The following is a 56,523-nucleotide window of genomic DNA, read 5'->3' as shown; positions in this document are numbered from 1 at the left end:
TCGTCGTTCGCGCTCGGTGAAGATGCCGTGCCCGTCGGGGCGTACCTTCGGGATGCGGATCAGCAGGGTGGGTGGGTCGCCGGGCTCGGCGAAGCCGCCCATCGTGGTGAAGCGGGCCGCCGGCCACCACCGTTCCAACGCAGCTTCGGGGTGGGTACGGGCGTAGCCGGCGAGATCGGTGAAGAACCCGTTCACGCCCAGCAGGTGGGGCAGGTTCGCCCGGCTGGTCAGGTGCCAGCGCCGTTGCCGGGCCTGGTCTCGGCGCGGTACCGGGTCGCCGCGCTGAGCCGCGACGACGTCGGTGCCTTTCTGGCTGAGCACGTAGTGGTACGGGAAGGTGCCGCCCTCGGCCCGGAACGGCCGGAACCGGCCCAGCACCTTCTTGGTCTGACACAGCGCTCGTAGTCGCCGTTGAGCGAAGTCCAGCGAGGGATACAACGCGTGGGCGATCTGGAACGAGGTGAGCACGCCGTGCTCGGCCAGCCAGCCGAGCAGGACATGGTCACGATCGGTGAGATGAGCTTGAATCGCGAGGAGGTCTTCCTCCATACGCAGGGTCCTTTCGAGAGCAGTAGATAGGTGTGGTTCCTTTCCCCATCGGGAGACCCCCATAGAGAGGGTCTGTAGCGACATCAGCAGCACTCCTCAGAGCAGGCGTGAGCTGCGGTGTTGGGTGGAGGCGGGGGTCGGTTTAGGGGTCCGGATCAAGCCGGACACCCGCACCGACCGCCGGACCGACAGCCGAGCGGGCTGCCGCACCGAACTGCCTCGTGATCGGTCAGTCCTGTCACTCACGGTGCCACTACGAACCGGCTGGAACCGGTACGCCATCGGTCAGGAGGAAGCGACGTCGATCAGCCGCCGCCGGGATTGACCGGTGACGGTCCAGATCGGTCCTGACGGGTCCGGCGCCTTCGCCCACCGGTCTATCGAGGTGGTGGCGACCGGGACAGGCAGCGAATCAGCGGCTAGGTCCTCGTGCGCCTGCTGCTCCCGCAGGTCGGTGGGGCACAACAGCAACACGCAACCCGCCGGAACCCCCGACGCCGCACGGTAGCCGCTCAATGCGTCAACCGGCCGCGGCGCTGAGGTCTCTGCGCCGGCGCGGACGTGGTCTTCGTCGACATGCAGCAGGAACCGCAACGCCCGCCCGTCCTGCAGCCATACACCCGCCGCACCCGGCTGGACCCCACTGATACCCAACCGGAAGAGCCACACCGTGACGTCCTCACCCCGCCGCCACCCGTACAGCCACGCCGAACCCGCCGACGCCCGAGCAGCCCGGGTCAGGCCAACTAGAAACTCGTTAACCTCGAACTGATCGCGATGCTCACGACCCAACGCCACCGGCACCGCCAACCCCGCACTATGCAACCGTCCCGCCAGCAGCCGCACACCAGTTGCGCTGACCTCATAGTGCGCCATATGCGTCGAGTCGTTGTCATGGACGAACCGCCACACCAGACCTGCCTGTATGCGAACCCGCAGGTGCCGCACCGCCGACGGCCGACTCCTGAACATCAACTCAGCGACCTGCCAGGTGTCGAGCACACCGTGCTCCGCCAGCAACCCGAGCAGCCGCCAATGCCGCTCCCCCACCCCCCGAAGATCAACGCCAGCAGCGACAGAAGCCGACGGCGGGAGACGAGAGCTCTGCTCAGGGCCTACCTCGTAACGGCGGCTCACCCCTCGCCTCCGATCATCGCTCCTGACGCCCGAGGTGCCGGACGTGCCGACCGTCAATCAAACCTCATCTACACATACGGCCAGGAAAGCGCTTACCCGAACACCGGTGTCCATCTGATCAACCGAAAAGACGATGACAAATATGGGTGTATCAGTCGTACGGATCGTCAGATCGAAAGCCGGAGCAGCGCGACTTCGGTGTCAACGATCGCGGTTTCGATCCGCCCGCCGCGACCCGAAATGGGTTGGGTGGAGCGTGCTGGTTGTGCCGGCCATCTGGCGAGCCGGTTAACGTTGCCATGGTCGGTGGTGCCGGGCGCGTAGCGAGCAGCCGCCGGAACGATAGGGTTTGTCGGTGTTGCCTTTGACTCTGGCCGAGCTTGCGGCCGACGTTAGTGGGACCTTGCACGACGGTTCCTCGGACACGCTTGTGACCGGGCTGGTCACTTTCGACTCGCGGCATGTTGAGCTGGGCAGCCTGTTCGTGGCGTTGGCTGGGGCGCGTGTCGACGGGCACGACTTCGCCGATCAGGCGATCGAGGCTGGTGCCGTCGCGGTTCTGGCCGCGCGTCCGCTCGGCGTACCGGCGATCGTGGTCTCCGACGTGCAAGCTGCTTACGGGCGGCTCGCAAAAGCCCTCGTACGCAGGCTTCCCGGGCTCGGCGTCGTCGGCATCACCGGTTCGGTTGGTAAGACCACCACCAAGGACCTCGTCGGTCAGGTGCTCTCCCAGTTCGGTCCCACCACCGCGCCGCCCGGCAATCGCAACAGCGAGGTCGGCATGCCGGAGAACGTCTCCCGCTTGACCCCGGACGCACGATTCCTCGTCCTCGAGATGGGCGCCCGGCACGTCGGAGACATCGCTTACCTCACCTCCGTGGTGCGTCCACAGGTCGGTGTCGTGCTGAGCGTCGGCACCGCGCATCTGGGCGAGTTCGGCAGCCGTGAAGCTATCGCTCAAGCCAAGGGCGAGCTGGTCGAGTCTTTGCCCGCTGATGGGACGGCTGTTCTCAACGCCGACGACCCGATGGTTGCGGCGATGGCGGCCCGGACCGTCGCGCGGGTCGTCACGTTCGGCCGCAGCCCACAGGCGACCGTACGGGCCGAGGACGTCAGCGTGGACGCAGCCGGCAGACCGGCCTTCACGCTGGTCACTCCGCACGGTACGGCCCGGGTGAGTCTGCGCCTGCACGGCGAGCACCTGGTCTCCAACGCCCTGGCCACGGCTGCGGCAGCGTTGCACTTCACCGATGATCTCCCGCTGGTGGCACAGGCACTCAACGACGCTGAGCCGGTGTCGCAGGGCCGGATGCAGGTGTCCGAGAACCCGGCCGGGGTGACGGTCATCAACGACGCCTACAACGCCAGCCCGGTATCGGTGATCGCCGCGCTGAAGTCGTTGCAGACCATCGCCGCCGGGCGGCGCATGGTGGTCGTGCTGGGGCAGATGAACGAGCTGGGTGACACCTCCGCCGACGACCACATCGAAGTCGGCCGGGCCGTCGGCAAACTACGGCCTGCCCTGCTGATCACGGTAGGTAACGAAGATGCCGTACGGCTGGGAGCGGCCACGGCCGAGGCGGGGGTCGCTGTGGTGCACGCGGCCGACAAGGACGCGGCGGCCGAGCTGGTTGCCCAACACGTACGGCCGGGTGAGGTGGTGCTGTTCAAGGCGTCCAACGCTGTAGGACTGATGCCGGTCGCTGATGACCTGGCTGCCGGGGTATCCCGGTAGCCGATCCGGCGACGAGACAAAGCAGGGGACGCCAGTTTCGGCGCCCCCTGCTGACCTCCGTACACGACGGACAAATCTTCTAGACGGGCACCTCGACGGTCGCGCCCACCGCGGCAATGATCGGAGCAGCGAGCGTGCCGACATTGCCGACACCGAGCAGGACCACCACGTCGCCCGGACCGGCCATGGCCGAGACCAGAGCAGGTACCTGTTCGTGCGTGGCGAACCGTACGCTGGCCCCGGCCATGATCACGGCGTCACCGACGATCGAACGGGTGACCCCGGCGATCGGTGCCGCGCCGGCGACGTCGAGCATGATCGTGCAGTCGGCGCCGGCTGCGAGGGCTGCACCGATGTCCGCGCCGAAGACCTGCACGCGGGCGTAGCCGGACGGTTGCACCACCGCGATCACCCGTCCGTCCCCGGCCACCGCGCGGGCGGAGGACAGGTCGGCGGCGATCTCGTTGTGGTGGTCGGCGTGGCAGTCGATCACCGTGACCCCGGCCATCTGACCGACGCGGGTGAACCGGCGACGGACCCCGGCGAACGCCGAGACCGCCTCGGCGGCCGACACCGGCGGGTGGCCGAGCGCGACCAGCAGCGCCAGCGCGGCGACCGCATCCTGGGCGTGCTGCGCCGACGGGCTGGCCAGCCGGATCACGCACCGGCCCGCATCGGCGACCGCCACGGTGACCTGGCTGCTCCAGCCCTGGCGGCTGATGTTCTCCAACCGCACCGCGGCCGTCGCGGACCGGCCGAACGTGACCACCCGCAGGTCCGGGCGCAGCACCCGTACCCGGCGCGTCAAGTCCCGGCAGCCCTGGTCGTCCGCGTTGACGACCAGCACACCCACGGCGCGGATCCCGCTGGCGAACCGGAGGTAGGCGTCGATGTGGTCGTCGAGGCCGGTGTAGTTCTCCGGATGGTCGAAAGCGATCGTGGTCACCACGGCCGCCGCCGGAGTCAGGAAATGGAACGCCCGGTCGGACTCGTCGGCCTCCGCCACGAACAGGTCCCCGCCGCCGCTGTGCGTGCCCGTACCCGGCTCGGTCAGGTCCGCCCCCACCAGGAACGACGGATCCTGCCCGAGTTGACGCAGCGCTGCCACGAGCATGCCTGTGGTGGTGGACTTGCCGTGCGTGCCCGCGACCGCCACCAACTCCCGGCCGTGCGCGAGATGTTGAACGACTTGCATGCGGTGCACGACAGGGATGCCCCGCTGGCGCGCCGCCGCGGTCTCCGGGGCTTCGCCCGCAACCGACGTGTAAATCACGCAGGACGCGCCGTCGATCGCGGCCGCATCATGCCCGACCTTCACCGAGCAGCCGGCCTCCCGCAGCGCCGACAGCCGGGGCGAGTCGACGGCATCGGTGCCGCTGACGTCGGAGCCCCGGGCCGCACACAGCTGCGCCAGACCGGACATCGCCGACCCGCCGACCCCGACGAAATGAGGACGGCTCAGATCGATGGGACCGGCGTACGCATTGAGGGTCGGATTGGCAGTGACAGTGTCACCCATTGCCTTGTCCTCTCATGGAACCGGATGGGATTTATCGACGGCCGGCGCGATGGCCGGTGATCGTCCAACTTTTGACATGGCGGTGGGGAAAGCGCATGCGCGAACTCGCTGTGCTGCGGGGCACGCGGAGCTGACGGCCTCAGCCGAGGTGCGCGCGAGTAGCCCGTAGCAGGGTGCTTGTTCGGGTGTGCTGGTCGGCTGTGGATCGAGATCGGGCAGCCAGTCCACGATCGGAGTGACACCAGGCCCTATCAGGTCGAGCCCATCGGCGAACGCGGCAACCTGTTCGCGAGTGCGGGAAACGAGCGTTCCTTGAGCGGCATCCTTGGCAACAACCCGCAGTTGGTCCCGGATCGCAGTGGGGAGCAGCTCGGCGGTGCCGTGGGAGATGGCCAGGTAGCTTGCGGCCGGTAACCCCTCCAGAAGGGTGTGGATCGCTATGTGGGGCTGCGCGGTGTCAGGGATGAAGTGCAGTACCGCCATGACCAGAACGGCGACCGGCTCGCCGGGGTCGAAGGTGGCCCGTAGAGCGGGGTGCGCGAGGATCGAGTCCGGCTCGCATAGGTCGCCGACCAGAAACTCGGTACGGCCTTGGGGGCCGCCTTGCATGAGTGCTCGAGCATGGACGGCGACCAGGGGATCGTTGTCCACGTAGACGATCCGGGCGTCGGGATGCACTTCTTGGGCAACATCGTGCACGTCGACGCGGGCGGGCAGACCGCAGCCGAGGTCGAGGAACTGCCGGACACCGTGGTCGTGGGCGAGGTGACGCACCATCCGCAAGACGAACCGGCGGTTCTCCGCAGCGGCGATGTGCGCGTCCGGGAAGGCATTGCGGATGCCGGAGGCGGCGACGCGATCAGCAGCGAAGTTGTCTTTGCCGCCGAGCAGAGCGTTGTAGCGGCGTGCGGGTGTCGCCTGGGTCGGGTCGAACCGCTTGATTTCCGCCTCGGGCGGCGCCTGGTCGGGGGTCACGGTGGGAACTTTCGAATCCGGTGCGGTCATGATGGCTTCGTCTCGAACAGCTCAGGTTGGCCTGGACGGCTGCTGTGCAAAGGGAGTCGTCGCTTCAGATCGGCCGGCTTTGTGGCGCTGTGGCGTCGCGAGCCGGGCAGGCCGCCACATCGGGAACAGGGCTGGGCCGGCGGGAGTGACGTGGTAGGTGGCGCAGGGTTGGTAGCCGAACTGCGCGTACAGGCGGCTGTTGTCCGAGCCGGTGGCCTCCAGGTACGCCGCAGTGCCAGTGCGATCGAGTTCACGGTGGTGATGGCGCAGCAGGCCGCCGCCCAGACCTCGGCGTTGAAAGTCGGGGCGGACCGCGAGATGTCCGAGGTAGTGGTGCCAATCGGTGTAGGGGTGGTGACGGTGTGTTGCCTGGTCGAGGGCGGTGAAGCGGTGCAGGTACTCACCGGTGATCTGGGCGAGGCGGGTTTGATAGCCATCTGGTGCAGGAACGGGTCTGTCCGCGATCGGGTACCAGAGGGCGACCGCGGTGACGCCCACGTCGGGGTCGTAGGTGATGTCGATCTGGCCGTGGTCCAGGGCTTGCTCGGTGAGCAGAGCGAAGTACGGGCGGTAGACCCGTGCCCGGGTGTCGGGGTGCGGGATGAGCCAGGTGGCGAGGTCGCCGTACAGGAAAGCTGTGGTGAGCACGTCGGCGATCGCTATGGCGTCGTCGCGGACGGCGGAACGTATGGTGGCGTTCGAGACGGTCATGGTGGTCACCGGCCTGCCGAGACCGGTTTGGCCTGCTCGGCGGCGGCGCTGTTGGCGCCGAGCCCGATCACTTCATACACCTGCGGGCGACGCTGTCTGAGGATCAGTGCCCAACTCACGCCCAGCACGGCGGCCACGGCGAAGATCGCGGGTAGTTGCCAGCGCAGTGGTGAGGCTGGGTCCACGCCCAGCAGGGTCGGCATCTGGCCCAGCGTCACCACCAGTACGGCGCCCAGTGCGAGTGCGGCGAAGGCGGGTGCGAGGATGCCGCGGCTGATGTTCACGCCGTCACGGTGGGCGGGCCGGGCGAAGTAGGCGCACACGGCGACCGAGGTGGCGGTCATCAGGATCAGCACACCGACTCCGCCGAGTACGGTCAGCCAGAAGAACATTTGCGTGAACGGATCCCAGCCGTTGACCACGAACACGGCGATGACCGACGCACCGATCAGGGTTTGCAGCAGCGATCCGGCGATCGGGGCGCGGGTCTTCGGGCTCGTACGGCCCAGCCCCGCCGGCAGGACACCTTCGCGGCCGAGGGCATAGAAGTAGCGGGCGGCGGTGTTGTGGAACGCCAGTAACGCGGCGAACAAGCTGGTGACGAACAGCAGCTGCCCGAGTGTGACTACCGCGGAGGGAACGTAGGGTCCGGCCAGGTTGAAGATGAGCTGTGAGCCGTCTGTGGTGGCTTTGTCGACGATCTGGTCCGGGCCGGTGGCCACTGACATCGCCCACGCGCAGAACGCGTACAGCACGCCGATGATCGCGAGGGCGAGGTAGGTGGCGCGGGCGACGGTCTTCTGCGGGTCCTTGGATTCCTCGCTGAACACCGCCGTGCCCTCGAACCCGACGAACCCCGCGATCGCGGTGGCCAGCGCGGCGCCCAGCCCGGCGGTGAACAGGTTGCCCGGTGACAGGGTGGTGAACGAGACGAGCCCGTCGGCCGGGTGCGCGACCTGAACCATGGCGAGGATGATCGCGACACAGATCTCGGCGATCAGGAGCACCGCTAGGACCCGGCCGTTGAGATCGATGCGCCGCCCGCCCAGGAAACCGATCAGCGCCCACGACATGAGAGCCCATGTCCACCACGGCGCCGACAGATCCAGATGAGCTGCGGCGAAGTCGTGGGCGGCAACCCCGAACCCGCCGTACAGGCCGGTCTGCATCACGTTGTAGGCGACGACAGCGACGAAGGAGGCGCTGACCCCGGCGGGTTTCCCCAGACCGCGGGTGACGTAGGTGTAGAACGCTCCCGCGTTCACGATCGTGCGCGACATCGCGACGTAGCCGACCGCAAAGACCGCCAGGATCACCGCGACCACCACATATCCCAGCGGGATACCGGTCAGGCCGGTAACTGCGAAGCCGGCAGTGGCGCCCCCGGCCACCACTGTCAGCGGGGCTGCGGCGGCCATCACGATCCATACCAGCGGCCACACTCCGAGCCGGGCACGTGCCAGGGCTGCAGCCATCGGGCTGGCCGGTGCATGTCGCGAGGGATAGGACATCACGGAAGTACTCCAAATCGACCGGAGAAGAAGAGATTTAGATCTGGCATATGCCGTTAGGAATGAATTTGGAAGAGTGGGTGTGTCAGGTTCGGGTGATCACGGCGTCGCCCGCGGCCGCCCGGGTCAGAGCGACCAACTCACGGACCGGGGCCGGTGCAGCCTTCAACTGCGAGCTGATCGCGGAGGCGAAGGGGCCGGCGTCACCGACCAGCGCGCTGCAATGCAGGTCCGTGGCGACAGCCAGCCCACCGAGCAACAGATCGAACATCTGCAGCGGCTCGCTACGCCGCAACGCATCGGTCAGCCGTGCCCACGGCCATCCAGCCGCGTTCATGTCCGTCGGCACATACCGCATCTTCCGGTTCCACCAGCGCCGCGACAGTTGCTTCTCGACGTGGCCGGCACGGGCCATCCGACCGGCCACCTCTACGTAGGCACTGTCACCCAGATAGACCAGCCAAGTACGGACAGGGTGTTCAGCCCGCTCCCTAACAACCTGATCCAGCACGCTGTGCGCCACAACATCGGCAGGCGCGCGCTGGTCCAAGACGTGTACCAAGCCGGCGTTCACCGTCAGACGCCCGGCCACAGTCAGCTCGCCGAGCAGCGCGGCCGCCATCGCGAAACCGGCCATGCGCTCGTCCAGCAGGCAGGCACCGTCGCTGCTGCGGTGCACCATCCGGAACAGGTCATCACCCAGCAACTGCCAATGACGACCGCCACCGCTCGAATCCCCGCGTGACAGCGTCAAATCTCGTCGCCGTCCGCGAACCGCGCTTCGGTCATTGAAACGTTCTTGCACCATCGGAAAATCACCATTGCCAGCCAATTGCCGATCATGGCGATACGCGGTCTGGGGATCCATGCACCTATCACCTCAACTCGAATCAGGACCGAACTGACGGCAGGAAATCGCGTCGCGCAGAGCGACCGAAACCCCTTGACCAACCATGAGGAACTACTCAACCGAGATGGTCGGGGAGCATGGCGAGGCCAGCCGGCGCACTCGCGGCAGCACCAGTTCGCAACCGGTCATACCGCCCGCTCGCCGTTGGTGTGGATCGACGCCCGCAGTCCTGCATGAGCCCTCCCGTCATCGCAGTGGGAAGTATCAATTCCCGCCAACGGGTGTGACGCTAGGGTCTCGCAACGCCGAAAGTATTAGCCGCTCTAATCACGCCGAATCGATGCGCGCGGCCAGTGCTTGGAGCTCTCGGCCGCCGGCCGAACGACGTGCACGTCGAAGCATCGACCCGACTGTCTCCCGGACCAGCGGCGACAGCCGGATTCGCTGGGGCGCAATCTCCTCGGCCCTCAGGAGCGCAGTCTGCGCTTCCAGGTCATGCTTCCGCGTTTGAGCTAAGCAGCGGCCGAGGTCGGCGTACATCGTCGCCTGCCGGTTGGAGGAGCCGATCAGCGAGACGTCCATGGGCGGCAAGGAGACTGCCGCGCCACCTTCGTTGAGTTCAGCGAGAACGCCGTACCGCCAGATGCCGACGTTGGTCGGCCCGAACCACAGCTGACCGAAGTTGCCTTCTCCCAGACGGGCAGCCGTTGTTGCTGCCTGTTGGAGATGGTCACGACTGCGTTCGCCGTTGCCGTCTACGGCGGACAGCATTGCCGAACTGAGGTGGAGCATCCCGTAGACCTGCCCAGCGCGACGGTGGCCCGCGGCGAAGTCCAGGCGGTCGATCGCCTGGGCTGCCCGCCGCAAGGGGAGCGAACGAGCCTCCGACGGCACGGTGTGGACGATGGCGAACTCCGCCATGCCGAGCCATTCCGGTTCATCTGACACCGCCAAGGCCGTCGCGCGGCACTCCTGCGCGGCGAGCATCGCCAAGTCAGCGTGGCCCAGGTACTTGGCCGCGAAAGTCGCCGCATACATGACCCACACGAGCCGACGGGCCATCACCGGGTTCTCGCGGTCAGTTCCCAGCGTCAAGATCAGCCCCGGCAATCGCGCCATGAGGTCGTCATACCGGCACGCGTTGTGCAGCTGAGTCACCTCTGCCATGGCCGCGTCAAGATCGGCGGGCGGGTCCTCTGCAGGCTCTGTAACACCGAACGACAACTCGGCCATCGCTGCGCGAAGCGCCGGGAAATGACGGGTTGCTGCCGAGTGCTCCAGGGTCGTGGGATCGTACGGCTGGCCGGTCAGATCGGCTAGCGACACCTGCAGAGCCCTGGCGAGAACAAGCTGCGTGCTGCGCTTATCGAGCGGCGACAGTCCGCTCTCGATCTGTGCGATGTACCCCTGCGTCAGCCCAGCCAGGTCAGCCAGCACACGCTGGCTGAGGTTACGCTTTAGCCGCCAACGGCGAACTCGGACACCGATGTGATCCAAGCTCGTGCTCGCTGGCTGCCGGTCCCCAACCATGGCACGACGATACGTCAGCGTATGAGCCTGAACTACCCCGAGATGATGGAGCAACATGCCGCACGCTGATCAGCCGGTGCTCTACGTCGTCGCCTGCGGCGGACGCCCCGCCAGCGACCTCCCCGCTTTCGTCACGCAGATGAAAGCCACCGGATGGCACGTATGCGTGATCGCAACCCCATCCGCCCTCAAGTTCATGGATCTGGACACGCTCTCGGCCCTCACCGGACATAAGGTCCGCTACGACTACAAGCAGCCAGACGAGCCCGACGCACTGCCTCTGCCAGACGCGTTCGTTATCGCGCCGGCCACTTTCAACACCATCAACAAGATGGCTTCCGGTGCGAGCGACACCCTTGCCCTGGGAATGCTCAACGAGGCAATCGGGCTTGGTCTGCCGATCGTCGCCGTACCCACCCCGAACGTCGCACTCGCTCGACACCCAGCATTTCAACACAGCGTCGAAGCTCTGCGGTCTTGGGGCGTCAACCTGATGTTCGACCCAGCCCGCTGGCCCCTACCAACCCCGAACATGGGTGCCCCCGCCGCGGACCTGTTCCCCTGGACAGACCTCGCCGACGCCATGTCGGACTTGATCCGGAATCTTCGTGCCGCCTGAACATTGACGACATTTGAGGCGCCGCGCCACTACGAGGCGGGTGCCAGCGGCGGCCCGCTCCCACGGGTGGCGCGTCGAGTGCGACGAGATGACACGAACCACGCCGTGAAGCTAAAGATCAAGATGCTAAGTAGTGGAACGACCACATTAAGCTTATGTGGTGAATCCCTCGTCGAGCACCGCGCTAGATCTTCCCCCACAGTTCTTCGACTTCGTCAAAATACTTCGCGACCTTTTCGACGGCGAGACAGCGCCGCTAACGTTCGCATTCGTTGCGATCTTAATATCTGTTTGGGCTGCGGTGATTTCGCGACGAAGCATGCGCGCAAGTGAGCGAAGCGCGTTTGCAGCGGAGTTGCAGGCTGGCCATGCCGCACGACAGGCAGAGTCGGCAGAGCAGCAGGCAGTCGCAGCAAGGGACGAGGCCAATTCCGCAAGCACAGAAGCCGGAATCGCGAGTCATTCGACTGAAATTTCAGCTCTTGAAACGGCGCGTGCGCGTATTGACGCAGCAATGCCCCGAGTTGCTGTGGTGATGCATAGTCAAGTCGACCATGCTGGACTGGCGGAGAATAGCTATCGCATCCCGCTGCCGACGGAAAGTCTGCCGAATCTCAAGAAGGTTCGCCTAGAGCATTGGCCACAGTGGGCTTGGGATGCATTCTTCGTTTCTCATGGCTTTCTGTACAACTTCGGAAATGAACCGGTCAGAGTCATTGCTGACGGCTTACAGTTTTATGCCGGTAAGCATCCGTTCACCGGCGATGAAGTACCCAACTTGCCTCGAACCTTGGACGGATCTCACTTTTTAATGGCAGGGGATTACGCTCTATTTCAAGTTATTGCACGCAAGCAGGTTGATGACTGGGTCGAAATACTGAAGAAGCAGGACGGGGTGGCGGAATCATGCGAGTCGTTCGTATGGTTTTACCCCGCAAACTTCGATAAGCCCGAGTGTGGAGCCAAGATTCGGACTGATGGAATGCCGCTGAGTCGAATTCGGAGAGATAACGTCTACGCTATATTTCAATCGGAAAGCTATTTCAGCGTGCATGTCGAATACATTCGCAAATACCCCGACTCTACAGAGATCATATCTGCGGAACTCCGAAATGACAGAGACGAGCTATTTAGAATAGCAACCCGAAAAGCCATTCATGAGTCACTCGCCAACAATTCCGGCCTGCCGATGCGCGAGGAGAGTAGCGACGACGTCGACGACCTCAGGTGACTACCTGGGGGACATGCACCGATGGCGACTGTGGACATCCGTGGACGGCGAAGGAGGGAATTCGCTGCATGAGGTGTCCCACAATCTCCTTTCAGTCAGATTTCCCGCCGCTCGTCGGAGGGAACTCGCGATTAATGTCGGCGGTAAAGCCAACATCGCCAGACTCTTCAAAAGGCGGAGAGCCTCCTGCAGTCGACTGGTGGATCAAGTCGCCGTCGCGGACATCGCGGACCAGGTGCCGTACTCGAGGCGGCCGGGACCAAGTCAGTGTCGCACCGGTTCGAGGTTTTCCAGCCGATGATCCGGCGGGAGAACACGTCGTGTACCGCGGCCAGCCAGAACACCCCTCACCGCAGGGTTGCGGGTGGAGTCAGCGACCCAGCGCCGGTTCGGCCGGTCCGTGGAAAAGTTGCGGTTGACCAGAACCGTGCCTGCGTGGCCTTCAGGCCTTGGACGGTGAAGCCTTCATGAGGTTGACGTCATAGTCGCGGTAGCCAGCTCGCACCAGCCAGTCACGGAGGAACTTGTTCGTCCAATCCCGGGCGATCGGCGCGGAGTCTTCGCGGCTTGGCCGGAAGATGAGATCGTCGGCGTGCTGCCCGGAGCCGGTGCCAGCGCCAGGGCGGTTCAGGCCGGTGAAGTCGACGACGCTGTCCAAGCCGTTGTTGGCCTCCGCCACCACATGGACGATCATGTCCGGGTCTGGCCTTCTTCGGCGCAGCAGGCCCTGATACAGGGCGGTCGACACGTCGAGCGCGGTGAGCGTCATGGCGTCTAGCAATTCATGCAGCTCACCCGGGTCCAATGCGGCGGGCAGAGGACGTGCATCGTGCCGTCGGCCAGCAGGGCGGCGGCTGCCGTCTAGTTCTGTCAGCCATAAACCCACCGCGAAGTCGGCTACCAAGTAACCCTCCTCGCCCGTTGTGCCGGTTCGTACGTTGACGCCGGCCAACACAGGCGTCTGCTGCCTCCAGCCTCCGCCCGCGCCGCTCGTGTCATGCAGGCGGGTGCCGAGCCGAGTGTGGCGCATCCCATCTCCAACGTCGGTTAACTGCCATGCGTCGAAGCGGAACGGCCATCTCAATTCTGGCTCGCGGCGCAGCCAGCGAGTCAAAGCACACTCAGCCAACTGCTGCTGAATGAGGTCCTCGCGGTCGCGGTCGGTTGGGCCCGGTGCAATTGCGATGCCCGTCGGAAATTCCTCCCCGGCAGGTACCAGTACGGTTGCCGAGATCTTGAAGTCCGGAACCTCGCCATTCGGAGCGCTCAAGACCTCAACCCGGTGGCTCGCCATCTGACGTGGCACCTGAACCACGGCGTGAGGCAGCGCCTCATTAAGTTCTACGACCGCATGGAATCGGTAACTCTCCCAGTCGTTAGCTCCGGTGGACGTTGGCAGTGGCTGAGGCTGGGGTACGTGTTGCGAGAACCTTCTTGGCCCCAGCCGCTCGATCAGTGCCTCTGCGTCGAAGCCAACGATCTCCGGTGCCCCGTCGGTACCGTACCCCCGTTCGACTAGTCGGGACGCCAGCGCGCCGAGGTCGGTCTTGTCGTCGACGGTGCGGGCCAGACGCCGGTTGACTTCTGTACTGCCGAGTAGCCGGTCGGCTTGGGCGAACAAGATTGATGTAGGTCCGAGTGGCGCCCGGTCTCCTTCTTGCACGTTGTTGATGAACGCCGCCCAGGCCCGGTTGCCTGCCTCGTTGGCGAATCGGCTGCCAGATTCCACTGCTTCAACCAGAGTGGCCAGGACATCGATGCCAGCGGTGGCTGCCCCCTGGACAGCTGAGTTGAAGTCGGCAGACGGGATTTTCTTCAGCAGCGTGGTGAGCAAACGATTCATGGCAGCGTCCGGCCCGCCGAAGAGCTGGTGCGAGTCAGCGGGCAGAGGGAGGTAGGGCAAGATCCGGTCCAGCAGATTTGCGGCCTGAGAAGCGCCCAACTGCGCCGCTACATTCGCGAGCCGGCGTATCATTCCGGCGCTCCTGCTGACAGCCTGCCGGTCACTCCTGTCAGGCCGCAGTACCTTTTCGATCACAGGCGGTTTGAACCACTCGATCAGCTCGGCGTCACTAGGTTCGGCGTCCTCTGGCACGAAGGCGAAGTAGCGAGTCGCGTAGTCCGGGTTGTCGACGCCCCGATGCCGTGGGCTCACGTCCTGACCGTCGGCAAGTACAGGAAAGAGCCGTCGCAGCGTGGCCCACACCGCCTCGCTACGATTCTCGGCAACGGCTAAGTCAGTCAAAGCCGTAACTTTCTGCCATTGCTTGAGTCGCGCCTCGGCGCGCGGGCCTCCCGAAGCCAGCGGGACACGGTCTGTGCGCAACGCTTGGAAGAGTCGCGGGTACGCCAGCCGGAGGTGAGTCATTGCGACGAAGTCAGCCACATCGACGTCATGCACACCAGCCAGCGGCAGATGAACACGCAGTTGAGCAAGCAAACGCCGAATGCCGCGCGGTTCGGCCAAGTCTGCGGCGAGTAGCCCCTCCCAATCGACGTTCAATCGTCGCCGCTGCTCCTCGGCCAACGAGATGCCGAGGTCGTGCAAGAGAGCAGTCAGGCCAGCGTTGAAGAGATCGGCCGACTGAACCTCGCGCAGGGCGGGCTGGTCGATGGGCAGCGTCACCACCTTCTCCAGGAAGGCAAGCGCGCGGTCTTCCCGGTCGGACGCGACAGGCGTCGCCTTGAGAAGGTCAATCACTGTCCGCTGATCGTAGGCGATGAAGTAGTGCACGTACGGCAGCCGGCCGACCACGCGGATCGCCCGGAACAGGGTCAGTAGTTCCTCCGGCTGAAGTCGATCAACGTCGTCCACGAAGACAAGGACTGGCCGGGCAAGGTCGGCGAGGGCCTCGCGAACTTGCTCGAATCGGGCCAGGAGTGTGGTGTCGTCAGCAGCAAGTACCTGCTCGCCAATCTTTTCCACGACCGACCCCACAGTGGGCACGAGCGAGAGCGCAGGAACGGCATACGTGCGGGCGTAGTCCTTGATCCGGCGTAGTGCCCTCGTTGCCTTCCGGTCCTGTGGTAGCGCTCCCGCGATCGCACCGAGCAACTCGCCGACAATCGCGTCTGGTGTGCTCAACGCCCAAGGCGTAAGCCGCCCTATGCCACCCCAGGCCGCCGAATCTAGGCAGGCAATCACAAGATTGGCGGTGCTCGTCTTCCCGCTTCCCCACGGCCCGACCAACGCAACGACCGAACTGCTCTGCTGACCCCCGACCAAGTCCAGCATCTCAGCGAACCGCTTAACAAACGGCCCGCGGCCGAGCGCTTCGTCCGCCGCCGACTCGATCGGATCGTCAGCCCACCAACCGTCCAACCCTGCCACGCGACCTCCCTCGAAGCGTCCTCTATACCAAAGGGTGAACGAAACAGCAGGCCGCCGCACCGCAGGCAGTGCGGATGACGTCAGCCCGTTCCCGACTGGCTCGGTCACGGCATCTCGAACCCCATCCGGTTCTGTCTCGGCGACGGGTCCGTAACGCGAACGCCTTCCTAGCTGGGCTTATGCGGTGTCAGTGCTTGATGGCCCCGGGCCGCCTGTACCGGAAGTGGATCATTAACGAAATCTAGAACCAACTTCGCGTCTTGTTGGTTCGGTCCCGGCAGCGGCTCGTTGACCTGTTGATACTCGACGGGCTGGTCGGCAGAATGCGAAGTTCTTCGCGGCAGGGAGTGGTCTCCTGGCCCGCAGGCAACGCTCTCGCGGCGGCTGCCATGGTGGGCGCCGCGAGGAGCGTCAACTGAGCTCGCAAGCGGCGTGTTCGGGTTCCGACGGAGACGGAGGGCGGCCTCGATGATTGTCGAGACTCGTGTTGCTTTCCGGCCCGATCTTGACGCCGAAACCCCGGCCGGTCGGCTGCGTGGGATCAGTGGCAGTGTGCTTCGAGCTGGCCGTGGCCTGGGAGAGTGATCAAGAACGCGGACGTGTTGTCGGCAATACGGCTGCGCCGATGGATCGGTCTGGGGTCGAATTTGAGCCGCGGACGCTGTCCTGGAATGGTCATCGAGTAACGGTGGTGATGATGAGCGCCAGGCCGTAGGCGGCGATGCCGAAATGAAGGCCCGTCCACAGTTTATGCAGGCGAAATCTGTGCATTTTCGGGTAGCGCTTGTAGTGCTTGTCTCTGGCTTCGTTAAGTTTGGCGTCGTCGGTTAGTGCGCCACTGTCAACTAGTATTTCGGTGAGCGCTCTGGCTTGCTGAAGGTGATATTCGGCGCGTTCATGGTACTTGGCTGTGGCAAGCGCGCCGTAGAGCCCCATAACCGCGATCAACACGGAGAGCGGGAGGGTATAGGCGGCGAATTTCTGTTGCACGATCAGCGCGCTTAGCGCGGCGGCGACGGCTAGTAGGTAATTTGTCAGCATTGCTCGTTGAGTTTCAGATTGGCGAAACTGATCGCGGTGTTCGCTCCAGTAGGCCAACGTTGCCGTCTCCGACTGACTCATATCTGCTCCATTCAAGACGAGCCTTGCCGCCGATGGGGTCGGTTGTCTGTTCCGGCTGGCGTGCATATTCCCAATGCCGTCAGGCGGTCTCCGGAAGGCGGAGCGTATGCCCCAGCCTCACCCGCGGATCGTGCAGGCGGCGGCCCTACTCGTGGTCGCCCAGTGTTTGCAGATTGTCGGCAGTGCGCAGGGTGTCGGGGTGGTCGTCGCCGAGGACTCGCTGCTGCCGGGTCAGCGTGTCCTTGTGCAGGCGGCGGGCCTGCTCGTAGTCGCCGAGCGCGTGCAGGCTCTGGGCGAGGTTGCCAGCCGTCAGCAGAGTCTCGGGGTGGTCGTCACCGAGGACCCGTTGCTGCCGGGTCAGCGCGTCCGCATACAAGCGGCGGGCCCGCTCGTACTCACCCAGCATGTGCAGGCTCTGGGCGAGGTTGCCGGCCGTGAACAGGGTGTCGGGGTGGTCGTCACCGAGGACCTGCTGCTGCCTGGTCAGCGTGTCCTCGTGCAGGCGGCAGGCCTGCTCGTAGTCGCCCAGCATGTGCAGGCTCTGGGCGAGATGGTCGGTCATGAGCAGGGTGTCAGGGTGGTCGCCGCCGAAAACTCGCTGCATCCGGGTCAGCGTGTCTTCGTGCAGCCGGCGGGCCTGTTCGTACTCGCCCAGGTCGTGCAGGCTGATGGCGAGGCAGCCGGCCGTGCGCACGGTGTCGGGGTGGTCGTCGCCGAGGACCCGCTGCCGCCGGGCCAGTATGTCTTCGTTGAGGCGGCGGCTCTGTTCGTATTCGCCCAGCATGCTCAAGCTGTTAGCGATCTGGTTGGCTGCATCCAGCACGACTGGTTCGTCAGGCCCTGTGGTGCGTTGCCACTGCTGGTGCCAGCTGGTCGCCAGGATCTGCACGGTGCGATGTTCGCCGCGCTGCAGCAAGTAGTACAGAGCATGGGCGGCGGCCGTCTGGAGTGCGGGGCTGGCGGTGATCGGGGCCCTTATCAGCAGGTGCGGTAGGAGGGCCGCCCATCCCGGCCACAGATGCGGGTCGCGTTCGTCACCGGGTGCGGCGACGGTCAGCAGCCGGTCGGCGTGCTCGGTTTCCAAGCTGGTGGCGGTCGGGGCGATGACGGCCTGGGTGAGCCGGTGGACCTGCAGGGTGTCGGTGTCCACGCGGGCCAGCCCGTATGCCGCGATCCGGCCGAGCATGCGCCGCCGCGCGATCGTGCTCGCGACGACGGTGGCCAGGGGCTGCGGCAGTGTCCCGTCAGGAGTACCGGTCAGCCAGGACAGCAGCACAGGCTCCGGCGCCAGGACAGCAACCAGGCGCATCAGCTGCCCGGCCGCCTCGTCCTGCCCGGACAGGTGCCGCATTGACGCAGTGACGACCGCGGCAAGCGACTGCGGATACCGGCCGGTCGGCCCTTCCCCCAGTAGCTCCGCTGGGTTCGCCGCCAATTCGTTTAGGTATTCGTCGACACTCATTCCAGTCTCAGCTGTCAAGCCGGCTGCTTGCCGCAGCGCCAGGGGCAGGCCGTTGACCGCGGCGGCGAGCCGATCCGCGTCTGCGGCGGGCAGAGTCGGGGCAAGCTCGCGCACTAGGCGCGACGACGCTGCCTGGTCTAGCAGGTCGATGCTAATGGGGGAGGCTGCTACGCCGCCGGACTGCTGGCTACGGGAGGTGATCACCACATGGCCATTCCCGTCCGGGATGAGCGCGGCGATCGCATCGACGGTTTCCGCGTTGTCGTAGATCAGCAGCCATCCGGACTCGCGCTGCAAACGATGCAGCACGGTATCCCTCGTAACCGCAGCCAGCGCATCCATTGGGACCCAGCCTGCCGCGACGGCGAGCGCAACCAACTGCTCGCCGACCAACTCCGGGCGCTCGGCGTCGATCCACCACACGCAGTTGTACTCATTGCCGAATAGGTGTGCGTACTCCACCGCCAGCTCGGTCTTACCCACCCCACCGATACCGTGCAGCGCCTGCACCAACGCCCGCTCACCCGAGCAAAGCCGTTCCCGCAACTCGGCCAGCTCGCGGCCGCGGCCGGTAAACGCCGGATTCCGGCGGCGCACATTCCACACTTCCGGCAGTGAACCCGGCACCCGGACCCCGCCATCGCTCGCGCCCGATGCAACGCCGGGGAACCGGGCGTCGCCGGCCGGCCGGCGCCGGCCGGTGACCGCCTCCAGCAGCACCAGCCGGGCACGCTGCTCGGGCACGCCGAACACATCCCGGTAGGTCACCGCACGCAGGATCGGAGGGGGAGTCACCTTCTCCACCCGCACCGGCACTAACCGTCGGCGACCCTGTCCGTCCGGCGGCTCCGCCAACACCGCCGCCCACTCGTCATTGGTGAACCGATCCCGCGCGAAGTAGGCCATCGAGTACAACGCCAGCACACAGTCTGCCCGGCCGAGCGCATCGTTCATCCGCAACACGAAGTTGTCCCCGGCCGACCAGTCCCACGCCGTCAGCTCCACCGACATACCCGCCCGCGTCAGCTGCTGCGCCGCCCAGTTCGCCCACGGCCGGTCAGGACCGGCATAACTGACGAAGACATCAACCCGCCCACCGCCCGCTACAACTCCCATACTCGCAACGATGACCAATGTCGCCGCGGACCGACGTCCACCGAACGGGCAATTACCCACAACCCGAACATCGTCCGGCCGAAGGTGAGTCGGGATCGCGGTCGGCGGCCGAACAGATGCATCCGCCGCTCGATCGCTAGCCGCAAAAGCCAAGATCACCCAGAATCTGTCTACGCATTCACCTCTACCCGTTGACCACACCAGAACTTCGGGAGCAGCAACGTTGACATTCTGGTGTGGTCAGCGGGCACAGGCCCTCCAAGATCGGGAAAAGGACAACCTGGTTGAGAGCCGTCACTCTTGCACTGGTCCTGCTGCTCGGCAGGGCCGGAGCAAGGTCCCCCGCCCGCCGTCGACCGTAGGAAGTTGGGCGGCAGGCGGGAGACCCAATCGAACGGAGAATGACACATGTTCGGCCTCAATGACCAGCACGGATGGATCGCCGCCGTCCTGCTGGCCGCGTTCCCCATCGCGGTGGTATCGCTCGGCGTGGTCTTGGTGGCGGTCCTAGCCCTGGCGGCCCGCCGTCCACGGACCCGGCGCCACTGCGTCGATATCCTCACGCAGCTCACCCGGTTTGCCAGCGTGCTGCGGAGCAGGCGGTGACCCCGGTGCCGCCGGGCCGTCCCCGGGCGGCCCGGCCCGCCCGGGTCACCCTCAACAACCGTCTGCTCAACGCATGCGACGGACCCCAAGGCAGCACCCCGCTGCACGAGGAGGTCGACCGTAACCTGCAGCACCTGTGGTCGTACGGCAACAACCGCGACGGCAAGACCCCCGGTCGGCGCCCGGACTGGATCCTGATCCGCCCGCCGTTCCTGATGCAGCAGCCCGACCTCGAGGACAGCCCGACCTTGCCCCGCCTGGTCCCTGCCCGCGGGCTGACTCTGCGCCTGCAGTTGCTCATGCTCTTCGACGCCCAGTGCCGGTTCGGCCCGAACGAACCCGTTCAGCTCAACCGGACCTTCGAGGACGTGGAGACCAACGCGCCGATCCGGAGCTGGCAGAAGGTGGTACTCGCCGACACCACCTCCGACTATCGGGACGCCACAGCCCTGCGGGGTCGGCAGATCAAGGACGCGCTGCGGACGCTCTACAAGGAACACCTGGTGAGCATCGGGCCGGACAAGAAACGCCCCAACCGCCGCGACCTCGACCGGATCACGCTGCTGTCCGAGGCCAGCACGCCGGTTACCCGGCCCCGGTACACCGTGCCGACGACCGGGGTGTACGTCTCCCGGCACTTCTTCACCAGCTCGTGGGTGTTCGCGCTGACCAACACCGAGATCGCTACCTTCCTGGCGCTGTCGTCGCGGCGGGCCTACTACCCCGGGCCCCACAGCGCCTCCGGCGTCTTCGTGCTGCAGAAACACCGCGGCCAGTTCGGGCTGAAGGACAACACCTGGCGCAGCGCCCGGAACCTGCACTTTTACGGCCTGGTGAACCGCGCAGGCGATCCCCACCGCGACACTCTCAACGGCAGGATCACCGATTTCGGCGCCCGGTGGAAGAAGCACCAGGTCATGCCGACCCACTTCACCATCGTCGACGCCACCCTGGAGCAGCCGGCCGTGCCCACCATCAACAGGGTGCTGAACCACCCCAGCCTCGGGGATCAGTTCCGGATGTGGCTTGGCTGACCTGGTCCAGCCGGACGCGTACGGTCGAGATCATGGACGCCAACCTGGCCCGCGGCCGTCGAGATGCCGACCGTCCTGCACGGTCGAAGGCCAGGCGACGGCATGCCGCCCCGCCGGGCGTCAGCTGGTCAAAGTCGTCGGCCCTGACCAGCGCGTCGGCTCTGAGGCGTGCCACCGTGCACGCTGCGCAGCCGGAGTTCGTTAGGGGCAAGGTGGCACAGCCGATGCGCCAGCGCCAACTTCGCTACCGACGCGCGACGATTCCGCGGGCACCAGCGAGATCGCGCTGGGACGGACCGCCGCGATCACGAGGCAAAATTTCTCCGAGAAATAGTGCGGCAAAGTCTTCTGCCCGGCGTACCTGCCACAACCGGTGTTCGGCGTCCTGCCAACCGAGTTCCCGGAGACGCCCGATGTCCCCCGCACTGATCGCCCTTGTGGCCGCCGCACTCTCGCTCTGTGCCGCGCTCGCTAACCTAACCGTGGCCCTACTGGCGGCCAGCCCGAAGATCCGCGCCAACCATGAGAACCGGCGCCTCGCCCGAGCGGTAGCTCGCGAACGCCGTCACCTCGACCGAGCGGTAGCTGGTAAACAGCGCCGCTTCGCTCGCGCCGCGCTCACCCGCCCCGCGAACCGTTCACAGCGGTAACACCACTGCTGACCAGCGCCCGGCTCGCCGCCGGGCGCTGCTTGTTAAATCGGCCCACGGCTCCCGACGGCCTCAGGACCGGTCGTGGCCTTCTGTTCCGTTTTGAGGATCTTGAGTAGGACCGAAGCACGTTCGTTGGACACTCCGTGGCCGAGGTCGCGGAGGGCGTCAGCGAGGTGGTCCCGCGACAGCGACTGGCCAGCTTCAGCGAGGGTGGCACGGGCCCCTCGTGCCGCCGGGATCAGATGCGCCACGGCCCTCACGTCCACCGGATCGACCTCGCAACGGTTGTCGCGAGGTGTTGAGGCGGCCGGCGTTGCTGCCGCCCGCTCGGCCGGGTCGGTCGCGGACGGGGCCGAGTCGCCTAGTCCGCTCCGCGGGACAATCTCCGGACCGTCCGTGACGGGCACCGCCGTCCGCTGATCGTCCCGGACGATCTCGCGATGACCGCCTTCTGGCTCGTGATCAAACATGGCGAACAAAAGCTTCACCGACACCAGCATGGACAGCGCGGGCCACCCAGCAAGCAGCTTGCCGACCACGTCCGCGCCACCTACGGCGACATTCGCGGCGAGGCTGGCAGCGGTACCAATGATCAACGTAAGCCACGGAACCCAACCAGTAGGGCGGCCAGCGCGACGTTGTGCCACCAGGTAGAGGCTGGCCACGATCTCCAACCCGTCAACGCTGATCGGGAACGCGTACGACTTCCACCCAAGCTGGCCGTGATGGGTCGCGAGTTCTCGCATGTGCGAGAAACTGATGGCACCCGCGACGATGGCCAGAGCCGCGACGAACAACGCGGTCAACACCAAGAGGATCCTGTCTGTTCGGGTCTTCATCGCGAGCTCACCCACTCGCCCGCTTCCGCCGCGCCAACCAGGCCAGTCAGCGTCGCAATGATCGGGCCGGCCGACTCGACCGGAAGCGACACCACATCCTCGCCGTCGGCAACGATTCGCATGATCGTGGAGCACCGCCACGGCGCCACCGCCTGGGTAAGAAACACCTCGATTTGGTCCGGCACCGGCCATTCACACGGTCGTACGTCCAGCGGGGCGGCGGCCGACCGGTGTTCACCGCCGACGCCGGATCGGTAGCCATCGGCCTGACTAGCGGGGTCAACGGTGCACAGCGACTGGTCGCACCAGACCGGATGTCCCTGGTCAGCGCCGATGTTCGACGCCTTGAAGAAATCTAGGCTTTTTTCGTTCATTGACTACCGTCAAGAGCCAGTCCTCCCGCGGCCTCGACCGGCTGCGTGAGCTGATCAATCCGGCCGCCCTGGAGAGGACGCGCGCATGAACACCGAGACGATGCTGAAGAACGCGCTCGAGGCCGAGGCCGACGCGCTCGGCGCGATCGACAACCCGTGGCCCGGCTTCGAGCGCCGTGAGCGCAAGCACCGCAACCGGCGGCGGACGGCGCTGGCGGGGATGGCCGCCGTGGTCGCGGCCGGGGCGGGCGTGCAGGCCGGCGTGATCCCGCTGCCCGGCTGGGCCCCCGGCATCCAGGTCGCCGGGTTCAACGCCGTGCTGGCCGACGGCCCGGTCCGCGGCTCGCTGGCCGGCGACAAGGCGTTCCTCGAGGCGATGCGGCAGCAGTTCCAGGACGTCGAGGATCCGGACGAGACCTGGCGGATCGCCGACCGCGGCAAAATCGAGTTCGTGTACGCCGCCGACGTCGGCGACACGCGGCTCGTGCTGGCGGTCGTCCCGCTGCGTTTCGGCTTCCTCGAGGACAACGCGCTGATCTGGTACGACGGCCCGGCCGGGGCCCCGGCGAGCAGGATGACGGAGGGCGGCCGCACCGACGCCGGCGACACCGTGGTGACGTATTCGCAGCGCAGCGCCGAGAAGCCGGGCCCGCTCGTGGTGGTCGCCCCGGCCGGCACGACGGTCTCGGTCAGCGAGGGCTTCCGCTACACCCCCGAGGGCCGCGTCGAGCACGCCCCGGCGCAGGTGCAGAAGGCCGGCACCGGGCTGGCCGAGCTGGTGCTCCCGCCCGCGCCGAAGCCGCCGGAAACCAAGGTCACCGTGACCGACGGGGCGGACGTGCTCTTCGAGGGCGGCGCCTCGACCGGGTGGTCGAGCAACAAGGACTACCGGCCCGACGAGTTCTCCGCGGCCACCGTGACCGAGGCGCTCGGCGACCGTACGTTCGACCGGGCCACGATCACCCGCTGGGCCAACTCCGCGTTGCAGGACGGCCGGCTCTCCGCCGAGGGGACGGCGCTCACGGTCCGCTGGACCGGCACGGTCAACGGGCAGCCTGCCGCGCTGCTGACCGTCCAGCCGCGTGGGGGCGGCGTGCTCGCGTACGCGTTCCACGGCAGCGCCGACTCCTACCGCCAGGACCTGCGCCTGCTGCTGCCGGCCCAGGGGGTGACCGAGCGGCCGATCGCCTGGCGGATGCGCGCGGACGGCAAGGACGACAAGACGAACCAAGTGGTCGTCGTGGGCGCGGCCGGCACGCGACGGCTGACCCTGCAGGTGGGCTCGGCCCAGCCGGTGGAGCTGACGCCGGACGCGACGGGGGCGGCCACGACGTCGGCGCCGCCGCAGGCGGAGGCGCGGGTCACGGCGTACGGGGAAACCGGGGTTGACCTGGGAACCACGCCGGTGCCGATGTTCGAGTACGACTCCGGCGGCCTGCCCGGCGACACCCCGAAGACCCGCGTCGTCGGCTGAAGGCAGGGAGGCGAACGGCAAGGCGGCGGACGGCAAGGCGGCGGACGTCCGGTTCGTCGAGGTTTGGGTACTGCGGATGCGGTAGGGCGAAGACTGCGTACGGACGATTTCGGTCGGGGGTTTCCGAGCCACGCTTGGTTCAGCGACGACAGGGAGGAAACCCCATGACCATCCAAGTGCTGATCGCCGACGATCAGCCCCACGTGCGGCAGGCCCTCCGGCTCATCCTCGGCCTCGACCCCGCGATCACCGTCGTGGCCGAGGCCGCCACCGGGGTCGAGGCCCTCACGGTCTGCCGGTCCGAAGTGGTCGACGTCGTGCTGATGGACAACCACATGCCCGGCCTCAGCGGCATCGAGACCAGCCACCAGATCACCGCCGACCCGCGGCTGGCCCGCGTCCGGGTGCTGCTGCACACCGCTTTCCTGACCGACGACCTGGTCTCGGCCGGGCTGTCCGCCGGCATCAGCGGCTTCCTGCAGAAGGGTGTCGACCCGCACACCCTTCTGCAGTCAGTCCACGACGTGGCGCCGCCGCTGGCCCGGGCGGCCTGAGACCTAGCGGGGCACGACCTTCTCGACCGCCCACTGCCGCCAGGTGTCGAGGTGGTGCTGCACCTGGGCCAGCTGCTCGGCGACCGGGCCGGGGCCGGTCGAGCCGGGCGTCGTGCGCGAGGCCAGGGCCGACTCGACCGTGAGGACCTGGCGCACGGACGGGTCGAGGTGCTCGCTGACCGTCTTGAGGTCGTCGTCGGTCAGGTCCTCCAGCTCGCATTCGCGCACCGAGCAGAGGGCGACCAGCTTGCCGGTGATCTCGTGCGCCTCGCGGAACGGCACACCCTTGCGCACCAGCCAGTCGGCGACCTCGGTGGCCAGCGAGAAGCCGACCGGCGCGGCCGCGGCCAGGCGATCCACCCGTACGGTCATGGTCGACACCATGCCGGCCAGCGCGGGCAGCAGCAGCTCGAGCGTCTCGATCGCGTCGAAGACCGGCTCCTTGTCCTCCTGCATGTCGCGGTCATAGGTCAGGGGCAGGCCCTTGAGCATGGTCAGCACCGCGACCAGCCCGCCGATCAGCCGTCCGCTCTTGCCCCGGGCCAGCTCGGCGATGTCCGCGTTCTTCTTCTGCGGCATGATCGACGACCCGGTGGCGAACGCGTCGTCGAGCTCGACCCAGCCGAACTCGGTCGACGTCCAGAGCACGACCTCCTCGCCGAGGCGGGACAGGTGCACCCCGATCAGCGACGTGATGAAGAGGAACTCGGCCACGAAGTCGCGGTCGGCCACGGCGTCCATCGAGTTGGCCGCGGGCGCCGCGAAGCCCAGCTCCTTGGCCACGGCGGCCGGGTCGAGGGGCAGGGACGAGCCGGCCAGCGCGCCGCTGCCGAGCGGCGACACCGCCGTACGGGCGTCCCAGTCTTTCATCCGATCGAGGTCACGCAGCAGCGGCTGCACGTGGGCGAGCAGCCAGTGGCCGAACGAGACCGGCTGGGCGTGCTGCACGTGGGTCAGGCCGGGCGCGGGAGTGTCGACGTTGCGGGCCGCCTGCTCGGTCAGCGCGTCGGCCAGCTCGACCAGCGCCACGGCCACCCCACGGGCGTGGTCGCGCATGTAGAGCCGCAGGTCGGTGGCGACCTGGTCGTTGCGGGAGCGACCGGCGCGCAGCTTGCCGCCGAGCGTGCCGAGCCGTTCCAGCAGGCCGCGCTCTAGGGCGGTGTGCACGTCCTCGTCGTCGATCGTCGGCCGGAACTCGCCGGACGCGCAGGCCGCCTCGAGGTCGTCGAGGGCGGCCAGCATCTGGCCCAGCTCGTCGGGGTCGAGCAACCCGGCCGCGGCGAGCACCCGGGCGTGGGCGCGGGAGCCGGCGATGTCGTACGGGGCGAGCCGCCAGTCGAACTGGACACTCACCGAGAGACGGGCCAGGGCGTCGGCGGGACCACCGGCGAACCGGCCACCCCACAACGAAGTTTTCTCAGTCATTGCTGCCTTTGGTCGACGTGCGGGAGGCGGCCCGAGGCCGATTGCTGAGCCTAATAGGTTCAGTCATTTCGCTCCTCACCGCCGTGGTCCGTTTCGTGGTTGTGACCGGCCCAGTCGGCGAGCTTGGCCGCCAGCGCCTTGCCGCCCGTGACGTCGCGGGAGACGACGAGGATCGTGTCGTCGCCGGCGATGGTGCCGACGACGTCGGTCAGCCCGGCCCGGTCGAGCGCGCTGGCCAGGAAGTGCGCGGCCCCGGGCGGGGTGCGCAGCACGGCGATGTTGCCGCTGGAGTCGACGCCGGTGAGCAGCTCGCGCAGCAGCCGCAGCAGCCGGGCCGGGCCCTGACCGCTGGTCTCGCGCAGCGGGCGCTTGCCGTCCTCGGGGATCAGGTAGGCGCCGCTGACCTTGACGGCGCCCAGCTCCTCCAGGTCGCGCGACAGGGTGGCCTGGGTGACCTGGACGCCCTCGTCGGAGAGCAGCTCGGCCAGCTCGGTCTGCGAGCGGACCGCCTTGTCGCGGATCAGCTCGACGATCCGCGCGTGCCGCCCGGCCCGGGTGACCGGGCCGGTCATGAGGCGTTCCGCCCGGGCCGGCCGGCCCGGGTCACCGGCCCGGTCATGCTTTGTTCACCGCCAGCAGCCAGGCCAGCAGGGCCTTCTGCGCGTGCAGGCGGTTCTCGGCCTGGTCGAAGACCGCACTGTGCGGCCCGTCCATGACCTCGTCGGTGATCTCCTCGCCGCGGTGCGCGGGCAGGCAGTGCAGCACGATCGCGTTCTCCGCGGCCACGCCGAGCAGCTTGCCGTTGACCTGGTAGGGCCAGAACGGGGTGAGCCGGTCGCGCCCGTCGGTCTCCTGCCCCATCGAGGTCCACGTGTCGGTGGCGATCACGTCGACGCCGTCGGCCGCCTCGAACGGGTCGCGCAGCACCTCGACCGAGCCGCCGGTCCAGGCCGCGATCTCGGCCGCGCGCGACACCACGGTCGCCGCCGGGTCGAAACCGGACGGACCGGCCACCCGTACGTGCATGCCCGCGGTCGCCCCGGCCAGCAGATAGGAGTGCGCCATGTTGTTGGCCGCGTCCCCCACGTACGCGAGCTTCTTGCCCTGCGGCGCGCCGAGGCGCTCGCGGATCGTGAGCAGGTCGGCCAGCAGCTGGCAGGGGTGGAACCCGTCGGTCAGCGCATTGATCACCGGCACGTTGACGTCGGACGCGAGCTCGGTCAGGCGCTCGTCCCCGGTCGTCCGGAAGACCATGGCGGCGACGTAGCGGGACACGACCCGACCGGCGTCGCTGAGCGATTCGCCCCGGCCGAAGTGCGTCGCGTGCGTGTCCACGATCATCGGCTGGCCGCCCAGCTCGGCGATGCCGGCCTCGAACGACAACCGGGTGCGCAGGCTGACCTTGTCGAAGAAGACGGCGACCGAGCGCGGCCCCTCGAGCGGCCGGTACGCGAACCGGTCGGCCTTCATCTCGGCGGCCAGCTCGAGCACGGCGTTCTGCTCGTCGGGGGTCAGGTCGTCGTCGCGCAGGAAGTGGCGGGTCACAGCACACCCGCCAGGGCCGCGATGAGCGCGTCGGCCTGCTCGGGGCTGATGATCAGCGGCGGGGCGAGCCGGATGACGTCGGGCTGGGGGGCGTTCACGAGGAACCCGGCTTCCTTGAGGGCGGCGGCGACGCGGGCGGCCTCGGGTTCGCCGAGCACGATCCCGAGCAGCAGGCCGGCGCCGCGCACGTTTTTGATCAGGGGGTGGTTCAGGCCCTCGATGCCGTGGCGCAGCTGCTCGCCGACGCGCTTGACGTGGTCGAGCAGGCCCTCGCCGGCGATCGTGCGGATGACGGCCAGGCCGGCCGCGCACGAGATCGGGTTGCCGCCGAAGGTGGTGCCGTGCGAGCCGGGGGTGAACAGCTCGGCGGCCGGGCCGAAGGCGATGCAGGCGCCGATGGGCAGGCCGCCGCCCAGACCCTTGGCCAGGGTGATGAGGTCGGGTTCGACGCCCTCGCTCTGGTGGTGAAACCAGTGTCCCGTACGGCCGATGCCCGTCTGCACCTCGTCCAGCACCAGCAGCGCGCCCGTTCTGTTGCAGACCTCCCGCGCGCCGGCCAGGTATCCGGGCGGCGGCACGACCACGCCGTTCTCACCCTGGATCGGCTCGAGGATGACCATGGCAGTGTCGCCGCTCACGGCCGCTTCCAGCTCGGACAAATCACCGAAGGTCACATGCGTGACGTCGCCCGGGAGCGGCCGAAACGGATCAGCCTTGGCGGGCTGGCCCGTCAGCGCCAGGGCACCCATCGTGCGTCCGTGGAACCCGCCGTGGGTCGCGACCACGTGCGTACGGCCCGTCAGTCTTGAGATCTTGAAGGCGGCCTCATTGGCCTCGGCCCCCGAGTTGGTGAAGACGACCCGGCCCGCCCGGCCCGCGAGCGCGAGCAGCAGCTCGGCCAGCGCCACGGGCGGCTCGGCGACGTAGAAGTTGGAGACGTGCCCGAGCTGCTGCACCTGCTGGGTGACGGCGGCGACCACGGCCGGATGGGCGTGACCGAGCGCGTTGACCGCGATGCCGCCGAGGAAGTCGACGAACTGCTTGCCGTCCTCATCGGTGATCACCGCGCCCTCGCCTCGGACGAACGCGGCCTGCGGGGCGCCGTAGTTGTTCATGCCCGCTTGTTGCCACCGCTCGATCAGCGAGCTCATGACGGGACCACCATTGTTCCTATTCCTTCCGGGGTGAAGACTTCGAGCAGCGTCGAGTGGGCGACCCGGCCGTCGATGACGTGGGCCGCGGGCACGCCCCCGCGTACGGCTCGCAGGCAGGCCTCCATCTTGGGGACCATGCCCGACTCGAGCCGGGGCAGCAGCTTGGCCAGGGCGTCGGCGTCGATCTCGGTGGTCAGCGACGACGTGTCGGGCCAGTCGGTGTAGAGGCCCGGCACGTCGGTCAGCACGACCAGCTTCTGCGCGCCCAGGGCCTCGGCCAGCGCGGCCGCGGCGGTGTCGGCGTTCACGTTGTGCACCACCCCGTCGGCGTCGGGGGCGACGCTGGCGATCACCGGGATGCGGCCGGCCGCGATCAGGTCGTCGACGGCCGAGGTGTCGACCCGGTCCACGTCCCCGACCAGTCCGATGTCGACCAGCTCACCGTCAATCAGAGCCCCCCGCCGTACGGCGGTGAACAGGTGGGCGTCCTCGCCGGAGAGCCCGACGGCCAGCGGGCCGTGCCGGTTGATCAGTCCGACCAGCTCGCGGCCGACCTGCCCGGTCAGCACCATCCGGACGACCTCCATCGCCTCCGGGGTCGTGACGCGCAGGCCGCCGCGGAACTCGCTCTCGATGCCGAACCGGTCGAGCATCCGGCTGATCTGCGGGCCGCCGCCGTGCACGACGACCGGCTTGATCCCCGCGTAGCGCAGGAACGCCATGTCGGCCGCGAAGGCCTGTTGCAGCTCAGGATTGATCATGGCGTTGCCGCCGTACTTGATCACGATTGTGGAGCCGTGGAAGCGCTCCAGCCACGGGAGCGCCTCGACCAGGACCGCGGCCTTCTCCGAGCTCACGACGAGTAGGCCGAGTTCTCGTGCACGTAGGCGTGCGACAAGTCGGTGGTCCAGATCGTCGCGTCCATCTCGCCCTCGCGCAGGTTGATCGTGATCCGCACGTCGCGCCCGGAGAGGTCGACCTTGGACCTGTCCTCCGCGGCCGCCCCGCCCTTGCAGATCCACACGTCGTTGATCGCCACGTCGATCCGGTCGGGCTCGAAGCGCGCCTGGGTGGTGCCGACCGCGGCCAGGATGCGTCCCCAGTTCGGGTCGTTGCCGAACAGGGCCGTCTTGACCAGGTTGTTGCCGGCCACCGTGCGGCCCACCTCGACCGCGTCGGCCTCGCTGGCCGCGCCCTTGACCTCGATCGCGACGTGCTTGGTGGCGCCCTCGGCGTCGGTGATCAGCTGCTGGGCCAGGTCGTGGCAGACCTGGGTGACCGCCGCGGTCAGCTCCTCGGGCGTGGGCTGCACGTCGGAGGCGCCGCTGGCCAGCAGCAGCACGGTGTCGTTGGTCGACATGCAGCCGTCGGCGTCGATCCGGTCGAAGGTCAGCCGGGTCGCCTCGCGCAGGGCCGCGTCGAGCACCTCGTTGTCGGCGCTGGCGTCGGTGGTGATCACCACGAGCATGGTGGCCAGGGCCGGGGCGAGCATGCCGGCACCCTTGGCGATGCCGCCGACCGACCAGCCCTCCCGCTGGACGACCGCGTTCTTGGCCACGGTGTCGGTCGTCATGATCGCCTCGGCCGCTTTGTCGCCTTTTGATTCAGAAAGATCTTTTGCGGCAGCGGACACGCCCGGCAGCAGCTTGTCCATGGGCAGCAGCTCGCCGATCAGGCCGGTCGAGCAGACGGCCACGTCGCCCGCGCCGATCAGCTGAGGCTTGGGGCCGCCGCGCAGCACGGTCGCGGTGTGCTCGGCGGTGGCGTGCGTGTCGCGGAAGCCCTGGCTGCCGGTGCACGCGTTGGCGCCGCCCGAGTTGAGCACGACCGCGCGCACGATGCCGCCCTTGAGCACCTGCTGGCTCCAGAGCACGGGCGCGGCCTTGACCCGGTTGCCGGTGAAGACGCCCGCCGCGGTGAAGTCGGGGCCGTCGTTGACGACCAGGGCCACGTCGAGGTTGCCGGAGGGCTTGAGGCCGGCGGCGACGCCCGACGCCCGGAAGCCCTTGGGGGTGGTGACGGTCACGGTGCGACTCCGAACACGGACAGGCCCGTCGTCTCGGGCAGGCCGGACATGAGGTTGGCGCATTGCACGGCCTGACCCGCGGCGCCCTTGCCGAGGTTGTCGAGCGCGCTCACGACCACGATGCGGCCCGAGTCGACGTCGACCGTGGCCTGCAGGTGGCACGAGTTGGACCCGGCGGTGGCGGCCGTGTGCGGCCACGTGCCCGCCGGAAGGACATGGATGAAAGGCTCATTCCCGTACGCCTGCAGCAGCGCCTCGCGGGGGTCGCCGCCGGTCAGCCGGCGGGCCGTGACGGTGGCCAGGATGCCGCGCGGCATCGGGGCCAGCACCGGGGTCATCGAGAGCGACGTCGCCCCGGTGGCCTGCTTGATCTCGGGCACGTGCTGGTGGGCGCCCACCTTGTACGGCGAGAGGTCGCCCATCACCTCGCTCGCCAGCAGGTTCACCTTCGCACCGCGGCCCGCGCCGGACGTGCCGGAGCTCGCCACCACGACCACGTCGGCCGGGTCGGCCACGCCGGCGGCGATGAGCGGCGCCAGCGCGAGTGTGATGGTGGCCGCATAACAGCCCGTGTTCGCCACCCTGTTCGCGCCGGCGATCAGCTCGCGCTGGCCGGGCAATTCGGGCAAGCCGTACGTCCACGTGCCGGCGTGCTCGCCGCCGTAATACCGCTCCCACAGCGCGGGGTCCTTGAGCCGGAAGTCCGCGCCCAGGTCCACGATCTTGACGGTCTCGGGCAGCTGCGCCGCGATCGCCGCCGACTGCCCGTGCGGCAGGGCGAGAAACACCAGGTCGGCGTCGCTCAGGCCGGCCGCGTCGGTCGCGGTCAGCGTGAGGTCGAGACCGGCCAACTGCGGGTGTACGGCGGTGACGTGCGCCCCCGCCTGCGAGTGGGCCGTGGCGGCCACGAGATCGAACTCGGGGTGACCGGCGAGCAGGCGCAGCAGCTCGCCGCCCGCATATCCACTGGCCCCAGCGACCGCGACCCGGATTCCCATACCAACCTCCGCATGACTATGCAGGAGACCGTATCAACCGTGCATAGGACCCGGCAACACCATTCTCCTTGCGAGTTGCTCCCGACCGATCACATCGAGCAACGCCAGCCGGGACTCGGCCTCGGAATAGGGGGCGGCCGTGTAGGCCACGATCCGCACGTCGCTGCCGGGCGCGGTGAGCACGTCGCAGTCGAGCTCCATCGGCCCGACCACGGGATGGTTGACCGTTTTGCGGGACGCGGTGTGGGTGCCGGAGTCGCCGCGCTCCCACAGAGTGGCGAACGTCTCGCTGCCCGCCAGCAGCTCGTCGGTCAGGGCACGCAGCCCGGCGTCCGCCGGATACCGCGCCCGGGCCGCCCGCAGGTCGCCGACGATCGCGGCCTCGAAGGCGGCGTTGTCCTCAGCCGTCTGGTGCACCTGCGGCGGGTCGCCGAGGAAGTGCATCCGGGCGACGTTGCGGTCGGGCGGGCCACCCGCGAGAGCCAGCCACAAGTCGTTGGCCAGCAGCAGGTTCCAGGCCGCGTCGAAGACGGCCACCGGCGTACCGGAAAGGCGGTCGAGAAGGCGCTGGACGCCCGGCGTGAGATGACCGGGAACCGTGCCGCGGCCCGGCGCGCGCAGCCCGGCCAGCCCGAACAGCTGTTCCCGCTCGGCCGCGTCGAGCCGCAGCGCCCGGCACAAGGCCTCCACCACCTGCGGCGACGGCGCGGTGGCCCGGCCCTGCTCGATCCGGTTGACGTAGTCGACCGAGATGCCGGCCAGCCGCCCCAGCTCCTCGCGGCGCAGCCCCGGCGAGCGCCGCCGGCCACCCGCGATCAGGCCCGCCTCGGCCGGGGTGAGCCTCTCGCGGAAGCGCCGCACCGCGCGCGCGAACTCGGTTGCCATACCCCCACTCTCGCTTGCCGCGGGCACTTTTGCCTGGCACTGGCAGTGCCTTCTTCCCCGCCGGGGGCCGCCGCAGGCTCGACGCATGACAACAACACTGATCACCGGCGCCAACAAGGGAATCGGCTTCGAGACGGCCAAGCAGCTGCTGGCCGCGGGTCACGACGTGTGGATCGGCGCCCGCGACGTGACGCGGGGCGAGGCGGCGGCCCGGGAGCTGGGCGGGCGCTCCGTCCAGCTGGACGTGACCGACGACGCCTCGGTCGCGGCCGCCGCCGAGACGGTCGGGGCGCTCGACGTGCTCATCAACAACGCCGGCGTGCCCGGACCGCTGCCCACGGCCTTCGAGCTGGACCCCGAGCCCATGCGCCCGATGTTCGAGGTCAACCTGTTCGGCCTGGTCCGGGTGACCAAGGCGTTCCTGCCGCGGCTGGAGAAGTCGGCCCGGCCGGTCATCGTCAACGTGACCAGCGGGCTCGGCTCGCTGCACCTGGCCACCGACCCCGAGTCGATCGCGTCGTCGTTCACGCCGTTCGCGTACGGGGCGGCCAAGGCGGGCGTGAACATGCTCACAGTGCAGTACGCCAAGGCGCTGCCGGCGTTCCGGATCAACTGCGTCGACCCGGGCTTCACGGCCACCGACTTCAACCGGCACCAGGGCACGCAGACCGTGGCCGAGGGCGCCGAGGCCGTCGTACGGCTGGCTCAGGTCGGCCCCGAAGGTCCGACGGGTGGCTTCTTCGACCGGGCCGGTGTCGTGCCCTGGTGATATGACTTCACCCATGGCTGACACGATCAAAGCTCTCCGGGAAGCCGCCGCGGCATACGCGGAAGCGGTCCGCACCACTCAGCGCTACTTCGACCGGGTCGAGGACACCGACGACCCGGCCGTGCTGGTCGAATACGCCACGCTGGCCGAGCGCGAGAAGGAGGCGGCCGAGGCCCGGCGGGACGCGCTGGAGGCGGCCGGCATCGAAGTGCCGAGCATCGAGGAGACCGATTCTGACAACTAAGTGAAAAGTTCCGGAACCGCACCGGTCTCCCGTAACCGGTTCCGGGCTGGAAGACTCCCGGTTGTTCGTGTTTCGCAGACCGTGCCACCGCGGTCATGACGACCGGAGGCGCTCGTGCCTGCTGACGTCCCGTACCGGGATGCATCGCTCCCCGTCGACCAGCGTGTCGACGATCTGCTGGGTCGCATGACCCTGCCCGAGAAGGTCGGGCAGATGCTCCAGCTGGATGCCCGGGGTGACGTGAAGGAGATCGTCAGCGAGAAGCTGGCGGGCTCGATCCTGCACACCTCCCCGGCCAAGATGCTCGAGGCGATCGACCTGGTGGCCAAGACCCGGCTGCAGATTCCGCTGCTCACGGCGGAGGACTGCATCCACGGCCACTCGTTCTGGCCCGGCGCGACGATCTTCCCGACCCAGCTCGGGATGGCCGCCAGCTGGGACGCCGGCCTGCTCGAGCGGGTCGCCCGCACCACCGCCGTCGAGGTGGCCGCCACGGGCATCCACTGGACCTTCTCCCCCGTCCTCTGCATCACCCGCGACCTGCGCTGGGGCCGGGTCGACGAGACCTTCGGCGAGGACCCGTTCCTGATCGGCGAGTTCGGCTCGGCGATGATCCGCGGCTATCAGGGCGGCGGGCTGAGCGACCCGACCGCGATCCTGGCCACGGCCAAGCACTTCGCGGGCTATTCCGAGACCCAGGGCGGCCGCGACGCCAGCGAGGCCGACATCAGCCGGCGCAAGCTGCGCTCGTGGTTCCTGCCCCCGTTCGAGCGGGTCGCCAAGGAGGGCTGCCGGGTCTTCATGCTGGGTTACCAGTCGATGGACGGCGTGCCCATCACGGCCAACAAGTGGCTGCTCAACGACGTGCTCAAAGAGGAGTGGGGCTTCACCGGCACGCTCGTCACCGACTGGGACAACGTCGGGCGCATGGTCTGGGAGCAGAAGGTCTGCGCCGACTACGCCGAGGCCGCCGCCGTCGCCGTGAAGGCCGGCAACGACCTGGTCATGGTCACCCCGGGCTTCTTCGAGGGCGCGCAGGAGGCGGTCGAGCGCGGGCTGCTGGCCGAGGAGGAGATCGACGAGGCCGTACGCCGGATCCTGCGCCTCAAGTTCGAGCTGGGCCTGTTCGAGAACCCGCGCGCGCCCTCGCCCTCGCTGATCGAGACGGTGATCGGCTCCCCCGAGCATGCCGAGCTCAACCTCGAGGTGGCCCGGCGCTCGCTGGTGCTTCTCAAGAACGACGGCGTGCTGCCTCTCTCCACCGAGAAGTTCCGCCGCGTGGCGGTCATCGGCCCGAACGCCGACAACGTGTCCGCGCAGCTCGGCGACTGGGCCGGCGACTCGGGCCAGGTCGACTGGCTGCCCGACGGTCACCCGCGCGAGCTGACCGAGACGGTGCTCGACGGCTTCAAGGCGGTCGCCCCGACCGGCTGGGTGATCGAATACGCCCGCGGCGCCGAGATCGAGCGCCTGGTGGCCGACCCCGAGGGCGACACCTACCCCGACGGGCAGCCACGGCCGCCGATCTCACAGGGCGCCCCGGTCGACCACCACATGATCGACGTGGCTCGCGACAAGGCGATCCGCTCCGACTACGCGGTCGTGGTGGTCGGCGACACGGTCAACCTGACCGGCGAGCACAAGTCGACCGCGACGCTGGAACTGCTGGGCGGCCAGATCGCCCTGCTCGACGCGATCGCGGCCACGAAAACCCCGATGATCGTCGTGCTGGTCAACTCGAAGCCTTCGGTGCTCCCGCCGTCCGCCCTGAACGCGGCCGCGATCATCCAGGCCTTCAACCCCGGCATGCGCGGCGGCCGGGCGATCGCCGAGCTCGTGCTGGGCCTGATCGACCCGACCGGCCGCCTGCCACTGTCGGTCGCCCGGCACGTCGGGCAGCAGCCGGTGTACTACAACACGATCCGCGGCCAGCACGGCAGCCGATACGCCGACCTGACGCAGGACCCGCTGTTCGCGTTCGGTGAGGGCCTTTCCTACACCACGATCACGTACGGGGATCTGACCGTCACCACGCCGTCGGTCAACTCCACGGAAACCGTGCGCGCGACGGTCACACTGACCAACAGCGGCACGCGCCCGGCCCTCGAGACGGTGCAGGTCTACATCAGCGACCTCGTCACGTCGGTCACCTGGGCCGGCCGCGAGCTCAAGGCGTACCGGCAGGTCTCGGTGCCGCCGGGCGAACAGGTCACGGTCGACCTCGAACTGCCGGCGGCGGACTGCTCACTGGTCACCGCCGACGGCCACCGAGTAGTCGAACCCGGCGACTTCGAACTGCTGGTAGGCCCAAACTCCCGCGAACGCGACCTGCTGCGGGCCCCATTCACGATCACGTGACCTGATAGGCGGCGGCCGCCTCCGGTACGTCGCCACTAATCCGCGAACAGGGCCACCCGCTCCCGTCCGCGCAGCAGTTCCCTGATGACAAAGGCACAGAGCGTCGCCGCCCGGCCCTTCCCCCGCTGGCCGGGCCGGGTGGCAACGCCCGCCAGAAACCCCGTACGTCGCCCTGACCAGGCATCGGCCGCCACCGCGACCAGTCGGCCGTCCTCGCCTCGCAGGCCGGGCGACACCGGCCCCACCGACCTGCGCGTAGGACTCGGGGAACGCCTCCGCCAACACGGCGGCCGCCTCGTCGAGCTCCCCTCCGCCAGCCAGCGCGGCTCCCCTGGCATCGCCGTCGCCCCGCACCCACCCATGCCATCCGGCCCGGCCGCATCACACTCACCCTGCGACCGGCCCCTGCCACCACCCGGCCCGGCCACAGAGTCCATACCGCCCGCCGCGCCCGGCAACGTGCTCGTCTCCATCCACGCGAAGCGGCCCGCCACGGTCAATCCGGGCAGCCGCCCGGCCACCGCGACCACCAGACCCTAGGCACCCAGCGGCCGTAACGACGGCCCCACCTTCCCCAACAACGTCGCCACCGCACCCGCCTCACCGTGAATCGCCAGCCGGTCCCGACGCGACAACCCCGGCGCGGCCACCGCGGCAGCCCCCGCAGCGGTCCAGATCACCGCGCCCGGCTGCTCCGCCACCCACATCGTCAACGGATCACCCCCGGCCACCTCGGCAAGTTCGGCAACCTTCAAAACGCGCCCATCCTGCCCGCCGACCGCGCAGGTCTCACTAGTTCGGGCGTACCGCAGCCCAATAACGCCTTAAGGTGTCAGCGGGAAACATCCGGATATGCAGATTTCAGTGCGTTCAAATACTACTCGAGGCAGATAATACGGCGCAGTCCAGTGCCATTGCGCGATCGAGCCATTATCTGAAAATACCATAGGGCTTACATGACGACGCGTCGATCAAAGGCTTCGGCATCTATTGGATTTCCGGCGATGCAGCGTCTGCGATACCCAGGTCCGCCCTCATTGACTTGAGCGGGTTGGCGATGATTTCGCCAACCGACTTAGCATCAATGACGGATCCCTCCTCTAACTCCGTCGTAATCTTTTGAATTTTGATGCCGGCAATATCCCAGCTTTGCCGCACTTCGAGGGGAGCCAGGAGTCTCATCGCCTCTCTGAGCTGCATGAACTCGACAAGTCGCTCATCCAACTGAGACCTTTTTGTGTCCCATTCCCTCCTCCCTGCCACTGTAATTTCTTGAACAGCGATCTGCCAGTTCACGAGCACAATCATCAATTTTTCGTATGCAACCCGGCGATCTGCATGATTTCTATACTTGTCTTCGCGCGCACTTCGCTCCTTTTCGCGGCCCCTCTCCCGTCGCCCGGCAATATATTGGCCGCCAAGCGCGATCAGCGCGCCTATCGCGGCGGCAAGGGAGGGTCCGTAGGCCAAAACCCACCATGGCGCTTGCTGCATAGTGCCATAGTCTCAAGATGGATTCCCACCTGAGCATTTTTGGTGCTTTCGGGTGATGGGAGATTTGATGCACTATCATGCCGCGATCCGCGTGCTCGTCTGTGTCGTGATCGGTTGCGCCGGCGAATGCGGTTGTGCTGCGAAGGAAAGAGATCCTTGCCGATCCGCCTTTGTTCGTCGCCCGATTAACCGGGGCGATGCGGGCCCTGGTCGTCGTAGGGGCGCGGGAATGGTGCTCAGGCGTTCGGCGGTGGGGTGGTGAGGCGGCGGAACAGTTCTTCCGGGGAGGATTGTGTCAGTTCGTCGGGTAAGGCTGCGAGGTGTGGTGTGGGTTCGCCCAGCCTGGCCGGGTCGGAGTAGCTGCTCCTGGTGACGAGGCTGCCGAACAGCGCTTGGACGTGGTCATGGTTGGCGGGGTAGGCGGGATTGCTGGGCGCGAGCAGCCAGCGTTTCGCCGTGTCGGCGACCATCTCGTCTTGGTCGTGGGAGAGGATCTCGTAGATCTCGCGGGTGGCGCCGGGAAGGTTGGCCAGCCAGTAGCGGACGTTGACCGAGCGGTCGTGCGCCAGTGCGAGTAAATCCTCGACCGGTACCTCGCGGCCGTTCGAGTTGGCGTGGACGACGGCGTTACGTGCCCGCCAGTCCTTGTCGTGTCGCAGGGCCAGGAGCTGCGGCATCGTGGTCAACCCGTTTTGACCGGCGGTGGCTCGCACGCGGCCGTCGCTGTCGGCGAGCAGGGTCGCGACGACGGCGGGTTGGTCGGTGCACTCGGCCAGGGCGACACGGACCTGGAAGGATTCGTCTCGGGCGAGTGCGTCACCGATCTCCGGCGGCAGGCCCGGCTGCTGGGCCAGGACCAGTCGAATGTCCGGGTCGTCGGCGACGCACATGGCCCGGCGGGCGGGCAGGGTGGCGGCCGGGTTGCCGGCCGCGGTCAGCCGCACCCGCCAATGCCGATCCGCCAGCATGGTGATCAGCACAGCCTCAGGCACGGCTGGGTTTCCCGCGACGGCTTCGCGGGTGGCGAGATCCCGATCGGCGGCCAATGTCCGCAATGCTTCGCCCGGCGCGTCGGAGCGCGATGCGACCGCACGCCGGACAGCCGGTGAGGTATCACCGGCGTACGCGATCAGTGACTCCGCACTCGCGTGCCGTACCGCCGCCACACGCTCTGCGACCCGGCCCCGTCCCGCCATGCCCTCACCCTAGAGACAGAGGCACCCGCGATCTTGTTTCTTTGTCCAGGCGACTGAATCCTGAGCTCGGCACCAGGCTTTCCCGACGCCGGCCAACCACCCGGATTGCCGCATGCAATGCGCGCGGCCCGCGGTGGTGCAGCGGGGCGGTGGTGCAGCGGGGCGGTGCCGCAGCGACGCCGGTCAGCGTCAGTGATCAAACGGCGGGCTGAGCCGTGGTCCGCGGTCATGGGCTCTCGGCGAGGCGGGTCAGCGACGTTCGAGTGCTTTCGATCAGGGCGTTCCCGCGCACGTCCAGGTAGACGGAGCAGACCGCTTTGCCGTCGACAGTCCTTGCCTGCGAGACGAGGCGAGCAGCGACAGGGCGGCGATGGTGTTGACAGGGGCTGGCATCGTCTCGCGGGTGGGGATCAAGACGGCAGGCATCAGGACGGCGTTGAACCGGCGTTGGATCCGTCGGGTGTTGACGGCCGGAGCGTTCGCGGTAGCGCTAGGCGTGCTGACCTCGGCGGGCGGCGAACTCTGGACGAAAGGCACCGCGCACGGCCACGTCTACAGCGAGGCCGAAGTCCCCGCGGCCCCGGTGGCGATCGTCCTAGGGGCCCAGGTCTACGACGACGGCACGCCCTCGCCGTTTCTGGCGGCGCGGCTCGATATCGCCAAGCGGCTGCTCGACGCGGGCAAGGTGCGGGCCATCCTGGTGTCGGGCGATCATTCGCGCTGGGAGTACGACGAGCCCGGCTCGTCCGAGGTCTATCTGGTGGCCCGGGGGGTGCCGGCGGCCCGAATAGCCCTCGACTATGCGGGTTTCGACACGTATGACTCGTGCGCGCGGGCCAAGCGGATCTTCGGCGTGGGTGAGGCCATCGTCGTGACGCAGAGCTACCACATCGACCGGGCCGTGGCTCTCTGCCGCACGCTGGGGATCGACGCGACGGGTGTGGGCGACGACTCGGTGCGGATCTACACCGAGCCGTGGCGCAATTCGGTCGTGCGGGAGCGGGGTGCGGTGCTCAAGGCCGTGGCCGACGTCGTCACCCGCCGTGACCCGGTCTTCCTGGGCCGCCAGGAGACCACCGTGCAGGAAGCGTTGAGCTAGGCCCAGCCCCCTAGATAACCGGCCAGCCCCGGGTCGGCGTCGAGTGCCACGATCTCGGCGTCGGTGCTGACGCGGGTCTCGAAGAGATCCTTGCCCCACGTCGCCCGCCGGGCTCGGGCGCGCGCGGAGTCGATGCGGATCGGTCCGAGCAAAACGGTTCCGAGCGTGCCGACGCCGACCGACTCCACCGCTTCCCGAAGTTCCTTCCCCGTACGGTCGGCGCGAACCGCTTCCGGCACGTCGACGACCACGCGAGCGGGCGGCTCCGAACCCGCGCCGAGCACCCGCTGATCGGCCGCGAACAGGTCGGCGAACTCGTCGGGCACGGTCACCACTGCGGCTGGCAGCACGGCGAGCAGCGAGTCGACGCAGACGAACGCCGCCGCGGGTGAGTGCGCCGCGCCGAGCCGGATCAGCACGTCCGTTCCGGCGCTGCGCAGCCCGTGGCCGCGGGAGCCGGCGACCGGGATGCGCTCGGCCAGCAGCAGCGTCTCGTCGTCCTTGCGGGCCCGGCGGGCGGGGTCCTCGAGGTCGCGGCCCGCCCAGTCGGGACCGTCGTGCCAGGCCACGGCGTCGGCCACGTGCGCGAGCACGGCCCCGCCGAGCCAGGCCCGGTACGCCCACTCCCAGTCCTCGCCGCCGTACGTACGGAAGCTCTCGTCGAACCCGCCGACCCGCTCGAAGAACCAGCGCGAGCAGGCGAGGGCTGCGCTGATCACGTATCGGTAGGAGCGGTCGTCGGCGTCGAGCAGGTCGCGGGAGAGCCGGTAGCCGTCGCGCAGCCACTGCGGTTCGGGCAGCTCGGCGGCCGGGCCCGCCTCCTCCACGGGCGCGTCGACGGGCAGCCCGGCCAGTTCCGCGTGCCGCCGCCGGCCGACCACGACCGCCTCGGGCGCGAGCGCCGGCAGCCGGGCCATCCGGGTGAGGTAGCCGGGCTCGGGCACGGTGTCGGCGTCGAGGAAGCACAGCACGTCCCCGCTCGCGGCCGCCGCGCCGAGGTTGCGGGCCGCCGCCGCGCGGAACCCCTCGTCGGCCTGGCGCAACAGCCGGACCCCGTACGGGACCTGGGGTGGCTCCGGCGAGCCGTCGTCGACCACGATGATCTCCGTACGGGCTGCGGGGTGGGTCTGGCGGCGCAGCGCGGCCAGGGTGCGGTCGAGCTCGGCCTGCTGCCGGTAGTGCACGACGACGACCGACACGGCGGGCGGCTCGGCCGGGTCGATCCCGTCGAGCAGGTCCCAGCGGTTGCCCGGCACGCAACGTCCGTTCACCATGCGATGTCTCCTGTCCACCAGCGGAGGTAGGCGGCGGCGGTGTCGTCGAGATGCGGGCGGGTCACCGCGTCCGCCGCCAGCCACGTCGAATCGGGGTCGGCCAGCGCCTCGGCGATCGCCACGCCGAGCCGGTCGGGGTCGACGAGCCGGACGGTGCCGGGCCGCAGCTCGGCCATCTCGCGGGTGTAGCGCCCGTCGGCGACCAGCGGGCGCCGGCCCGCGGCGATCCAGGTGGCCAGCGAGCCGGAGGCCGAGAAGTGCCGGTGGGCCACGACCGGCACCGCGGCCGAGCGGCAGCGCGCGATCAGGTCCTCCTCCGGCACGAATCCGGTCACGTCGACGGTGACTCCCCGGGCCGCGGCCTGCTCGGTGAAGGCGCGCAGGTCCTCCTCGTGCCCGGCCGACGGGCCGCCCAGCACGGTCATCCGCGCCCCCGGGGCCAGCGCCTCGACGACTTCGGCGTGACCCTTGCCCGGATAGAAGAACCCGAGCACGGCAACGTCGGGATGATCATGCAAGCGACGCGAAGCAGGGGGCGCCGGGGCGACGGGCAGGGGGACGACGCCGAGCGCCCGGGGCACGATGCCCGCCTCGGCCAGGTGCGCCGCCTCGTGCCGGCTGTTGACGACCACGCCCCGCGCGGCCGCGGCGACCCGGGCGTAGCAGTCGGTGCGGCGCGGCCGGTTGCGCGGCCCGTCGGAGGCCTGCGGCACGTCGTGCAGCGTGACGGTGAGCGCCGTCCGGCCCGCGATGCGCTCGACGAGCGCGGCCGCCTCCTCCGGCGACGACGCCCAGAGCCGGTCGGTGAAGTGCAGGTGGGCCCGCTCGGGCGGGTCGGCGCTGGTCAGCGCGGCGGCCGGGGTGGCCAGGGGCCGGCCGGTCGCCGCCTCCGTGGCCGTGGCGAGATCGCGCGCGGCGACGGTGACCCCGTGCCGCTCGTCGGCGGTGACGACCAGCGCCGGCAGCCCGCTCACGCGAGACCCGCGATCCGCAGCGCGTCCGCGTGCCGGGCCAGGCCGGCCTGCACCGCGTCGGGGTGCCGCGAATACCACTCCAGGTGCGCCTCGCGGACGGCCCCGGCCTCGACGGGCTCGCCGGCGACGACCCAGTGCGGGCGTTCCGGCTCGTCGATCTCCCAGGCCTCGATGACCACCGCCTCGCGCGGGGCGTGCACCGAGTCGAGCAGCGGCCGGCCCGGGTCGACGGTGTGCTCGGGCAGGCCGGCGGCGGCCCGGACCCGCGCCGCGAGGGCGGTCCAGATCGGGTTGCCGGGGTGGTTGAGCGTGCGCATCTGCCCGAACGAGGGCCGGGCGAACAGGTCGGAGACGACCACCGTGCCGTGCGCGGCCTCCCGCGTGCGCAACTGCTCGAGGGAGTGCTCGGCGATGGCCCGTACGGCGGGCACGTCGAACGGCGTGCGCAGGCTCAGGCCGGCGGCCTCGGCCAGCAGGCGCAGGTCGTGATAGGCGACGACCGGCGGGGCGAGGCTCGGGTCCGACGGCGGGCGGACGATCGCGTGGGCCGGGTAGAGGCCGGCGAAACGGATCACCGGGACACGCAGGGTCTTTGCCCCGCGGCCGAGCGGTTCACGCAGCTGCGCCGAGCCGAGCGGCAGGCCACGGTAGTTGTCGCGGATCGGCTGCGTGATCAGCAGCGCCGTCCGGGCCAGCCAGCGGGCGAGGTGCACGAGGTCGGCCGCGACGAGCTCGTGCACGGGCGGCATCCGTACGGTCCGCAGGCCGCCGCCGTCGAGCATGAGGCGCAGCGACTCGGCCTGGCAGTTGCCGACGACGAGCACGACGGGCCCGTCGCCGCCGGGCTCGTCGAGGCCGTAGAAGACCCCGTAGTGCCGCGTACGGGGATCGGGTTCGGATGCCGCCATGGTCTCCCTCTACCCAGGTGACGGCCGTCCGAAGGCACCCGGACACGTCTTAGTGATCTTTGTCGTTCACAGCAATATTTTCCCTATGGCAAGGGAATAGGCTTCCCGACCCTCTCGACACGCCTGGTGAGTTCGCGTCGGTCGCACCTGTCCGACCGACCCCGAGGACGTCACCATGACGCTTGTCGCACCCGTCGTCTCCACGATCCAGGTGGCCGCCATCCCGGCCGGCCACCCGTACGTGCGCAACGTCGTGGCCGGGACCGGCGTCGGCCTGCTGCCCGACCCGCCCCCGCCCGGCGCCACGGACGGACGCTGGTGGCCGCCCGTCATGTGCGACGCCGCCTGGGTCGCCGCCCACGCGGACCGCTTCGACGTCATGCACATCCACTTCGGCACCGAGTCGTATCCGACCGCCCACCTCCGCTCGCTGGTCCGGGCGCTGCGCGCGGCCGCCCGCCCGCTGGTCTACACGCTGCACGACCTCGAGAACCCGCAGCTGACCGATCAGACGACCCACCGCGAGCACCTCGACGTGCTCGTCCCGGCGGCCGACGAGGTGGTGACCCTGACCCCGGGCGCCGCCGCCGCGATCGAGCGCCGCTGGGGCCGTACGGCCGAGGTCATCCCGCACCCCCACGTGCTGCCACTCGACGCGCACGCCCCGGCCGGGACCGGCTCGGACCCGTACGTGATCGGGGTGCACCTGCGCGACATCCGGCCCGGCACCGACGCCGTCCGCGCGGTCGCGACCCTGCTCGACGCCGTCGACCGCCTGCGGGCGCAGGGCGTGGCGGCCACCGGCCGGGTCCACGTCAACGAGCGGGTCCGCGACGAGGCCGCCCGCGCCCAGGTCCAGGCCCTGATCGCGACGCACCCCGGGGCCGAGCTGCGCCGCACCGAACGGCTGAGCGACGACGCCCTGGCCCGCTCGATCGCCGACCTCGACGTGGCCGTCCTGCCGTACCGCACCGGCACGCACTCCGGCTGGACCGAGCTCTGCTGGGACCTCGGCGTCCCGGTGGCCGGACCACCCGTCGGGTACGCGAGCGAACAGCATCCGGAGGACTTCGCCGTCTTCGGCTCCGGCGACGGCGCCGCGCTCGCGAACGCCGTACGCGGGCTGGTCGCCGGCGCGCCCCGGCCGGGTTCCGCCGCTCGCCGGGTGCGGCTGGCCGACCGCCGCCGGCAGCGCCTCGCCCAGGCGGCCGCCATCACCGCCGCCCACACCGCCCTCTACGAGCGCGTCGCATGAGCACCCGTACGCGCACGATCGCCGTCATCGCCCCGCTGCGGCACCCCATCCAGGAACCGCACGCGGGCGGCCTCGAGGCCATGGTGTGGGACCGCGTCCGGATGCTGCGCGCCCGTGGCCACCGGGTGCTGCTGTGCGCCGTCGCGGGCTCGCAGTTCCAGGAGGGCGGCCCGGCCGAGTTCCGGCTGCCCCCGGTCGTCTGGCCCGACGAGCGCGACGCCACCGACTCCACGTTCCCCCCGGGGCACCTCGAGCGGGCCATCCCGGCCCTGGAGGCGGCGCTCGACTTCATCCGGCGCCACGCCGGCACGATCGACCTGGTCGACAACCACAGCCTGCACCCGCAGCCGCTGAATTGGGCCGGGCGGCTCGGCGTGCCCATGGTGACCACCCTGCACACGCCCCCGCTGCCGCGGCTCGTCCCGGCGGCCCGCGCGGCCGAGCACCACGGCAAGCTGCTCGCCGTCAGCTCGCACACCGCCGCCGAGTGGCGCGAGCACGGCGTCGAGGCGCTCGTGATGCCCAACGCCGTCGACGGTGACCGCTGGCGGCTCGGCCCCGGCGGCCGCGACCTCGTCTGGTTCGGCCGGATCGTGCCCGAGAAGGGCGTGCACGTCGCCGTGCAGGCGGCCCGGCTGACCGGCCGCAAGCTGCGGATCGCGGGCCGGGTCGGCGACGTCCCGTACTTCCGCGAGCACATCCGCCCGTTCCTCGGTCGCGGCGTCGACTACCTCGGTCCCCTCGGCCAGCCCGCGCTGGCCGACCTGGTCGGCCGCAGCGCCTGCGCCCTGGTCACCCCGCTCTGGCCCGAGCCGTTCGGCCTGGTCGTGGCCGAGGCACTGGCCACCGGCACCCCGGTCGCCGCGTTCGACGCCGGCGGCATCGGCGAGGTCGCGGGTGGGGCGGCCGCGGTCGGGCTCGTGCCGATGGGCGACGCCGAGGCCCTCGCGCAGGCCGCCGAGCGGCTCGTGCCGGTGGGCCGCCACCACCGGCAGCGGACGCGGGCCGAGGCCCTGGCCCGGTTCTCCCTCGACCACCGGGCCGCCGAGCTCGAAACCGTCTTCGACCTGGCAGGAGCCGACGCATGGGTCTGACCGGCTGGTACGTCCACCACCACGGCGCGGGGCACCTGACCCGCTTCCTCGCCGTGCGCCCGCACCTGCCGGGCGAGGTCGTGGTCTTCAGCTCACTGCCGCGACCGGACGCTCTGCCGCCCGCGACGACCTGGGTGCGCCTCGACCGCGACGACGACGGTGACCCGGCCGGGGCGGACCCGACCGTGGGCGGGCTGCTGCACTGGGCGCCGCTCGGCCACACCGGGCACGCGCGCCGGTTCGCGGCCGTCGCGGGGGCGATCGCCGAGCGGCGCTTCGACCGGTTCGTCGTGGACGTATCGGTCGAGGTGGCGCTGCTCGTCCGGCTGCTCGGCGTGGCCACGGTCGTGGTCACCCAGCCCGGCGACCGCGGCGACGCCCCGCACCGGCTCGCCTACGCGTCGGCGACCCGGGTGCTGGCGCCGTGGCCCGCGGGCGTGCACAACTCCCCCGCCGCGCCCACGCTGGTCGAGGTCGGTGGCATCTCGCGCTTCGACGGCCGTACGCGGGAAGTCGAACCGACCCCCGGCACAGTGCTGGTGCTGGGCGGGGGCGTGGCCGAACGCGACCTCGACGCCGCCGCCGCGGCCACCCCGGGCACCCGCTGGCAGCACGCCGGCAGCTCGGCCCGGACCTGGCTCGCCGACCCCTGGGACGCCCTGCAGCGGGCCGAGGTCGTGGTGGCGGCGGCCGGGCAGAACAGCGTGGCCGACCTGGCCGCGGCCGGCGCCCGCGCGGTGATCGTGCCGCAGCCACGCCCGTTCGACGAGCAGGTCGCCACCGGGCGCATCCTCACCGCACGCCGGCTCGCCGTCGTGGCGCCCGCGTGGCCCGGCACCGACGCGTGGCCCGCCCTGCTCGACCAGGCCCGCAACCTACGCCCCGACTGGTCACAGTGGGGCGTCACCGGCGCCGCCCGCCGCGCCGCCGACGCGATCGCGCAGGTGGGCGCGTGACCGCCGTCATCACCCTCTGCTCCGCGGCCCGGCTCGACCACGTGCGCCGGCAGCAGCGCCTGCTGACCACCGAGCCCGTACGCCGGATCGTGGTGTGGCTCGACGCCGACGCGCCACCGCCCTTCCCGGGTGCCGAGGTCGTGCACGTCCCGCCGGGCCGGCACGGCATGCTGCTGGCCGCCGGTCGCAACCGGGGCGCCCTCGCCGCCGCCGACGCCGACCTGCTCGTCTTCCTCGACGCCGACTGCCTGCCCGGCCCCGAGCTCTTCACCCGTTACCGCTCGGCGGCCGACGCGCATCCGGACGCCCTGCTCTGCGGGCCGGTCACCTATCTGCCCGAGGGCGTACGCCCGGAGCACGCGGACGCGCTGCCGCCGCTGACCGCACCGCACGCGGCCCGCCCGGCCCCGCCCGCGGGCGAGAACGTGGTGGCCGGCCCGGACGACTACCGGCTGTTTTGGTCGCTCTCGTTCGCCGTGACGGCTAAGACCTGGAGCGTGCTCGGCGGCTTCGACGAGGCGTACGAGGGCTATGGCGGCGAGGACACCGATCTCGCCTGGACCGCGCGGCAGGCCGGCGTCCCGCTGGTCTGGACCGGCGGCGCGCACGCCTACCACCAGCACCACCCGACCTCGTCCCCGCCGTGGCAGCACCTCGACGACATCCTGCGCAACGGCCGCCTCTTCGCCGACCGGTGGGGCTTCTGGCCGATGCGGGGCTGGCTCGACGCGTTCGCCGAGGCCGGCGCCATCAAGCACACAGCGGCCGGATGGGAAAGAACCCAGGCCCCACGGAGGCTATCCTCCCGGCCATGAGCAGACGTTTGATCGCCGTCGGGGCGAGTCTGGTGCTGGGCGCCGCCGCGCTCGTCGCGGTCGACTCGTGGCACGACCGGCGGATCGAGCGGTGCGATCGGGAAAGCGCCCGGCTGGCCGGGATCGACCTGCTCGGCCAGGGGCCGGACGGGTTCCGGCCCGACCCGCCGGCTTCCGGCTGCGACGTGGACCGAGCCGTCGCGTACGCGACCCGCCAGTTCATCGCCGTCGGCGGCCCCGGCGTCGACCGGCTCGACGGGCGCTCGACGGCCACGGTCGACCGGGCGGCGGTCACCGCCTTCTACCGCCGGGCCCTCGAGGATGCCGCCTGGCGGATCTCCGACCGGGTGCCGGAGCCGGGCCCGAACGCGGCCGCCCTGTGCGCGAGCAAGCCACAGACGTACGTGAACGTGTCGTTCCCGGCCGAGGGCCTCTACGAGGTCTTCCTGGCCGACCACGAGGACGCGGGCGCCCGCTGCACCTAAGCATCGATGACTGTAGACATCTGCCCACTGGGCGGGACACAGTGAGGGGCATGGCCAAGTCGAGTCGGCGTGCTTTCTTGTCCGTGACCGCGGCTGCCGCGGCCGCACCGCTGGTGGCCGGGGAGGCCCGGGCCGGCGGGGTTGCTCCCAGCCGGGAGTTGCGCGCGATCCTGCGAGAGATCGACCCGAGGCGGATCGAGGCGATCGTCCGCAAGCTGGTGTCGTTCGGCACCCGGCACACGCTGTCCAGCCAGGACGATCCCGTACGGGGAATCGGGGCTGCCCGGGATTGGATCTTCGCCGAGTTGCAGCGCTATGCCGCGACGTCGAACCAGAGGATGACCGTGGAGCTGCAGTCGTTCGTGCAGCCGGTGTCGCCGCGGGTGCCCGTGCCGACCACCATCACCAATGTGATCGCGACCCTGCGGGGCAGCGTCACCCCCGAGCGGACGTACGTGGTCACCGGGCACTACGACTCGCGGGTGACCGACGTGATGGACGCGGTGAAGGACGCGCCGGGGGCGGACGACGACGCCTCGGGGGTGGCCGTGGCGATGGAGCTGGCCCGGGTGATGGCGACCCGGCGGCCCGAGGCGACGATCGTCTTCGCCGCGGTGGCCGGGGAGGAGCAGGGACTCTACGGCTCCGATCACATGGCGCAGGTCTATCGCGACCGCGGCACCGACATCCAGGCCATGTTCAGCAACGACATCGTGGGCACGGGCGACGCGCACGACGGCACCCGGCCCGCCAACCGCACCGTACGGCTTTTCGTGGAGGGCGTGCCGACCTCGGAGACCGCGGCCGAGGCGACCACCCGCAAGAGCGTGGGTGGCGAGAATGACGGGCCGTCGCGGCAGCTGGGGCGGTTCGTCAAGGACGTCGAGCCCGAGGGCACCGACGTGCGGGTGATCTGGCGCCGGGACCGTTACCTGCGCGGCAGCGACCACATCTCGTTCCTGCTGCGGGGCTATCCGGCGGCCCGGTTCACCGAGCCGCGCGAGAATTTCGCCCACGAGCACCAGGACGTACGGGTGGAGAACGGCATCCAGTACGGCGATCTGATCGAGTTCTGCGACTTCGACTACATCGCGCGGGTGGCCCGAGTCAACGCGGCGGTGCTGTGGTCGCTGGCCGAGGCGCCGGGCACGCCGCGGGGCGTGGTCATCGACACGACGCAGCTGACCAACGAGACGACCCTGCGCTGGGAGCTGGGCACCGAACCGGATCTGGCCGGCTACGAGGTCGTGTGGCGGGAGACGACCGCGCCCGACTGGGAACATTCGCGGGCGGTCGGGAAGGTGACGACGGTGACGATCGACCTGTCGAAGGACAACGTGTTCTTCGGCGTACGGGCGCTGGACAAAGACGGACACCGCAGCCCGGTGGCGGCACCTAAGCCGTCCAGCTGAGACCCTGAGTGGTCTTCCGGTGCCACGATGGGATCATGACGCTCGATCACACGGTCCGGCTGCGCTTCGGGGACAAGTCGCGCGCGGCGGAGACACACACCAACCTCTCCGCCGTACGTCTCGACGGGCCCGTGCTGTGGATCGCGGGCGACGAGACCGCGACCGTGGAGCGGCTGGTCGCCGACAACCCGGACGCGCCGACCGAGTTCGGGGCCGAGACCACTTATCGGCTCGGCGATTTCATCAGCCTGCCCGGCACCGACATCGAGGAGGAGGCCGACGTCGAGGGGCTGGCCCGCACCGGCCGTTTCCTGTGGGCGATCGGCTCGCACAGCCTGCGCCGCAAGCAGATCAAGGACCGGCACGAGGGCGAGAAGGCGCTGCGCCGGCTGGCCCGGATCGAGGGTCAGGAAAACCGCCAGATCCTCGTACGCCTCCCGATCGCCGACGTCGACGGGCTGCCCACGCCCGTACGGGAGATCGAGATCGACGGCGAGCGGCACCTCGCGGCGGCCCTGGGCGGCAAGGACGACCTGCGGCACCTGCTGCGCAAGGACGACCACCTGGCGCCGTTCCTGCCCATCCCCGGCAAGGACAACGGGCTCGACATCGAGGGCATCGCGGTCAGCGGCGACCGGGTCTATCTGGGGTTGCGCGGTCCGGTGCTGCGGGGCTGGGCCTTCGTGCTCGAACTGCGGCCCTACATCGACCCGGACGAGCCCGACCGGCTGCGCCTGCACGAGTTCGACGACGGCTTCACCTATCGCAAGCACGTGCTCAAGCTCGACGGCCTGGGCGTGCGCGACCTGTGCCCCGACGGCGAGGACCTGCTGATCCTGGCCGGCCCGACGATGGACCTGGACGGGCCGGTGCGGGTCTATCGCTGGCACGGCGCCTGCCGCTCCGAGCAGCCGACGATCGTGCGGGGCGACCTGATCAGCCGGGTGCTGGAGCTGACCTTCGGCGAGGGCGACGACCACGCCGAAGGCCTGAGCAACTACGGCGACGGCCGCCTGCTCATCGTCTATGACAGCCCGGCCGCCGTGCGCCTGACCGAGGACGACGCCGTCATCGCCGACGTCGTCCGGCTGCCGTCCTGACGTGTTGGTCGCCTCATTCGCGGGCGGCCAGCAGGGTCACCGGGGCCCGGCGGGTGGCCGACCATGAGGTGATCAGGCTGGTCAGGCCGGTGACGGTCAGGGCCACCAGCACGACCCCGCCCACGAGCGTCCAGGGTATGTCGAGGTTGGCCGTGCCGGTGACGGCCGACGTGGTGGCCAGCACCGCGATGAAGGCGCCGCCCGCCGCGAGGGCCCCCAGCACCAGGCCCGCGCCGGTGACCGCGTACGCCTCCAGCAGCGCCGCCCGGATCACCTGGCCGCGGGTCAGGCCGGTCACCCGCGCCTCGGCGAACTCGCGCCGCCGGGTGGCCGCGCCGATCACGATCGCGTTGACCACGCCGATCAGGGCGTAGAGCCCGCCCAGGCCGAGCACGATCAGCATGACCTTGCGGTTGGTGTCGTCGCGGGTGGCGGCGTCGGCGCGCAGCCAGTCGTCCAGGTCGGACACCGGACCCGTGCGGGCGAGCGCGGCCCGCACGGCGGCGCGGTCGGCGCCGGGCTCGAGCGCCACGAACGACACTGCGGACGCCTCGGCCAGTTGCGCCTCGGGCACCAGGCCACGCGGCAGCAGCAGGCTGGCCCCGCCGCTCAGCGCGGCCGGCACCGAACCCGTCACCGGCAGCTCCCCCAGGTCGCCGCCGGGCAGGCGCAGCCGGACGGGCCCGACGCGGGGCACGTCACCACCGGGCCCGGCCACCGCGGTCCGGCCGGCGAGCGTCACCGGGGTGCCGTGGATTGCCGAATACGCCGCCGGGTCGACCACCAGCACCGAGGCGCCCACGACCTCCTCATATTCGCCCTCGCCGTAGGTCACCTCGCCGGGCAGGGCCAGCTCGGTCGACACCGCGGCCACGCCCGGCACCGCGCCGGCCGGGCCGCGGCCCTCGACCACGAAGTCGGCGTGGGTGGTCCGCTTCAGCTCGTCGACGCCGCTGGCCGTGAACGACACCCCGGCCGCGGTGTTGCCGACCACCAGGGCGACCAGCACGATCAGCGGGGCCGCGACCGAGGCCGAGCGGCGGCGCGCGTCGCGGACACTGGCCCGGGCCAGCGAGCCCAGCACCCCGCCGCCGACCGGCATCAGCCGGGCGATCAGCGGCACCAGCAGCGGCGCGAACGCCACCACGGCCACCGAGGCCGGCATGGCCACGTTCATCGCCATCGCCACGCCGCCGGACGGGCCGCCGTGCGGGGCCACGATCATCAGCGCCAGCGCGCCCCCGAGGAAGATCAGGCCCGCGATCCAGCGCCCGGCCGTCATCACCCGGGCCGCCGGGCCGCTCTCGCGCAGCGCCTCGAGCGGCCGCACCCGGGCCGCCCGACGCGCGGCGACCAGCACCCCGGCCACCGCGAGCAGGATGCCCGTGCCGAACGAGACGCCGAGGATCCACATGCGCCACTGGCCGGTGAAGCCCTCGGGCACGAACTCGAACCGCCGCATCAGCCACGCTTGCAGGGCCATCACCTGCAGCCCGGCCGGGATGCCGAGGCCCGCCCCGGCCAGGCCGAGCAGCAGCGCCTCGCCCAGCAGCAGGCGCCGCACGTGGCCGCGGCCGCCGCCGACCAGGCGCAGCAGGGCCAGGTCACGCCGGCGCTGATCGACGGTGAAGGCGAACGTGGAGCTGATCACGAAGCCGGCCAGGAACACCGCCCCGCCGAGCACCACGCCCAGCATCGACACCGCCGCGGTGGCGCCGTCGGAGATCTGCATCCGCTCGGCCTCGCTCACCCCGGGCGGCGGGTCGAAGGTGGCCGCCGAGATGAGCAGCAGCAACGAGGATTGCACCAGCGCCACCCCGAGGGCGACCGACAGCAACGCGCCGACGAACAGCGTCCAGCGCTCGGCCAGGCCGGCCCGGCTCATCCCCAGCATGTCAGCGCTCCCATTCGGCGAGACGGTCGGCGACCTGGTGGGCGGTCGCGCCGGCGAGCATGTCGACCACCCGGCCGTCCCGCAGGAAGACCACCGAGTCGGCGCGGGCCGCCGCGCCCGGGTCGTGGGTGACCATCACGATGCTCTGCCCGGCGTCGGCCATGGCCCGCATCAGGTCGAGCACCGTGCGGGCGGCGGTGGAGTCGAGCGCGCCGGTGGGCTCGTCGGCGAACAGCACCTCGGGCCGGGTCACCATGGCCCGCGCGATCGCCACGCGCTGCTGCTGGCCGCCGGAGAGCTCGCGCGGCTTGTGCCGGGCGCGGTCGGCCAGGCCCACCGCGTCGAGGGTGGCGCGCACGTCGGCCCGGCGCGGGCGCTGCCCGGCGAGCCGCAGCGGGAGCGCGACGTTCTGCTCGGCGGTGAGCGCGCCGATCAGGTTGAAGCTCTGGAAGACGAACCCGATACGGGTGCGGCGCAGGGCGGTCAGCTCGGCGTCGCTCGCCGCGGTGAGGTCGGCGTCGCCCAGCAGCACCCGGCCGGAGTCGACCTTCTCGAGCCCGGCCGCGCAATGCAGGAGCGTCGACTTGCCCGAGCCCGAGGGACCCATCACCGCGGTCCAGCCGCCGCGCGGGAACTCGAGGGTCACGTCGTCGACCGCGTGGACGGCCGCCGCGCCACGACCGAAGACCCGGCTCACGCCGTACAGGGAAATGGCATTGCTTGTGGTGGTCAGCGTCGTCGTCATGAGGAAAACGCTATGCAGGAGCGGCCCCGAAGTCCCTACGGCCAGCACCCCAACCTGGGTAGTGCTAGGCCCATTAGGGGGGTGGGGTTGAGTGCCGCTACTCAGGCTCGGGCGGGCGCTGATTCATAGGTTCTTACCCATGACGAAGCGACGGAAGATGGTCTGGACGGCGGCGATCCTGGCGGCGGCGGTGGCGGGCGCGGGGGTGGGCACGGCGGTGTGGGCCGATCCGCTCAAGCTCCCGGGCAGCCACACGGTCGAGGTGTACGCGCAGGACGACGAGCTCACGGGCGAGACGCAGCAGGACCCCGGGCTGTTCCGGATGTGCGACGCCGACACCTATTACGCCGAGGAGGGCGACCGGAAGCTGTGCATCGTGCTCAGCGGCCCGCTCGGCGAGGTCGAGGCGCAACGCAAGGACGGCAAGGTGACCGTGGCCGCGGGCGACGTGGCCGGGCTCAAGCGGATCGCCGCCGCGAACCCCGGCGCCACCACCCTCGTGCTGATGGGCAGCGGGCCGTCGGCGCGGATCCCGGTCACCAGCCTGACCGAGGGGCAGAACGTGACCGTGACCGCCCTCAATTAGCGGGCCGCCACCCCAGCGCCGGGCCGAGGTGGGTGGCGATGTCGGTGAGGATCTGCACGTAGTCGGCGTGCTCGAAGCTGAACGGCAGCGCGAACGCCACCTCGTCGATCTCGCGATAGGCCGCGTGCGCGTGCAGCCGGTCGGCGATCTCGGCCGACGAGCCGAGCAGGTCGGGCGAGAAGAGCATCCGGGCCGGGCCCTGCGGTTCCCTGGTACGGGGGGTGCGCTTCTCGACGTACGCGGAGTATTTGGCCTTCTGCTCGGACGACGCCGAATCGGTGGGGATGACGACCAGGCCCTGGGACACCCGGGCCTGCTCGCCCGCCGGATGGTGCTTGCGGAACGCCCGCACGTGCGACAGCTGGATCTCGGCGAAGTCCTCCGCCTCCTCGGCCTTGACCACGCTGCTGGTCAGGAAGTTCATGCCGTGCTCGCCGGCCCACTGGGCGGAGCGCAGGCTGGCCCCGCCGTACCACATGCGGGCGGCCAGGCCCGGCGAGTGCGGCTCGACCCGGCTCGAGAAGACCTCGACCACGCCCTGGGCGCCGCTGAAATCGGTGACCTGCTCGCCCCGGACGTGACTGAGCAGCCGCTCGACCCGCCGATAGCTGAAATCCTCGGCGCCGGCGGTGTCCGGATAGAGCGCCTCCTTGACCGTCTCCCAGTTCATCGGCGGGCCGACGCTGACGCCCGGGTTGATCCGGCCGCCCGAGAGCACGTCGACGGTGGCCAGATCCTCGGCCAGGCGCAGCGGATTCTCCCAGCCGAGCGGGATCACGGCCGTGCCCAGCTCGATGCGGGACGTACGTTGCGAGGCCGCGGCCAGCACGGCGATCGGCGACGAGATGCCGTACTGCAGGTGGCGGTGCCGCAGCCAGGCGCTGTCGAAGCCCAGCTCCTCGCCCAGCTTGATGACCTCGAGGGTGGACTCGTGGCCGGGCCGCGGGTCGTCCCCGTCGAACAGGCCGATCGTCAGGAAGCCGAGCTTGCGCAGTGGTCGCGACGTCATGCGTTCCAGAGTAGGACGCATGATCGTGCGCACGTCGTTTCGCGTCCCGTCGGGCGATCGGGGTCGACCTCTGGCGCTCGGTCGACCAGTCCGGCAACGATCCGGCCCGCACGCTGGCCAACGCCGCCGCCGAGGGGGTCACCGTCGAGCTGATCACGGCCGACCTGCGGACCCTGCCGATCGCCACCGGGTCGGTCGACGTGGTGCTGAGCAGCCTGGCCATCCACAACATCCCCGACGACGCCGGACGCACGGCCGCGATCGCCGAGGCCGCCCGGATTCTGCGCCCCGGCGGGCGGCTGCTCATCGTGGATTTCCGGCACGCACCGGCGTACGGGAAGCAGTTGATCGGTCTTGGCCTGACCGACGTCGCGGTGCGCGATCTGGGCCCGCGCTTCTGGTACGGCGGGCCCTGGGGCCGCGCGAGCGCGGTGACGGCGACCGGCCCCCGATAGGGTCGATCCGTGAAGAACGAGGGAAGTGCCCTGGTCAGTGGGGCCTCGCGTGGCCTCGGTGCGCACATCTGCCGGCGGCTCGCCGCGGACGGGTGGCCGGTCGCGGTCAACTACCGTTCCGACGCGGACGGGGCGGCCAAGGTGGTGGCCGACATCGAGGCCGCGGGCGGGACGGCAGCCGCGTTCCAGGCCGACGTCACCGACGAGCACGAGGTGCGCCGGCTGGTCGCCGAGGTGGTGCAGACCCTGGCCCCCGTACGGGTGGTGGTCGCCAACGCCACCGGCCCGCAACCGGCGTCGCGGGCCGAGGACACGACGTGGCAGCAGCATCTCGACCAGCTCACGTTCTTCGTGAAGAGCCCGACCCTGCTGCTGCACGAAACCCTCCCCCACATGCGCCGTCTCGGCGGCGGCCGGTTCATCCACATCGGCTCCGAGATGGTGGGGCGGGCACTGCCCGGCTTCTCGGCCTACAACGCGGCCAAAGGCGCCCAACTGGTGCTGGCCCGCACGTGGGCCCGCGAACTAGGGCCCGACAACGTCACCGTCAACGTGGTCGCCCCCGGCTGGATCCCGGTCGAACGCCACGGCGACCTGACCGAGGACGACACCCGCGACTACGTGGCCGGCCTCCCGCTGGGCCGCCTCGGCACCCCGCAGGACATCGCCGACGTGGTCGCCTTCGTGGCCTCCGACGCATCCCGCTTCATCACCGGCGAACGCATCCACGTCAACGGCGGCTACACCATCGATTAACCCGCTGATCTGCGGAAATGTTGATCACGGTGGTGGCCGACTACGGGTCGGGGATCTGGCCTTTGCCGAGGTGCGGCAGCGGTTTGCCCGGTTGATGCCGCGGGCCGAGGTCCAGGCGGTGCCCGTGCCGGCGTTCGACACCGTGAGTGCCGGGTTCTGCGTGGCCAAGCTGGCCCTGACCGACGGGCCGGCCGACCGCGTCGTCTTCGCGAATGTCGCGCCGCGGGAGGATGAGGATGATCCGCGGCCGGACAACGCCGGTGAGCGGCTGGCGCGGCCCGGCTCGACTCGGGTGTGCTGCTCGTCGGGGTGGCGTCCGGCGCGAGCCCGTTGCGGCCGGGGTCGTGTCGTTCGCGCCGGGCAGTTCCGGGTGGGGGCGGCCGTTCTACGAGTTGTTGCTGCGGGGCGGCAACGCGGCCGACGCGCTGGGCCGCCCCCGTGCGGGCGCCCCGGTCGTCATCACCCCGCCGTAGACTGACGGGGATGAATCGGGCGTGGCTGGGTCAGTTCCTGCGGAGCCGGCGTGAGGCCCTCTCGCCGGTGGCGGCGGGGCTGCCGACGCGTGCCACGGGGCGCACGCCGGGGCTGCGGCGCGAGGAGGTGGCGCAGCTCGCGAGCATCTCGGCCACCTATTACGAACGCCTGGAGCA

Annotated in this window: 52 protein-coding genes (2 of these 52 cut by a window edge); 23 read left to right on the top strand and 29 right to left on the bottom strand. The window is 69.6% G+C overall.

Features of this window, described 5'->3' with window-relative positions; all coding sequences use genetic code 11:
* Both JKJ07_RS44450 and JKJ07_RS44445 read right to left on the bottom strand, forming a co-directional pair.
* A protein-coding gene (locus JKJ07_RS44450) for a replication-relaxation family protein (protein WP_202998116.1) crosses the window boundary here: on the bottom strand, positions 1–549 show its 5' portion. It extends 318 nt beyond the left edge of the window; 549 of the gene's 867 nt are visible here — the first part of the coding sequence; its start codon is at positions 547–549; the stop codon falls past the left edge of the window.
* A 285-nt stretch (positions 550–834) separates the two neighbouring features.
* Complete coding sequence (locus tag JKJ07_RS44445; protein WP_307834756.1) at positions 835–1,599, bottom strand: replication-relaxation family protein; 765 nt, start codon at positions 1,597–1,599, stop codon at positions 835–837.
* Between the two features lie 442 nt (positions 1,600–2,041).
* Here JKJ07_RS44445 and JKJ07_RS44440 point away from each other — a divergent pair, with 442 nt between their 5' ends.
* Positions 2,042–3,421 (top strand): UDP-N-acetylmuramoyl-tripeptide--D-alanyl-D-alanine ligase, encoded by a 1,380-nt coding sequence (locus tag JKJ07_RS44440; RefSeq protein ID WP_307834755.1) that lies wholly within the window; start codon positions 2,042–2,044, stop codon positions 3,419–3,421.
* 79 nt (positions 3,422–3,500) lie between these two features.
* On the opposite strand, the gene JKJ07_RS44435 is transcribed toward JKJ07_RS44440, so the two are convergent.
* The 6 genes from JKJ07_RS44435 to JKJ07_RS44410 all read right to left on the bottom strand — a co-directional run bounded on the left by JKJ07_RS44435 (position 3,501) and on the right by JKJ07_RS44410 (position 10,547).
* Positions 3,501–4,940: a UDP-N-acetylmuramate--L-alanine ligase gene (locus JKJ07_RS44435; protein WP_202998114.1), complete on the bottom strand. Its 1,440-nt coding sequence runs from the start codon at positions 4,938–4,940 to the stop codon at positions 3,501–3,503.
* A 12-nt stretch (positions 4,941–4,952) separates the two neighbouring features.
* Entirely contained in the window at positions 4,953–5,945 is a 993-nt protein-coding gene (locus JKJ07_RS44430; protein WP_202998113.1) for an SAM-dependent methyltransferase, read from the bottom strand.
* A 21-nt stretch (positions 5,946–5,966) separates the two neighbouring features.
* Positions 5,967–6,656 (bottom strand): GNAT family N-acetyltransferase, encoded by a 690-nt coding sequence (locus JKJ07_RS44425; RefSeq protein ID WP_236031033.1) that lies wholly within the window; start codon positions 6,654–6,656, stop codon positions 5,967–5,969.
* Between the two features lie 5 nt (positions 6,657–6,661).
* Positions 6,662–8,167 (bottom strand): APC family permease, encoded by a 1,506-nt coding sequence (locus JKJ07_RS44420; RefSeq protein ID WP_202998154.1) that lies wholly within the window; start codon positions 8,165–8,167, stop codon positions 6,662–6,664.
* Between the two features lie 85 nt (positions 8,168–8,252).
* Complete coding sequence (locus tag JKJ07_RS44415; RefSeq protein WP_202998111.1) at positions 8,253–9,035, bottom strand: GOLPH3/VPS74 family protein; 783 nt, start codon at positions 9,033–9,035, stop codon at positions 8,253–8,255.
* A gap of 309 nt (positions 9,036–9,344) precedes the next feature.
* A complete protein-coding gene (locus JKJ07_RS44410; RefSeq protein ID WP_268919434.1) occupies positions 9,345–10,547 on the bottom strand; it encodes a helix-turn-helix domain-containing protein in 1,203 nt (400 codons plus the stop codon).
* Positions 10,548–10,602: 55 nt separating this feature from the next.
* Here JKJ07_RS44410 and JKJ07_RS44405 point away from each other — a divergent pair, with 55 nt between their 5' ends.
* Both JKJ07_RS44405 and JKJ07_RS44400 read left to right on the top strand, forming a co-directional pair.
* On the top strand, positions 10,603–11,166 hold the full coding sequence (locus JKJ07_RS44405) for a flavoprotein (protein WP_202998109.1): 564 nt from the start codon (positions 10,603–10,605) through the stop codon (positions 11,164–11,166).
* Between the two features lie 160 nt (positions 11,167–11,326).
* Positions 11,327–12,397, top strand: a complete 1,071-nt coding sequence (locus JKJ07_RS44400; RefSeq protein ID WP_202998108.1) for a hypothetical protein — start codon at positions 11,327–11,329, stop codon at positions 12,395–12,397.
* Between the two features lie 442 nt (positions 12,398–12,839).
* Here JKJ07_RS44400 and JKJ07_RS44395 read toward each other — a convergent pair whose 3' ends face one another.
* The 3 genes from JKJ07_RS44395 to fxsT form a co-directional block, all read right to left on the bottom strand.
* Positions 12,840–15,728 carry a P-loop NTPase fold protein gene (locus JKJ07_RS44395; protein ID WP_202998107.1) on the bottom strand — a complete coding sequence of 963 codons (2,889 nt, stop codon included), beginning with the start codon at positions 15,726–15,728 and terminating at the stop codon, positions 12,840–12,842.
* A gap of 675 nt (positions 15,729–16,403) precedes the next feature.
* On the bottom strand, positions 16,404–16,850 hold the full coding sequence (locus JKJ07_RS44390; RefSeq protein ID WP_202998106.1) for a hypothetical protein: 447 nt from the start codon (positions 16,848–16,850) through the stop codon (positions 16,404–16,406).
* A gap of 145 nt (positions 16,851–16,995) precedes the next feature.
* Positions 16,996–19,428, bottom strand: a complete 2,433-nt coding sequence (gene fxsT / locus JKJ07_RS44385) for an FxSxx-COOH system tetratricopeptide repeat protein (protein ID WP_202998105.1) — start codon at positions 19,426–19,428, stop codon at positions 16,996–16,998.
* Positions 19,429–19,836: 408 nt separating this feature from the next.
* Here fxsT and JKJ07_RS44380 point away from each other — a divergent pair, with 408 nt between their 5' ends.
* Together JKJ07_RS44380 and JKJ07_RS44375 are read left to right on the top strand one after the other, a co-directional pair.
* The gene (locus JKJ07_RS44380; RefSeq protein WP_202998104.1) at positions 19,837–20,034 is read left to right on the top strand and encodes a hypothetical protein; all 198 of its coding nucleotides are present in this window, start codon (positions 19,837–19,839) and stop codon (positions 20,032–20,034) included.
* Complete coding sequence (locus JKJ07_RS44375) at positions 20,031–21,068, top strand: hypothetical protein (protein ID WP_202998103.1); 1,038 nt, start codon at positions 20,031–20,033, stop codon at positions 21,066–21,068. The genes JKJ07_RS44380 and JKJ07_RS44375 overlap by 4 nt, the downstream gene beginning before the upstream one ends.
* Before the next feature lie 694 nt (positions 21,069–21,762).
* Here the strand turns inward: JKJ07_RS44375 and JKJ07_RS44370 are convergent.
* Together JKJ07_RS44370 and JKJ07_RS44365 are read right to left on the bottom strand one after the other, a co-directional pair.
* Positions 21,763–22,575, bottom strand: a complete 813-nt coding sequence (locus tag JKJ07_RS44370; RefSeq protein ID WP_307834754.1) for a DUF2637 domain-containing protein — start codon at positions 22,573–22,575, stop codon at positions 21,763–21,765.
* On the bottom strand, positions 22,557–22,934 hold the full coding sequence (locus tag JKJ07_RS44365) for a hypothetical protein (RefSeq protein WP_202998162.1): 378 nt from the start codon (positions 22,932–22,934) through the stop codon (positions 22,557–22,559). The genes JKJ07_RS44370 and JKJ07_RS44365 overlap by 19 nt, the downstream gene beginning before the upstream one ends.
* A gap of 85 nt (positions 22,935–23,019) precedes the next feature.
* Here JKJ07_RS44365 and JKJ07_RS44360 point away from each other — a divergent pair, with 85 nt between their 5' ends.
* Together JKJ07_RS44360 and JKJ07_RS44355 are read left to right on the top strand one after the other, a co-directional pair.
* Positions 23,020–24,408 (top strand): hypothetical protein, encoded by a 1,389-nt coding sequence (locus tag JKJ07_RS44360; RefSeq protein WP_202998102.1) that lies wholly within the window; start codon positions 23,020–23,022, stop codon positions 24,406–24,408.
* A 164-nt stretch (positions 24,409–24,572) separates the two neighbouring features.
* A complete protein-coding gene (locus JKJ07_RS44355; protein ID WP_202998101.1) occupies positions 24,573–24,962 on the top strand; it encodes a response regulator in 390 nt (129 codons plus the stop codon).
* A gap of 3 nt (positions 24,963–24,965) precedes the next feature.
* Here the strand turns inward: JKJ07_RS44355 and argH are convergent, their stop codons facing one another.
* From argH to JKJ07_RS44315, 8 genes are read right to left on the bottom strand one after another with little or no spacing between them, the layout of a single operon-like run.
* Positions 24,966–26,387 (bottom strand): argininosuccinate lyase, encoded by a 1,422-nt coding sequence (gene argH, locus JKJ07_RS44350; RefSeq protein ID WP_202998100.1) that lies wholly within the window; start codon positions 26,385–26,387, stop codon positions 24,966–24,968.
* Between the two features lie 59 nt (positions 26,388–26,446).
* Complete coding sequence (locus tag JKJ07_RS44345) at positions 26,447–26,959, bottom strand: arginine repressor (RefSeq protein ID WP_202998099.1); 513 nt, start codon at positions 26,957–26,959, stop codon at positions 26,447–26,449.
* A gap of 43 nt (positions 26,960–27,002) precedes the next feature.
* Positions 27,003–27,932, bottom strand: coding sequence for an ornithine carbamoyltransferase (gene argF / locus JKJ07_RS44340; protein WP_202998098.1), 930 nt, complete (start codon positions 27,930–27,932; stop codon positions 27,003–27,005).
* Positions 27,929–29,083, bottom strand: a complete 1,155-nt coding sequence (locus JKJ07_RS44335; protein WP_202998097.1) for an acetylornithine transaminase — start codon at positions 29,081–29,083, stop codon at positions 27,929–27,931. Before JKJ07_RS44335 ends, argF begins: the two co-directional genes overlap by 4 nt.
* Positions 29,080–29,943, bottom strand: a complete 864-nt coding sequence (gene argB / locus JKJ07_RS44330) for an acetylglutamate kinase (protein WP_202998096.1) — start codon at positions 29,941–29,943, stop codon at positions 29,080–29,082. Before argB ends, JKJ07_RS44335 begins: the two co-directional genes overlap by 4 nt.
* Positions 29,940–31,112 (bottom strand): bifunctional glutamate N-acetyltransferase/amino-acid acetyltransferase ArgJ, encoded by a 1,173-nt coding sequence (gene argJ, locus JKJ07_RS44325; RefSeq protein ID WP_202998095.1) that lies wholly within the window; start codon positions 31,110–31,112, stop codon positions 29,940–29,942. Before argJ ends, argB begins: the two co-directional genes overlap by 4 nt.
* Positions 31,109–32,110 carry an N-acetyl-gamma-glutamyl-phosphate reductase gene (gene argC / locus JKJ07_RS44320; RefSeq protein ID WP_202998094.1) on the bottom strand — a complete coding sequence of 334 codons (1,002 nt, stop codon included), beginning with the start codon at positions 32,108–32,110 and terminating at the stop codon, positions 31,109–31,111. The genes argJ and argC overlap by 4 nt, the downstream gene beginning before the upstream one ends.
* 33 nt (positions 32,111–32,143) lie before the next feature.
* Entirely contained in the window at positions 32,144–32,995 is an 852-nt protein-coding gene (locus JKJ07_RS44315) for a helix-turn-helix transcriptional regulator (RefSeq protein WP_202998093.1), read from the bottom strand.
* A gap of 85 nt (positions 32,996–33,080) precedes the next feature.
* Between JKJ07_RS44315 and JKJ07_RS44310 the strand changes: the two genes are divergently transcribed.
* The 3 genes from JKJ07_RS44310 to JKJ07_RS44300 all read left to right on the top strand — a co-directional run bounded on the left by JKJ07_RS44310 (position 33,081) and on the right by JKJ07_RS44300 (position 36,366).
* A complete protein-coding gene (locus JKJ07_RS44310; protein WP_202998092.1) occupies positions 33,081–33,764 on the top strand; it encodes an SDR family NAD(P)-dependent oxidoreductase in 684 nt (227 codons plus the stop codon).
* A 13-nt stretch (positions 33,765–33,777) separates the two neighbouring features.
* Entirely contained in the window at positions 33,778–34,008 is a 231-nt protein-coding gene (locus tag JKJ07_RS44305; protein ID WP_236031030.1) for a hypothetical protein, read from the top strand.
* A gap of 114 nt (positions 34,009–34,122) precedes the next feature.
* Positions 34,123–36,366, top strand: coding sequence for an exo-beta-d-1,3/1,6-glucosidase (locus JKJ07_RS44300; RefSeq protein ID WP_202998082.1), 2,244 nt, complete (start codon positions 34,123–34,125; stop codon positions 36,364–36,366).
* Positions 36,367–37,353: 987 nt separating this feature from the next.
* Here JKJ07_RS44300 and JKJ07_RS44295 read toward each other — a convergent pair.
* Both JKJ07_RS44295 and JKJ07_RS44290 read right to left on the bottom strand, forming a co-directional pair.
* Positions 37,354–37,860 carry a hypothetical protein gene (locus JKJ07_RS44295; protein ID WP_202998073.1) on the bottom strand — a complete coding sequence of 169 codons (507 nt, stop codon included), beginning with the start codon at positions 37,858–37,860 and terminating at the stop codon, positions 37,354–37,356.
* A gap of 236 nt (positions 37,861–38,096) precedes the next feature.
* Positions 38,097–39,056 (bottom strand): hypothetical protein, encoded by a 960-nt coding sequence (locus tag JKJ07_RS44290; protein ID WP_202998071.1) that lies wholly within the window; start codon positions 39,054–39,056, stop codon positions 38,097–38,099.
* 460 nt (positions 39,057–39,516) lie between these two features.
* Between JKJ07_RS44290 and JKJ07_RS44285 the strand changes: the two genes are divergently transcribed.
* Positions 39,517–40,155, top strand: coding sequence for a SanA/YdcF family protein (locus tag JKJ07_RS44285; protein ID WP_307834753.1), 639 nt, complete (start codon positions 39,517–39,519; stop codon positions 40,153–40,155).
* Here the strand turns inward: JKJ07_RS44285 and JKJ07_RS44280 are convergent.
* From JKJ07_RS44280 to JKJ07_RS44270, 3 genes are read right to left on the bottom strand one after another with little or no spacing between them, the layout of a single operon-like run.
* Positions 40,152–41,429, bottom strand: coding sequence for a glycosyltransferase family 2 protein (locus JKJ07_RS44280; RefSeq protein WP_236031028.1), 1,278 nt, complete (start codon positions 41,427–41,429; stop codon positions 40,152–40,154). The genes JKJ07_RS44285 and JKJ07_RS44280 overlap by 4 nt on opposite strands.
* Positions 41,423–42,403 carry a glycosyltransferase family protein gene (locus JKJ07_RS44275; RefSeq protein ID WP_202998061.1) on the bottom strand — a complete coding sequence of 327 codons (981 nt, stop codon included), beginning with the start codon at positions 42,401–42,403 and terminating at the stop codon, positions 41,423–41,425. The genes JKJ07_RS44280 and JKJ07_RS44275 overlap by 7 nt, the downstream gene beginning before the upstream one ends.
* The gene (locus JKJ07_RS44270) at positions 42,400–43,311 is read right to left on the bottom strand and encodes a WcbI family polysaccharide biosynthesis putative acetyltransferase (protein WP_202998059.1); all 912 of its coding nucleotides are present in this window, start codon (positions 43,309–43,311) and stop codon (positions 42,400–42,402) included. Before JKJ07_RS44270 ends, JKJ07_RS44275 begins: the two co-directional genes overlap by 4 nt.
* Before the next feature lie 175 nt (positions 43,312–43,486).
* Here JKJ07_RS44270 and JKJ07_RS44265 point away from each other — a divergent pair, with 175 nt between their 5' ends.
* From JKJ07_RS44265 to JKJ07_RS44235, 7 genes are read left to right on the top strand one after another with little or no spacing between them, the layout of a single operon-like run.
* Entirely contained in the window at positions 43,487–44,566 is a 1,080-nt protein-coding gene (locus JKJ07_RS44265; protein ID WP_202998057.1) for a glycosyltransferase, read from the top strand.
* Positions 44,563–45,660, top strand: a complete 1,098-nt coding sequence (locus tag JKJ07_RS44260) for a glycosyltransferase (RefSeq protein ID WP_202998055.1) — start codon at positions 44,563–44,565, stop codon at positions 45,658–45,660. The genes JKJ07_RS44265 and JKJ07_RS44260 overlap by 4 nt, the downstream gene beginning before the upstream one ends.
* Positions 45,651–46,616, top strand: coding sequence for a hypothetical protein (locus JKJ07_RS44255; protein WP_202998053.1), 966 nt, complete (start codon positions 45,651–45,653; stop codon positions 46,614–46,616). Before JKJ07_RS44260 ends, JKJ07_RS44255 begins: the two co-directional genes overlap by 10 nt.
* A complete protein-coding gene (locus JKJ07_RS44250; protein ID WP_202998051.1) occupies positions 46,613–47,431 on the top strand; it encodes a galactosyltransferase-related protein in 819 nt (272 codons plus the stop codon). The genes JKJ07_RS44255 and JKJ07_RS44250 overlap by 4 nt, the downstream gene beginning before the upstream one ends.
* Entirely contained in the window at positions 47,428–47,916 is a 489-nt protein-coding gene (locus JKJ07_RS44245) for a hypothetical protein (RefSeq protein WP_202998050.1), read from the top strand. The genes JKJ07_RS44250 and JKJ07_RS44245 overlap by 4 nt, the downstream gene beginning before the upstream one ends.
* 50 nt (positions 47,917–47,966) lie before the next feature.
* Positions 47,967–49,328, top strand: coding sequence for a M20/M25/M40 family metallo-hydrolase (locus JKJ07_RS44240; protein WP_202998048.1), 1,362 nt, complete (start codon positions 47,967–47,969; stop codon positions 49,326–49,328).
* A 35-nt stretch (positions 49,329–49,363) separates the two neighbouring features.
* Positions 49,364–50,428, top strand: a complete 1,065-nt coding sequence (locus JKJ07_RS44235) for a DUF3616 domain-containing protein (RefSeq protein WP_202998046.1) — start codon at positions 49,364–49,366, stop codon at positions 50,426–50,428.
* 13 nt (positions 50,429–50,441) lie between these two features.
* Here JKJ07_RS44235 and JKJ07_RS44230 read toward each other — a convergent pair whose 3' ends face one another.
* On the bottom strand, positions 50,442–52,322 hold the full coding sequence (locus JKJ07_RS44230; protein WP_202998044.1) for an ABC transporter permease: 1,881 nt from the start codon (positions 52,320–52,322) through the stop codon (positions 50,442–50,444).
* 1 nt (position 52,323) lies between these two features.
* Positions 52,324–53,067, bottom strand: coding sequence for an ABC transporter ATP-binding protein (locus JKJ07_RS44225; protein ID WP_202998042.1), 744 nt, complete (start codon positions 53,065–53,067; stop codon positions 52,324–52,326).
* A 139-nt stretch (positions 53,068–53,206) separates the two neighbouring features.
* On the opposite strand from JKJ07_RS44225, the gene JKJ07_RS44220 reads away from it, so the two are divergent.
* Positions 53,207–53,653, top strand: a complete 447-nt coding sequence (locus JKJ07_RS44220) for a hypothetical protein (RefSeq protein WP_202998040.1) — start codon at positions 53,207–53,209, stop codon at positions 53,651–53,653.
* Here JKJ07_RS44220 and JKJ07_RS44215 read toward each other — a convergent pair.
* Positions 53,646–54,662 carry an LLM class flavin-dependent oxidoreductase gene (locus tag JKJ07_RS44215; RefSeq protein ID WP_202998038.1) on the bottom strand — a complete coding sequence of 339 codons (1,017 nt, stop codon included), beginning with the start codon at positions 54,660–54,662 and terminating at the stop codon, positions 53,646–53,648. The two genes, JKJ07_RS44220 and JKJ07_RS44215, sit on opposite strands and share 8 nt — an antisense overlap.
* 56 nt (positions 54,663–54,718) lie before the next feature.
* Between JKJ07_RS44215 and JKJ07_RS44210 the strand changes: the two genes are divergently transcribed.
* From JKJ07_RS44210 to JKJ07_RS44195, 4 genes are all read left to right on the top strand, one after another.
* Positions 54,719–55,117: a class I SAM-dependent methyltransferase gene (locus JKJ07_RS44210; protein ID WP_202998151.1), complete on the top strand. Its 399-nt coding sequence runs from the start codon at positions 54,719–54,721 to the stop codon at positions 55,115–55,117.
* A 9-nt stretch (positions 55,118–55,126) separates the two neighbouring features.
* Positions 55,127–55,873, top strand: coding sequence for an SDR family oxidoreductase (locus tag JKJ07_RS44205; protein ID WP_202998036.1), 747 nt, complete (start codon positions 55,127–55,129; stop codon positions 55,871–55,873).
* A 236-nt stretch (positions 55,874–56,109) separates the two neighbouring features.
* Positions 56,110–56,346 (top strand): hypothetical protein, encoded by a 237-nt coding sequence (locus tag JKJ07_RS50750; RefSeq protein ID WP_236031027.1) that lies wholly within the window; start codon positions 56,110–56,112, stop codon positions 56,344–56,346.
* 10 nt (positions 56,347–56,356) lie between these two features.
* A protein-coding gene (locus JKJ07_RS44195; RefSeq protein ID WP_202998034.1) for a helix-turn-helix transcriptional regulator crosses the window boundary here: on the top strand, positions 56,357–56,523 show its 5' end (the start). 712 nt of this gene lie beyond the right edge of the window; the window shows 167 of its 879 coding nt (coding positions 1–167); its start codon is at positions 56,357–56,359; its stop codon lies beyond the right edge, outside the window.

Origin of the sequence: Paractinoplanes lichenicola, from assembly GCF_016785085.1 — a bacterium.
Lineage (GTDB): Bacteria > Actinomycetota > Actinomycetes > Mycobacteriales > Micromonosporaceae > Actinoplanes > Actinoplanes lichenicola.
The sequence above is the reverse complement of the archived record's forward strand: the minus strand, read 5'-3'. Positions and strand labels throughout refer to the sequence as shown.

Coding starts and splice junctions, on each gene's coding strand:
- JKJ07_RS44365 (WP_202998162.1), bottom strand. CDS start 22,934: ATGAACGAAAAAAGCCTAGATTTCTTCAAGGCGTCGAACATCGGCGCT.
- JKJ07_RS44245 (WP_202998050.1), top strand. CDS start 47,428: ATGAGCAGACGTTTGATCGCCGTCGGGGCGAGTCTGGTGCTGGGCGCC.
- JKJ07_RS44270 (WP_202998059.1), bottom strand. CDS start 43,311: ATGGCGGCATCCGAACCCGATCCCCGTACGCGGCACTACGGGGTCTTC.
- JKJ07_RS44260 (WP_202998055.1), top strand. CDS start 44,563: ATGAGCACCCGTACGCGCACGATCGCCGTCATCGCCCCGCTGCGGCAC.
- JKJ07_RS44415 (WP_202998111.1), bottom strand. CDS start 9,035: ATGGATCCCCAGACCGCGTATCGCCATGATCGGCAATTGGCTGGCAAT.
- JKJ07_RS44305 (WP_236031030.1), top strand. CDS start 33,778: ATGGCTGACACGATCAAAGCTCTCCGGGAAGCCGCCGCGGCATACGCG.
- JKJ07_RS44360 (WP_202998102.1), top strand. CDS start 23,020: ATGAACACCGAGACGATGCTGAAGAACGCGCTCGAGGCCGAGGCCGAC.
- JKJ07_RS44255 (WP_202998053.1), top strand. CDS start 45,651: ATGGGTCTGACCGGCTGGTACGTCCACCACCACGGCGCGGGGCACCTG.
- JKJ07_RS44295 (WP_202998073.1), bottom strand. CDS start 37,860: ATGCAGCAAGCGCCATGGTGGGTTTTGGCCTACGGACCCTCCCTTGCC.
- JKJ07_RS44420 (WP_202998154.1), bottom strand. CDS start 8,167: ATGTCCTATCCCTCGCGACATGCACCGGCCAGCCCGATGGCTGCAGCC.
- JKJ07_RS44315 (WP_202998093.1), bottom strand. CDS start 32,995: ATGGCAACCGAGTTCGCGCGCGCGGTGCGGCGCTTCCGCGAGAGGCTC.
- fxsT (WP_202998105.1), bottom strand. CDS start 19,428: ATGGGAGTTGTAGCGGGCGGTGGGCGGGTTGATGTCTTCGTCAGTTAT.
- JKJ07_RS44280 (WP_236031028.1), bottom strand. CDS start 41,429: ATGGTGAACGGACGTTGCGTGCCGGGCAACCGCTGGGACCTGCTCGAC.
- JKJ07_RS44235 (WP_202998046.1), top strand. CDS start 49,364: ATGACGCTCGATCACACGGTCCGGCTGCGCTTCGGGGACAAGTCGCGC.
- JKJ07_RS44435 (WP_202998114.1), bottom strand. CDS start 4,940: ATGGGTGACACTGTCACTGCCAATCCGACCCTCAATGCGTACGCCGGT.
- JKJ07_RS50750 (WP_236031027.1), top strand. CDS start 56,110: ATGATCCGCGGCCGGACAACGCCGGTGAGCGGCTGGCGCGGCCCGGCT.
- JKJ07_RS44290 (WP_202998071.1), bottom strand. CDS start 39,056: ATGGCGGGACGGGGCCGGGTCGCAGAGCGTGTGGCGGCGGTACGGCAC.
- JKJ07_RS44215 (WP_202998038.1), bottom strand. CDS start 54,662: ATGACGTCGCGACCACTGCGCAAGCTCGGCTTCCTGACGATCGGCCTG.
- JKJ07_RS44430 (WP_202998113.1), bottom strand. CDS start 5,945: ATGACCGCACCGGATTCGAAAGTTCCCACCGTGACCCCCGACCAGGCG.
- JKJ07_RS44240 (WP_202998048.1), top strand. CDS start 47,967: ATGGCCAAGTCGAGTCGGCGTGCTTTCTTGTCCGTGACCGCGGCTGCC.
- argH (WP_202998100.1), bottom strand. CDS start 26,387: ATGACTGAGAAAACTTCGTTGTGGGGTGGCCGGTTCGCCGGTGGTCCC.
- JKJ07_RS44405 (WP_202998109.1), top strand. CDS start 10,603: ATGCCGCACGCTGATCAGCCGGTGCTCTACGTCGTCGCCTGCGGCGGA.
- JKJ07_RS44220 (WP_202998040.1), top strand. CDS start 53,207: ATGACGAAGCGACGGAAGATGGTCTGGACGGCGGCGATCCTGGCGGCG.
- JKJ07_RS44355 (WP_202998101.1), top strand. CDS start 24,573: ATGACCATCCAAGTGCTGATCGCCGACGATCAGCCCCACGTGCGGCAG.
- argC (WP_202998094.1), bottom strand. CDS start 32,110: ATGGGAATCCGGGTCGCGGTCGCTGGGGCCAGTGGATATGCGGGCGGC.
- JKJ07_RS44335 (WP_202998097.1), bottom strand. CDS start 29,083: ATGAGCTCGCTGATCGAGCGGTGGCAACAAGCGGGCATGAACAACTAC.
- JKJ07_RS44410 (WP_268919434.1), bottom strand. CDS start 10,547: ATGGTTGGGGACCGGCAGCCAGCGAGCACGAGCTTGGATCACATCGGT.
- JKJ07_RS44390 (WP_202998106.1), bottom strand. CDS start 16,850: ATGAGTCAGTCGGAGACGGCAACGTTGGCCTACTGGAGCGAACACCGC.
- JKJ07_RS44225 (WP_202998042.1), bottom strand. CDS start 53,067: ATGACGACGACGCTGACCACCACAAGCAATGCCATTTCCCTGTACGGC.
- JKJ07_RS44380 (WP_202998104.1), top strand. CDS start 19,837: ATGTTCGGCCTCAATGACCAGCACGGATGGATCGCCGCCGTCCTGCTG.
- JKJ07_RS44345 (WP_202998099.1), bottom strand. CDS start 26,959: ATGACCGGCCCGGTCACCCGGGCCGGGCGGCACGCGCGGATCGTCGAG.
- JKJ07_RS44425 (WP_236031033.1), bottom strand. CDS start 6,656: ATGACCGTCTCGAACGCCACCATACGTTCCGCCGTCCGCGACGACGCC.
- JKJ07_RS44310 (WP_202998092.1), top strand. CDS start 33,081: ATGACAACAACACTGATCACCGGCGCCAACAAGGGAATCGGCTTCGAG.
- JKJ07_RS44265 (WP_202998057.1), top strand. CDS start 43,487: ATGACGCTTGTCGCACCCGTCGTCTCCACGATCCAGGTGGCCGCCATC.
- JKJ07_RS44230 (WP_202998044.1), bottom strand. CDS start 52,322: ATGCTGGGGATGAGCCGGGCCGGCCTGGCCGAGCGCTGGACGCTGTTC.